Annotated in this window: 29 protein-coding genes and 1 pseudogene (1 of these 30 only partly in view); 11 read left to right on the forward strand and 19 right to left on the reverse strand. The window is 37.4% G+C overall.

The features are described 5' to 3' along the window. The 3 genes and pseudogenes from BUC21_RS12770 to BUC21_RS12780 all read left to right on the forward strand — a co-directional run. On the forward strand, positions 1–643 hold the final stretch of the coding sequence (locus BUC21_RS12770) for an AAA family ATPase (protein ID WP_073403029.1). 1,370 nt of this gene lie to the left of the window's left edge; 643 of the gene's 2,013 nt are visible here — the last part of the coding sequence; its start codon lies off the left edge, out of view; the stop codon is at positions 641–643. Between the two features lie 12 nt (positions 644–655). Next, positions 656–3,199 (forward strand): annotated as a pseudogene (locus BUC21_RS12775) (AsmA family protein); the annotation flags it as partial. Between the two features lie 182 nt (positions 3,200–3,381). Then, positions 3,382–3,996 (forward strand): L-threonylcarbamoyladenylate synthase, encoded by a 615-nt coding sequence (locus BUC21_RS12780; RefSeq protein ID WP_073403033.1) that lies wholly within the window; start codon positions 3,382–3,384, stop codon positions 3,994–3,996. 282 nt (positions 3,997–4,278) lie between these two features. Here the strand turns inward: BUC21_RS12780 and nagB are convergent, their stop codons facing one another. Genes nagB through BUC21_RS12795 form a run of 3 tightly spaced genes read right to left on the reverse strand, consistent with a single transcriptional unit; the run spans position 4,279 to position 7,290 of the window. Then, entirely contained in the window at positions 4,279–5,091 is an 813-nt protein-coding gene (nagB, locus tag BUC21_RS12785) for a glucosamine-6-phosphate deaminase (protein WP_073403035.1), read from the reverse strand. 27 nt (positions 5,092–5,118) lie between these two features. After that, positions 5,119–6,327: an FprA family A-type flavoprotein gene (locus tag BUC21_RS12790; RefSeq protein ID WP_073403086.1), complete on the reverse strand. Its 1,209-nt coding sequence runs from the start codon at positions 6,325–6,327 to the stop codon at positions 5,119–5,121. A 45-nt stretch (positions 6,328–6,372) separates the two neighbouring features. Then, positions 6,373–7,290, reverse strand: a complete 918-nt coding sequence (locus BUC21_RS12795; RefSeq protein WP_073403037.1) for a tRNA modification radical SAM protein MnmL/YtqA — start codon at positions 7,288–7,290, stop codon at positions 6,373–6,375. A gap of 729 nt (positions 7,291–8,019) precedes the next feature. On the opposite strand from BUC21_RS12795, the gene BUC21_RS12800 reads away from it, so the two are divergent. From BUC21_RS12800 to BUC21_RS12810, 3 genes are read left to right on the forward strand one after another with little or no spacing between them, the layout of a single operon-like run. Continuing rightward, complete coding sequence (locus tag BUC21_RS12800) at positions 8,020–10,227, forward strand: S9 family peptidase (RefSeq protein WP_073403039.1); 2,208 nt, start codon at positions 8,020–8,022, stop codon at positions 10,225–10,227. 23 nt (positions 10,228–10,250) lie between these two features. Then, positions 10,251–11,129 (forward strand): lipoyl synthase, encoded by an 879-nt coding sequence (gene lipA / locus BUC21_RS12805; protein ID WP_317043362.1) that lies wholly within the window; start codon positions 10,251–10,253, stop codon positions 11,127–11,129. 51 nt (positions 11,130–11,180) lie between these two features. Continuing rightward, positions 11,181–12,314 carry a hypothetical protein gene (locus BUC21_RS12810; RefSeq protein ID WP_073403043.1) on the forward strand — a complete coding sequence of 378 codons (1,134 nt, stop codon included), beginning with the start codon at positions 11,181–11,183 and terminating at the stop codon, positions 12,312–12,314. Between the two features lie 16 nt (positions 12,315–12,330). Here BUC21_RS12810 and BUC21_RS12815 read toward each other — a convergent pair whose 3' ends face one another. Genes BUC21_RS12815 through BUC21_RS12825 form a run of 3 tightly spaced genes read right to left on the reverse strand, consistent with a single transcriptional unit; the run spans position 12,331 to position 14,960 of the window. Then, complete coding sequence (locus tag BUC21_RS12815) at positions 12,331–13,035, reverse strand: SAM-dependent methyltransferase (protein ID WP_073403045.1); 705 nt, start codon at positions 13,033–13,035, stop codon at positions 12,331–12,333. 12 nt (positions 13,036–13,047) lie between these two features. After that, the gene (locus tag BUC21_RS12820; protein WP_073403047.1) at positions 13,048–14,046 is read right to left on the reverse strand and encodes a gliding motility protein GldB-related protein; all 999 of its coding nucleotides are present in this window, start codon (positions 14,044–14,046) and stop codon (positions 13,048–13,050) included. A 56-nt stretch (positions 14,047–14,102) separates the two neighbouring features. Then, on the reverse strand, positions 14,103–14,960 hold the full coding sequence (locus BUC21_RS12825; protein ID WP_073403049.1) for an enoyl-ACP reductase FabI: 858 nt from the start codon (positions 14,958–14,960) through the stop codon (positions 14,103–14,105). Positions 14,961–15,299: 339 nt separating this feature from the next. Between BUC21_RS12825 and BUC21_RS12830 the strand changes: the two genes are divergently transcribed. The 3 genes from BUC21_RS12830 to BUC21_RS12840 all read left to right on the forward strand — a co-directional run bounded on the left by BUC21_RS12830 (position 15,300) and on the right by BUC21_RS12840 (position 19,942). Then, positions 15,300–16,913: a glycoside hydrolase family 28 protein gene (locus tag BUC21_RS12830; RefSeq protein ID WP_073403051.1), complete on the forward strand. Its 1,614-nt coding sequence runs from the start codon at positions 15,300–15,302 to the stop codon at positions 16,911–16,913. A gap of 76 nt (positions 16,914–16,989) precedes the next feature. Continuing rightward, positions 16,990–18,204: a DUF4861 domain-containing protein gene (locus BUC21_RS12835; RefSeq protein ID WP_073403053.1), complete on the forward strand. Its 1,215-nt coding sequence runs from the start codon at positions 16,990–16,992 to the stop codon at positions 18,202–18,204. Positions 18,205–18,313: 109 nt separating this feature from the next. Further along, the gene (locus tag BUC21_RS12840) at positions 18,314–19,942 is read left to right on the forward strand and encodes a glycoside hydrolase family 43 protein (RefSeq protein WP_073403055.1); all 1,629 of its coding nucleotides are present in this window, start codon (positions 18,314–18,316) and stop codon (positions 19,940–19,942) included. 260 nt (positions 19,943–20,202) lie between these two features. On the opposite strand, the gene BUC21_RS12845 is transcribed toward BUC21_RS12840, so the two are convergent. Then, positions 20,203–21,120: an endonuclease/exonuclease/phosphatase family protein gene (locus BUC21_RS12845; RefSeq protein WP_073403057.1), complete on the reverse strand. Its 918-nt coding sequence runs from the start codon at positions 21,118–21,120 to the stop codon at positions 20,203–20,205. A 227-nt stretch (positions 21,121–21,347) separates the two neighbouring features. Between BUC21_RS12845 and BUC21_RS12850 the strand changes: the two genes are divergently transcribed. Then, positions 21,348–21,995 (forward strand): HAD family hydrolase, encoded by a 648-nt coding sequence (locus tag BUC21_RS12850; RefSeq protein WP_073403059.1) that lies wholly within the window; start codon positions 21,348–21,350, stop codon positions 21,993–21,995. A 287-nt stretch (positions 21,996–22,282) separates the two neighbouring features. Here BUC21_RS12850 and BUC21_RS12855 read toward each other — a convergent pair whose 3' ends face one another. The 7 genes from BUC21_RS12855 to BUC21_RS12885 form a co-directional block, all read right to left on the reverse strand. Beyond that, positions 22,283–24,019: a T9SS type A sorting domain-containing protein gene (locus BUC21_RS12855; RefSeq protein WP_083547708.1), complete on the reverse strand. Its 1,737-nt coding sequence runs from the start codon at positions 24,017–24,019 to the stop codon at positions 22,283–22,285. 485 nt (positions 24,020–24,504) lie between these two features. After that, positions 24,505–28,935: a two-component regulator propeller domain-containing protein gene (locus tag BUC21_RS12860; RefSeq protein ID WP_073403064.1), complete on the reverse strand. Its 4,431-nt coding sequence runs from the start codon at positions 28,933–28,935 to the stop codon at positions 24,505–24,507. Between the two features lie 219 nt (positions 28,936–29,154). Next, positions 29,155–30,882, reverse strand: a complete 1,728-nt coding sequence (locus BUC21_RS12865; RefSeq protein ID WP_073403066.1) for a pectinesterase family protein — start codon at positions 30,880–30,882, stop codon at positions 29,155–29,157. A gap of 172 nt (positions 30,883–31,054) precedes the next feature. Further along, entirely contained in the window at positions 31,055–33,073 is a 2,019-nt protein-coding gene (locus BUC21_RS12870) for a RagB/SusD family nutrient uptake outer membrane protein (RefSeq protein WP_073403088.1), read from the reverse strand. Between the two features lie 12 nt (positions 33,074–33,085). Next, positions 33,086–36,154 (reverse strand): SusC/RagA family TonB-linked outer membrane protein, encoded by a 3,069-nt coding sequence (locus tag BUC21_RS12875; protein WP_245797114.1) that lies wholly within the window; start codon positions 36,152–36,154, stop codon positions 33,086–33,088. A gap of 220 nt (positions 36,155–36,374) precedes the next feature. Further along, positions 36,375–37,301 carry a pectinesterase family protein gene (locus BUC21_RS12880; protein WP_139261440.1) on the reverse strand — a complete coding sequence of 309 codons (927 nt, stop codon included), beginning with the start codon at positions 37,299–37,301 and terminating at the stop codon, positions 36,375–36,377. Between the two features lie 56 nt (positions 37,302–37,357). Continuing rightward, complete coding sequence (locus BUC21_RS12885; protein ID WP_245797116.1) at positions 37,358–38,449, reverse strand: glycoside hydrolase family 88/105 protein; 1,092 nt, start codon at positions 38,447–38,449, stop codon at positions 37,358–37,360. A 349-nt stretch (positions 38,450–38,798) separates the two neighbouring features. On the opposite strand from BUC21_RS12885, the gene BUC21_RS12890 reads away from it, so the two are divergent. Further along, on the forward strand, positions 38,799–39,950 hold the full coding sequence (locus BUC21_RS12890) for an MraY family glycosyltransferase (protein WP_073403072.1): 1,152 nt from the start codon (positions 38,799–38,801) through the stop codon (positions 39,948–39,950). Positions 39,951–40,016: 66 nt separating this feature from the next. Here the strand turns inward: BUC21_RS12890 and BUC21_RS12895 are convergent, their stop codons facing one another. The 5 genes from BUC21_RS12895 to BUC21_RS12915 are packed head-to-tail and all read right to left on the reverse strand — an operon-like array spanning position 40,017 to position 48,704. Next, a complete protein-coding gene (locus tag BUC21_RS12895; protein ID WP_073403074.1) occupies positions 40,017–41,471 on the reverse strand; it encodes a glycoside hydrolase family 125 protein in 1,455 nt (484 codons plus the stop codon). Positions 41,472–41,480: 9 nt separating this feature from the next. Continuing rightward, the gene (locus BUC21_RS12900) at positions 41,481–44,141 is read right to left on the reverse strand and encodes a glycoside hydrolase family 2 protein (RefSeq protein ID WP_217653509.1); all 2,661 of its coding nucleotides are present in this window, start codon (positions 44,139–44,141) and stop codon (positions 41,481–41,483) included. Between the two features lie 50 nt (positions 44,142–44,191). Then, the gene (locus BUC21_RS12905) at positions 44,192–46,480 is read right to left on the reverse strand and encodes a GH92 family glycosyl hydrolase (RefSeq protein WP_073403076.1); all 2,289 of its coding nucleotides are present in this window, start codon (positions 46,478–46,480) and stop codon (positions 44,192–44,194) included. 11 nt (positions 46,481–46,491) lie between these two features. Next, entirely contained in the window at positions 46,492–47,586 is a 1,095-nt protein-coding gene (locus BUC21_RS12910) for a family 10 glycosylhydrolase (protein ID WP_073403078.1), read from the reverse strand. Continuing rightward, entirely contained in the window at positions 47,583–48,704 is a 1,122-nt protein-coding gene (locus BUC21_RS12915; RefSeq protein WP_073403080.1) for a carbohydrate-binding family 9-like protein, read from the reverse strand. Before BUC21_RS12915 ends, BUC21_RS12910 begins: the two co-directional genes overlap by 4 nt. Between the last annotated feature and the right edge of the window lie 699 nt (positions 48,705–49,403).

Raw genomic sequence — 49,403 nt, forward strand, 5'->3', positions numbered from 1 at the left:
TCAATATGCGGAAGCTGTTAAGCAATTTGACAACGGAAACTTTGAAGAATTCCTGGAGCAGTTCTTTTTAGCCATTCATTCCAGATATGACATAGAAAGACCTGTAGTAAAAAGATTTATACGGAAAAAGCTAGGAATTATAAACAAACTTAAGGAGGAAAACGTTGCTATTAAGAGGAAAATGGAGGAGCAACGGGCAAATCTGAAAAAGTATGCCAAGGAATATTACGTCATGGGTAATCAGTGTATTACTCATGCGCATGATCTTAGGGCAGCATTGGCCAATTACGATAAAGCGCTGGAGTTGGATCCTAAAATGGTTGATGCCTGGGTAAGAAAGGGGTTAACTCTTTTCGAGGATAATAAAATACCCGAAGCGCTGGGATGCCTGAACGAAGCCATTAAGCTAAGTCCAAGAGCATTCAAGCCCCGGTATAACAGAGGAAAAATTCATCTACAGCTTAACCATATAGAAGAAGGTATTGCCGATTTGGAAAAGGCTTGTTCTATAAAACCTGAGCATGATAAATCGCACGAATTACTGGGCGATGCTTATTCCCGGGTGGGAGATGAAGAAAAAGCAGCTATTCATTGGCGTATAGCCGAAGAATTAAGGAAGGAAAAAGATAATTCAAGTAACTAAGACATAGATATTATGAATCAAAGAACAAAGAAAAGTTTAAAAATTACAGGACTTGTAATTGTATGTATTCTGGCACTTATGGCAATATTGCCGTATGCTTTTCGCGGAAAAATTGAGAAGATAGTTATTACAGAAGGTAATAAGATGCTAAATGCCAGATTTGGCTTCGAAGATTTAAACATTAGCTTGTTCAAGAACTTCCCTAAAGCTTCTATTTCTCTGAACAACTTCTACCTGAAAGGGGTCGATGAATTTGCCAAAGATACTTTGGTAAAAGCCGGAGACGCTACAGTAGCAATAGATCTTTTCTCCCTATTCGGAAGCAGTGGCTATGATGTTTCTAAAATTGAGATATCAGATGCTTATATCCATGCCATAGTTCTGAAGAACGGAAAGGTGAACTGGGATATAATGAAAACCGACACCACCAAAGTTACTCCTGCAACAGAAGAAACTACACCATTTAAACTGAAGCTTAAAAAGTTTACTGCAGACAACGTAAACATCATCTATGATGATCGTCAGGCGGATATGTATGCTTCAATCGTGGGACTGAACACGGAATGTTCCGGCGACTTGACAGCCGATCGCTCTACTCTGAAGATTGCTGCTAAAAGTAAAGGATTTACATTCAAGATGGGTGCTATTCCTTATATAAGCAATGCGGTTGTCTCTGCAGATATGGATTTGGATGCCGACCTTGCTCATAGTAAATATACACTGAAAGAAAACAAATTCCAGTTGAATGCTATCAAGGCAGATGTTGACGGATGGGTGGCTATGCTCAATAATGGCGGTACGGATATGGATCTGAAGGTTAACACTAACGAAGTGGGCTTTAAAGATGTGCTTTCTCTGATACCGGCTATCTATGCAAAAGATTTTGAAGATGTAAAAGCTACCGGTAATGTTTCTCTTAAATTCAATGCTAAGGGTATTATGCTGGGCGACACCTTACCTGCTTTCAATGCAAGTATGGTGGTAAAGAATGGAACATTCAAGTATCCGTCGCTTCCTATGGGAGTAGATCAGATAAATATCAATGCTAGTGTGAAGAATCCGGGCGGTAGTGCAGATTTAACCGAGGTAAACATCAATCCGTTCAGCTTCCGCATGGCAGGCAATCAGTTTAGCTTAACATCAATCATCAAGACTCCTGTAAGTGATCCTGATGTAAAAGGTAGCGCAAAAGGTACTCTGAACCTGGGAATGATTAAACAGGTATATCCTCTGGAAGAAGGTATGGCTCTGAATGGTATTATCAGTGCCGATGTAAATATGGCGGGGCGTATGTCATACATTGAAAAAGAACAGTACGACAAGTTCCAGGCTTCCGGTTCTTTGAAGCTTAGCAACATGAAACTAAAGATGAAAGATATGCCTGATGTAGATATTCAAAGATCTACGTTTACTTTCACTCCGAAATACCTGAATCTGAGCGAAACTACCGTAAAGATTGGCAAGAATGACATCACAGCCGATTGTCGATTGGAGAATTACATGGGGTATGTTCTGAAAGACAAAACATTGAAAGGTACAATGAACATAAAGTCTAACTACTTTAACCTGAACGACTTTATGGGAACTACTTCAACAACTGCAGCTGGAACTTCGGGCACAGCTCAGGGCGCAGCCGCTGCTACCACAACAACAAGTGCTGCAACATCGGCTATTGAAATTCCTAAGAATATCGATTTCAATATGACTGCCAACATGAAGCAGGTTCTCTTCGACAAAATGGCTTTCAACGACATGAACGGAAAGTTATTGGTTAAAGATGGCAAGGTTGATATGCAGAATCTGTCAATGAACACCATGGGTGGATCGGTTGTAATGAATGGTTCTTACTCTACTGCACAAAGTGTAAAGAGTCCCGACCTGAATGCCGGATTTAAAATGAACAGCATTTCTTTTGCTCAGGCTTATAAGGAACTGGATATGGTTCAGAAACTGGCACCTATCTTCGAAGGTCTTAAGGGAGACTTCTCTGGTAATATGAATATTTCTACTAAACTAGATAATCAATTGTCTCCGGTATTTAACTCAATGCAAGGAGCCGGTAGTTTATCTACAAAAGATATTAGCCTCAGTGGTATAAATGTTATCGATAAGATTGCCACTGCTGTAAAGAAAGAGAGTCTGAAGAATCTGAAAGTAAAGGATATGAAGATAGATTTCACCATAAAAGACGGACGGGTGTCTACAAAACCATTCGACATCAAGTTTGGCGAAACCTTGCTTAACCTTTCAGGAACTACCGGTCTGGATCAGACTATTGATTATTCAGGAAAGATTAAACTTCCTGCTTCAACCGGTACGCTTGGACAACTCAGTACACTCGATCTTAAGATTGGTGGAACATTCACTTCGCCAAAAGTTTCTATCGACACTAAGAGCATGGCAAAACAAGTGCTTAGCAGTGCAAAAAACAAAGCAATAAGTGAAGTTGGAAAGAAACTGGGTATAGATTTAGGTGATGCTCAGAAACAGAAAGAGGCTTTAGTTACCAATGCACAGAAAGCGGGAGATAAGCTGGTTGCCGAAGCGCAAAAGCAAGCAGACGATTTAGTGGCAAAAGCCGGAGGTAATATATTGAAGAAACTTGCTGCTCAGAAAGCTGGAGAGGTTTTGGTAAAAGAGGCTAAGAAAGAATCGGATAAATTAGTAAAAGAAGCTGAAGCACAAGGTGATAAGCTGATAGAAAAAGCAAAAAGTGAGTAATCTAAACTCTATATACAATGCTATTAAAATTATACGAAAAGAACAATAACCCGAAGGATATAGAACAAATCGTTCAAGTCCTCCGCGACGGAGGAGTGGTTATTTACCCAACGGATACAGTGTATGCCATTGGTTGTCATGCATTACAAGTCCGTGCAGTAGAGAACATCTGCCGTATAAAAGACATTGATCCGAAAAAGAAGAGTCTTTCCATCATTTGTTATGACCTGAGCAATATCAGTGAATATGCAAAAGTGGAAAACTCTACATTCAAACTAATGAAAAAGAATCTGCCGGGAGCGTTTACTTTTATCCTGGCTGCCGGCGGCAAACTTCCTAAGATATTCAAGAACAGGAAAGAAGTTGGTATTCGTGTGCCCGATAATAATATTATCCGCGAGATTTGCAGGCAACTGGATGCACCAATCTTAACCACAACTATTCCCTGGAATGAAAAAGAAGACATTGAATATCTCACCACTCCGGAACTGATTGACGAGAAATTTGGTTATGAAGTAGATTTGGTCGTTGATGGAGGAATTGGAGGCATAGAGCCATCAACCATCGTTGACTGTACTTCTGGTGAAGCCGAAATTGTTCGTCAGGGGAAAGGTATTCTGGAAGAAGTTTAGTTTGTTAGGTAGAGTTCGCTTAAAAAACATTGAAGTCGAAGCGTGCTTTGGAACAGCTAAGAAAAAGTCCAAGCCACACCAATACTATATTGAGTGTGGCTTGGACTTTTCTTTCAGAGTTGCTCAAGACGAATTAAGCCTGAAATCTACCGATTGTGCTTAAAAGAGTGATATCACTCTTTAATTTACCATATAAAAAAAACAGACTTAAGGCTTTGGATGAAGTCTCAAGTCTGTTAGAAATAACCAGACATTTATATGTCCATTTATATCTGATAAATCTTATTTCAGTAACGTTTCAGGATCAATATGATCTGCTTCAATGTCTTTGAAGTAACGGTAAGTTCCTACCTTCAATTCATCGGCTGCTGCATCATCACAAACAACAATTCCTTTTTCGTGAAGTTGAAGAGCACTGATAGTCCACATCTGAGTAATTGAACCTTCAACAGCGTGATACAAAGCACGAGCTTTGTTGTGTCCATTAACAATGATAAGAACTTCTTTAGCAGAAAGAACTGTACCTACACCTACAGTTAAAGCTGTTTTAGGAACCTTATTCACATCATTATCAAAGAAACGAGAGTTTGCAATGATTGTGTCTGTTGTTAAAGTCTTAACTCTAGTGCGAGAAGTTAGAGAAGATCCCGGTTCATTGAAAGCAATGTGTCCATCAGGACCAATACCACCAAGGAAAAGGTCAATACCACCATATTCTTTGATCTTAGCTTCATAACGTTCGCATTCAGCTTCCAGATCAGCAGCATTACCATTCAGGATATTTACGTTTGCCTTAACAATATCAATATGATTAAAGAAATTGTTCCACATGAATGAATAGTAGCTTTCCGGATGTGTTTGTGGAAGACCAACGTATTCGTCCATATTGAATGTTACCACATTCTTAAACGATACAATGCCTTTTTTGTGTAAATCAATTAGTGCTTTGTACATTCCAAGAGGAGAAGATCCTGTTGGCAAACCAAGAACAAAAGGTTTCTCTGCAGTAGGATTAGCCTTATTAATCTTTGCTGCAACATAATTGGCAGCCCACTGAGAAATCTTCTGATAATCAGGTTGGATGATTAGTCTCATAATAAAGTTTGTTTTAAGTTAGATTATTTATAGTGTTTTAGATCTGTCAACTTTTAAACGATCGGCCATAGCTTTTGCCAGGTTTTCACATTGAGTATAAGTTATATCCTTCATACTTTGTTTCATTTCCACAGGATCACCAATTAATTCAAACTTACTCTTTTCTGCAAACTCAGCCATTCTTTTCACAGCAGCGCCAGCCCAGCAAAAAGATCCAAAGTATCCCAAATAGCGTCCTTTCATATCTCTCACAAGTATTTTTGAAAGGATTGCTTCTACTTCAGGGAATATCTGGTTGCTGTAAGTAGGACTTCCGATAATAAGTCCTTTGTATTTAAATATATCCATAAGGATATAAGAAGGATTTGATTTTGAGACATTGTGCATCACAATATTCTTAATGCCACAGGCAGAAAGTTCTGATGCAATGGTTTCGGCCATCTGTTCGGTATTACCATACATGCTTCCGTAAACAATTACCACTCCTTCATCGGCATCGTAGCGACTTAATTTATCGTATATACCAACGACTCTTTCTATATTTTCCATCCATACCGGACCATGTGTAGAACAAATTGCGCTGATATGCAATCCTGCTAGTTTTTCGAGTGCTTTTTGTACCGGAGAACCATACTTTCCTACAATATTGGAATAGTAACGTACCATCTCATCCCAGTATTTATCAATATTCATACGGGAATCGATAAAGCCTCCGTCTAATGTTCCAAAACAACCAAATCCATCACCCGAGAAGAGAACTCCGTCTGTTTCATCGTAAGTCATCATGGTTTCGGGCCAGTGAACCATTGGTGTAAGGTAGAATTTAAGTTTATGATGTCCTAAAGCAAGATAATCTCCATCTTTTACCAGATATTGTTCACCGGTAACTCCATAGAAACCTTCAATCATTCCGAAAGTCTGCTTATTACCTACAATAACAATATCCGGATAGTGCTGTTTTATCAAACGAATAGAACCCGAGTGATCTGGTTCCATGTGATTAATAATCAAATAATTGATAGGACGATCACCTATTATATTTTTAATTTTGCGAAGAAAAATCTCAAAATAGCATACATCAACCGTATCAACAAGTGCCACTAATTCATCGTCAATAAGATAAGAATTATAAGATACACCGTAAGGTAACGGCCACATTCCTTCAAACAACTGTTTGTTTCTGTCATTCACTCCTACATAGTGAACTTTCCCTTTTATTGTAGTCTTCTGTTGCATATTTGTATCCATCTGATAATTTAAAGCAAAAATAATCTTTTTATCTTAAAGTACGTATAATTTTCCTTGATAAGCATCCCTTTCACGCATTCTTTTTTTTACACGTTCGGTAAACTCGTAATTCTTTAGCCCCCAATCGGGTGCAATAAGTAACTCCTTCGGAGACTGAGAAACAAAGCGCTCCAGCACCATATCCGGACGAAGTTGTTCCACATAATCTATAACAAGATCTATATATTCATCCACTTCATACAAATGAAATTCTTCCGGATGTTGTTCAAATTCATGCGCCATCTTTGTTCCGCGAATAAGCTGTAACTGATGAAGCTTTAAAGTTGTAAGTGGCAATTCTGATAATCGGGCAGCCTGACTTACGATATCATCATGCGTTTCTCCTGGTAGTCCAAGTATCACATGTCCACCGGTAAGAATACCTCTGGCAGCAGTTCTTTTCACAGCATCAACTGTGTCTGCATAAGTATGTCCGCGGTTAATTCTTCGCAGCGTATCATCATTAGTACTTTCAATGCCATATTCTACAAGAAGAAAAGTTCGTTTATTCAATTCTTCAAGGTAATCAAGTAAAGCATCCGGCATACAATCAGGACGGGTTCCAATTACCAATCCCACTACCCCATCAACGCTTAACGCATCTTCATATTTCCTTTTCAGTTCTTCGAGCTCTGAGTAAGTATTTGTATATGCCTGAAAATAGGCCAGATATTTCATTTCCGGATATTTTCGAGAAAAAAAGAGGCGTCCTTCTTCCAACTGCTCTTTTACTGATTTTTCTGTTTTGCAATATTCCGGATTAAAAGTCTGATTATTACAATAAGTACAGCCCCCTTTGCCTTTTACTCCGTCTCTGTTTGGACAAGTAAATCCGGCATTAAGCGAAATCTTCTGAACTTTGCAATCAAAATACTTTCTTAGAAAAGTAGAAAAGTCGTTATAAGCAGGCATATAATTCGTTCTGTTTTATATTTAACCGCAAAGTTAAGTATTTTATTTAAATAAGATTCGCTATTTCTTCATTTACAATAATAATTACCCACTAAGGTCTATTTTGTATTTTCTCCTTTCGTCTTAATCTATCTTCGGCACTCTTTTTAAATTATAAACCAGCAATTCATATTCTCTTGTACAAAAGAATGCATTCTTCTGTACAAAACAATTAATTCTTTTGTACAGGACAATTATTTGTTTTGTACAAGAAATATATAATATATCAGGATATTTCTTGTTTCTCATTTAGTAAGATTATAAAAACATAACGAGACATATAATAGCTACAAAACAGCTGTTTTTTAAACGAAAGAGTGAGAGATGGCCCCAAATAGTGAGGGATGAAGGCTTTTTGTCTTGATCCACCACTTTATTAACTATTTAATAACTAATGATTTATATTTCGCCCAGTGAGGGATGAGTGAGGGATGAATCTATCAAATCCATAGCATACAACCTAGCAATCAGCTCTTTAGGATTGCAGGAGTGAGGGATGAGAATATTTTTTTTAGAAACATATATAGAAAGCAAAAAAAATAGTCCTGAAAAAGAAAAGTATGCTTACTATCCGTGGGAAGTTCTTCATCTTGATTATATATAAAATAACTTTTAAGAAATGCTTATGTACAGAATCGATTAAATTGTTTACTTTTGTGGGGTATAACAGATAATCAGATGTATTGCAACATGAAAAAAATTAATTTACTATTGATATTTTGTGCTCTCTCTTTGGCAATCTACGCCCAGGATAGCAAAGTATTAACATTAAAAGATGCTGTAACAGGCAAATACAATGGCGAAAGATTAGGCGAACTTGTGCCAATGGCCGACGGAGAACATTACACAATGATGAGTAATGACAGAAAGCGCATTGTAAAATATTCATTCAAGACAGGCAAAGAAGTAGAAACGCTATTCGATGTTTCAACAGCACGTGAGTGTACATTCAAAACCTTTGATGGTTATCAGCTGTCTCCTGATGAAACTAAAATTCTTATTCAGACAGAAACAAAACCTATCTACCGCCGTTCGTTTACAGCTGTTCACTATGTGTACACTATTAAACGTAATTTGGTAGAGAAGCTTTCGGACGGAGGTCCTCAACAGGTTCCTACTTTTTCTCCTGATGGAAACATGGTGGCTTTCGTAAGAAACAACAATATCTTCCTGGTGAAGTTCCTTTATGGCAACAGCGAATCACAAGTTACCACCGATGGAGCATTTGGAAAAATAATCAATGGTGCTCCCGACTGGGTATATGAAGAGGAGTTTGAGTATAACCGTGCACTGGAATTCTCGCCAGATAACTTAATGATTACTTTTGTTCGCTTTGACGAAACAGCTGTACCTTCTTATTCTTTTCCTTTGTATGCCGGACAATTTCCTACTAAAAAAGAGAATGAATATTATCCCGGAAGTTATTCTTATAAATATCCAAAATCGGGACAAACTAACTCTACTGTAACCGTACACTCTTTTGATATAAAATCAAAGGTGATCAGAAAATTAAATATTCCTATCAAGAAGGATGATTATATTCCACGTATCCGTTTTACTAAAGATGCAAGTAAACTGGCCGTTATGACACTGAACCGTACTCAAAACCAGTTTGACATGTACTTCGTAAATCCTCGTTCAGGAGTTGCCAAGTTAGTTTTAAGAGACGAAAGTAAATACTACATTAATGAAAACAACTTTGATAATATTGTTTTCTATGATAATAACTTCAGTTTTCTGAGTGAGAAAGATGGATATAGTCACCTTTACTGGTATTCTATTGGAGGAAATCTGGTAAAACAAGTAACAAAAGGTAATTTTGAAGTCAGCAAGTACCACGGTTGGGATCCTGCAACCAATACTTTCTATTATGAAAGTAACGAAGGCAATCCTCTACGCAAAGCTGTGTATGCAATAGATGCAAAGGGAAGAAAAGATAAACTAACTGAAAAGGAAGGAACAAATAATGCCATCTTTGGAAGAACAATGAAATACTTTATCAATACTTTCTCAAACCTTACTACTCCACCAACGGTAACTCTGAATGATAATAAAGGAAAAGAACTAGGTGTACTTATCAGCAACAGCAAGCTGAAAGAAGAGATCAGCAAAATGGTTTTACCTAAAAAGGAATTCTTCTCTTTCACAACTTCTGCTGGGGTTCAGTTAAACGGATGGATGATTAAGCCAGCCGACTTCTCTGAGTCTAAAAAATATCCTGTAATTCTTTATCAATACAGTGGACCTGGTACACAAGAAGTGGCTGATCGCTGGAACCTGGGTGGAATAAGAAGCGGATTAGGATGGGAAGCTTACATGGCTACTCAAGGATACATAGTTGCATGTGTTGACGGACGAGGAACCGGAGGACGTGGTGAAGAATTTACTAAATGTACTTATATGAATCTGGGTGTTAAAGAGGCTCAGGATCAGGCTGAAACTGCCAAGTACTTCAATAAACAATCTTATGTTGATAACGGAAGAATTGGAATCTGGGGATGGAGCTTTGGTGGATACATGACTATTATGAGCATGAGCGAAGGCAGCAATGTATTCAAGGCAGGAGTTGCCGTAGCACCGGTAACCGACTGGAAATTCTATGATTCTGTTTACACTGAACGTTTCATGAGAACTCCACAGGAAAATGCAGACGGATATGCAGCTTCTTCAGCATTTACACGTGCTGAAAATCTTAGCGGAAAACTTTTGATTGTACACGGTATGGCTGATGACAATGTTCATTTCCAGAATACTGCCGAATATAGTGAACAGTTAGTACAATCTAACAAACAATTTGATATGCAGGTTTACACGAACCGCAATCATAGCATATACGGAGGAAATACCCGTTATCACTTGTTTACTCGCATTACAGAATTCTTCAAGAATAATCTGTAAGCAATATACCGTAAACAAATACTATTAAGAACACAACACAAATGGAAAGAGTAAGAAAGCCGGATTGGCTTAAGATAAATATTGGGAGCAACGAGCGCTATACAGATACAAAACGTATTGTAGAGTCTCATAAACTACATACTATTTGTAGTAGCGGACGTTGCCCGAATATGGGTGAATGCTGGGGTAAAGGAACTGCAACCTTTATGATTTGCGGAGAAATCTGCACCCGTTCCTGTAAGTTTTGTAATACTCTTACAGGAAAACCTCACCCTTTAAACAGCGATGAGCCGTTACATGTAGCAGAATCTATCAGGTTAATGAAACTCTCTCATGCCGTAATCACTTCAGTAGATAGGGATGACCTTCCCGACTTAGGTGCTTCGCACTGGGCAAATACTCTATACCAGATAAAACTTCTCAATCCAGAAACTACAACAGAAGTTCTGATTCCCGATTTTCAAGGAAGAACTGATCTTATAGAAATGATTATCGCCGCAAAGCCGGATATTATTTCTCACAATATGGAGACTGTTCGACGCATTAGTCCTACCGTTCGCAGTGCAGCCAATTATGAAACTAGTCTGAAAGTTATTAATCAGATATCTAAAAGTGGCCTTGTTGCAAAATCAGGAATTATGGTTGGTTTGGGAGAATCGCCCTCAGAAGTAGAAGAACTTATGGACGATTTATTAGAGAACGGATGCCAGATACTAACCATTGGACAATACCTGCAACCATCACATAAACACTTTCCTGTTGCAGCATATATAACTCCCGAACAATTTGATATTTATAAAGAAACCGGACTAAAAAAAGGATTCAAACAAGTAGAAAGTGCCCCATTGGTTCGCTCTTCTTATCATGCGGAAAAACATTTAATTAACAAACACAAAAAATAAGAACCTATTATACTGAATATTTGTTCTTGTGTATATAATGGAAGAAAACATATGATAAGAAACTATATTAAAAACACGTCCAAATTACTTATAATTAATGGGACTATTGGAGTGTTGCCTATCATATTATGCATGATTCTTAGTGAATTTATTTCAGCTTCAACGGCTATATATATTAGCTCCGCTGTTGGTTTGTTTTTCTCACTACTCATCTACCACTTAATTGGACGTGGAGGTAGTCTGTTACTTCTATTAGCATCTACACTTTTACTTATAATATTAGGTATATCTACTTTAATACCCTCTATCAACATACCTCAGGGAATGTTACCTTTTTATATTGAGATTGGAATAATAATTATTGCTTCTGTTATACTTTACGAAAAAAGAAAAATAAAGAAATTGTTTCTTAAAAGAAACAGTTCACATTATGATAAAGACTTAATGTATAGCATTGATTCAGGGGCAATATATTCAAGACTGATACAAGTTTTGTGTATACCTCATTTCATTATTACATCCTTGATTATAATCTTTACATCTCCGTTAGGAAAGGTTACAGATTTAATTCTGCTCCATATACTACCTCCTGCAATTCTTTTTATTGCAATTATTATTAGTCAAATTGGTCTTACACTCCTTCTTTCTTTATCATCAAAGATTGAAAAGATTCCTATATTAAACGAAAAAGGTGAAGTTGTAGACAAGAAATATAGCTTCGAAAAACATTATTATAAGAATATGTATATCAATCCGGTTATCCGAATTGCAGTTATATCTAACGGACTATTGTTTCTTAGCAGAAGATCTGAAAATGCCAATTTTAATCCTGATAAGATTGATCTTCCCATGGAAAGCTACTTACGATACGAAGAAAACCTGGAAGAAGGGGTGAATCGTACTATGAGAAGATTTTTTCCTAATGAAGATAAACTGGAACCAAGATTCAGTATTAAATATAGGTTTAAAACAGAAGAGACCAATCGCCTTATTTATCTATACATTCTCTACATTGAGGATGATAAATTGCTTTGTACTCCCAAATTCAGAGATGGAAAATTATGGACTTTCCAGCAAATTGAAACAAACCTTGATAAAAACTTCTTCGGAGAATGTTTTGAAAAAGAGTACGACCAGTTAAAAGAAGCCGCACTTATAAGCGAAGAATACAAGAAAATCAATTAATAACCAGACTTCTTTCTTACTTATACAACAAGAATATACAAGGAATCTTTGTCAGATCAGGCAATTTACCCTGCCACTCTTTTACAGTTTTCGTTTTTATGAATTCTCCTTCGCATGTAATGTCTGCAGCAATACATAATTTAGTCTGAGGACGACAATTGTGTAATATATCTTCTGCCATCTTGTTATTTCTATATGGAGTTTCAATAAACAGCTGCGTTTGATTCTCTGAATAGATACGCGACTCCAAATGTTTTATAGTCTTCACTCTTTCAGAAGGATCAATTGGTAAATAGCCATGGAAAGCAAAACTTTGTCCGTTGAAACCAGAAGCCATTACAGAAAGAATAATAGATGATGGACCAACTAATGGAACAACTTTAAGATTCTTTCGCTGAGCCATAGCAACGACATCAGCTCCGGGATCGGCAACAGCAGGACATCCAGCTTCGGATATAACTCCCATTGGGGAACCGGCAATTAATGGTTTCAGATAACCAGAAATTTCTTCTGCAGATGTATGCTTGTTCAAAGGATAGAAAGTTAGAGTATCTATATCAATCTCTTTATCTACTTTCTTGAGAAAACGACGAGCAGAACGTACATCTTCGACAATAAAATGCTTTATCTGAACAATTATCTCTTTATTATAAGGTGGTAATACTGAATCAATAGATGTTTCACCCAAAGTAACGGGCAAAAGATATAATGCAACTTCCATTATTATTTTATATTACGGGTTAAATCTTGCTTCAGCAAGCATTTTGGAATAGTCGGTCATTTCCAATAAATCCTTTATGGTGGTTTCCTTATGATTTTTCATATAAGAATCTACAATCTGCATTCCCATCCAAACACCAACCATCATTGGAGACTGATCACCGAAAAAAGCAGTGTTAGGTGCCGGCTTCAAGTATTTACGCTGAACCATAGGATCTGTACTATAAAGGTGTCCGTTCTGCATCATGTACTCCCATATCTTAAACCGGTTATATTCACACCATTCTTCTTCTTCTTTGGTATAACCTAGCTCTTCTCCAAAAGTTTTATAATTAAGAATTTCAGAAACAATATATTCCAATTTCCCTCTGTGAAGCATTCTGTCAATAAGGCGTCCTCTATCTTCAGGATAAGGATATTCACTTAACAGATAAAAATTGAAACAATCCGGCAAAATTCTCTCCGGCTTCATGCTCTTTCTTTGATAATCGTAAAAGAAACGTTTATATAAAGGATAATCTTCTCCCATATATTTATCAATGCTAAAGCCCAAAATGCTATCTCCCACAACAACCGATTCGTTGAGAGCAGATATCTGAGAATAAATATGGGGAATCTTGAGCGAAGGAACTTCTTTTTTTAATCTTTGGAATCCTTTGGTGAATTTCTTTTCTAAACGACTCATATTGCTATACTTTGCAAGTGCATCGGCCGTTAGTTTGCGTAAAGTTGAATCAGAATAAAAGACCTTTAACTTCTCGTTAATTTTATCATCATTAACTTGTCCAAGCCTCAAAACATCTTCTATAAGATACTTTGTAGCCAGAAGATATTCTGTATTCATTTTCTGAAGAGCAGAAAAACTATTAAATTCTACATACTCATTCAGTAGTTTATCATAACGAGCTATTTCTATTCTTTCATCAACAGCATCGCTATCTTTTTTATCTGCAACAAATTTGCAGGAAAAAAAGACCAGGCAAGTAAGAAAGAAGAATAGAAATTTTCTCATTACTAAGTTATTTAGCAATGAGCAGTGAAAAATTACTTTTCACTGCTCATTTTCATTTATCCGTAGATTATATTTCCGTTTTCATCACAGTACTCCTCGAAACTCTTCTCGTACTGAACCATTGCACGAAGACTCATTCCCATGCTAGAGAATCCTCCATCGTGGAACAAAGTCTGCATTGTAACCTTACGAGTTAAATCAGAGAACATTGTGATACAATAGTTAGCACATTCATCAGCATCTGCATTACCAAGTGGAGACATACGGTTTGAGAAGTCCATTAACTTATCCATACCTTTTACTCCCGAGCCTGCTGTTGTCATAGTTGGAGATTGAGAAATGGTGTTAATACGAACATTATGTTCTCTACCATATATATATCCAAAACTACGGCAAATTGACTCAAGCAATGATTTTGCATCGGCCATGTCATTGTATCCAAAGAATGTACGTTGTGCAGCAATATATGATAATGCAACAACAGAACCATAATCAGCTATAGCATTCATTTTCTTAGCAACCTGTAACATCTTATGAAATGATATCGCTGAAATATCCAATGTTTTACCTAACATATTATAATCCAAATTATCGTATGTATTCTTTTTACGAACATTTGGAGACATTCCTATAGAATGTAGTACAAAGTCGATTTTTCCACCTAAAATTTCCATTGAACGTTGGAAAACCACTTCTAAATCTTCAACGCTGGTTGCATCTGCAGGAATAACTTCACAGTTAAGTTTATCAGATAATGCTGAAATTTCACCCATGCGCACAGCTACCGGTGTGTTTGATAATGTAATGGTTGCACCTTCTTCAACAGCCAATTCTGCTACTTTCCAAGCAATTGATTGTTCGTTAAGCGCACCAAAAATTATACCTCTTTTACCTTTTAATAAGTTGTAACTCATACCTAGTTCTTATTAGTTTAAATATGCCGCAAAGATATAAACATTTATTCGAACTGAACAAAAGAGTTGCCAAGTTTTGCATTTCTATAGTGTAATTCAACAAAAAATACACCTAATCTAACAAAATGTACACATTGAATTTCAGTATCAAAACTATATTTGCAACATAGACAATAAGTTTTTTCAAAATAATTATTTAAGGTTAGATTAGATTATTAGAATTGTTTTTATTATTTCTTTCACAAGCCGTCCGTGAGAATAGTTTGTGGAAGAAATAATATTTAGTGTTTAACAAGTTTTTAAGTAAGATAGATTATAATATTAAAGTAAAATAACAGAATGAACAGTTTTATAAAAAAGTACCTTGTGCTACCTGTAGCATGTGCACTATCTCTATTATACAGTACCAATTCATTAGCAGCTTCAAAAGGAAGTAATATTGATCCTGCTATATATAATGGGGTACCATTTAAAATGCAAAAGGTTGTGCAACCCTCTTTTCCTGTTTACACAGCAAACATTCTTGATTTCGGTGCAAAAGGAGACGGAATATTCCTCAATACAAAAGCAATTAACGATGCCATAAAAAAGGTAAATGCCAAAGGAGGGGGAACAGTTGTTATACCTTCGGGATTGTGGTTGACCGGCCCTATTGAATTATTGAGTAACGTAAACTTGTGCGCAGAACAAAACGCTTTAGTTGTTTTTACTGATGATTATAATGCTTATCCTATAATAAAGACTTCATTCGAAGGACTTGAGACTCGCCGTTGTCAGTCTCCTATTTCAGCCCGCAATGCTACTAATATTGCAATTACCGGAAAGGGAATCTTTGATGGTTCGGGTGATGCATGGCGTCCGGTAAAGAAAGATAAAATGACCGAAGCGCAGTGGAAAAACCTCATCAAATCGGGAGGAGTATTAAGTGCAGATAAGAAAATCTGGTACCCAACCGAGAAATCTTTTAAAGGTGCTTCGTCTACTGAGAACTTTAATAACCCTACAGGTATTAATACTGATGCTGAATGGGAAAGCATCAGAGAATGGCTTCGTCCGGTAATGGTTAGCATTGTTAAATGCAAGAATGTACTTTTGGAAGGTGTTACATTTAAGAATTCTCCAAGCTGGTGTCTTCACCCGCTTTCTTGCGAAAACATCACAATCAATAAGGTTAATGTATCTAACCCATGGTATTCCCAGAATGGAGATGCCCTGGATATGGAATCATGCAAAAACGCTCTTATTATAAACAGTACCTTTGATGCCGGCGATGATGCCATCTGTCTTAAATCGGGTAAAGATGAAGACGGACGCAGAAGAGGCGAACCTTGTCAGAATGTGATAGTAAAAAACAATCTGGTACTTCACGGTCACGGCGGATTTGTTGTGGGTAGTGAAATGTCAGGCGGCGTAAAAAACATATTTGTATCTAATTGTTCTTTCGTTGGAACCGATGTTGGTTTACGTTTTAAGAGTACCCGCGGACGAGGTGGAGTTGTTGAAGGTATCTATATTGACCATATCAACATGATTAACATACCTAACGAACCTCTTTTATTCGATTTATTCTATGGAGGAAAAGCTCCAGATGAAGTAACAGAAGAGGATACCAAAGAAAGTCTTTCAACTACAATTCCTCCTGTAACAGTAGAAACTCCTGTATTTAAAGATATTCATATTTCGAATGTTTTCTGCAAAAAATCCGGAAGAGCAATGTTCTTCAACGGTCTGCCTGAAATGAAGATTCAGAATGTTACGGTTAAAAACGTAATCATATCCGATGCAAAGGAAGGCGCAGTTGTCAGTCAGGCGGAGGGAGTAGTTATGGAAAACATTAAAATTACTTCTCCTACCGGAAACAGCCTGTCAATAAAGAATGCAAATAATATTAAGGTGGACGGTATTCTTTTTAAAGAGGTGGACGAAAAGGGCAAAACAGTAATATTTAAATGATTTCAATCAAAAAAGGTAGGAATAGTCATTGCATTTATTATACATTTGCATTGATATTAACTGAATTTTATTAATCATGAAAAAGAGTATAAAAATTGCTTTGGCAATAGTTTGTTGCCTTCCTTTAAATGCACTTGCACAAAAAGCAGAGAAAAGTATCTCCATCGAAGTAGAAAACGCCTGGAGCAAAGCTAAAGAAAATGAGCCTGTTGTATTAAAAATTAAAGATCTAAATGCCGGATTCACAGTTAAGTCTGCTACTGTTTGGGTTGGAAACAGAGAAATACCTTCTCAGCTGGATGACTTAAACGGAGACCGTAAGGCCGATGAACTTGCTTTTGTAATAGATGTGCCTGCTAAAGGAAAAAGAACTTTTAAAATTACTCTTTCTTCGGAGAAATCTACCAAGACATATCCTTCTAAAGTATATGCCGAAATGTTGGTAAGCGATAAGAAAGGACAGCATGTTCCTATCTCTTCTGTTTCTGTTCCCGGAGGAATACTTTATAATCAGCTACACCACCATGGTCCGGCTTTCGAGTCAGAGTTAGTTGCTTATCGTATTTACTTTGATAAGAAGCAAACTGTGGATTTATACGGAAAGTTCAATAAAGGTTTCGAAATTAAAGAATCTCAGTTCTACCCTACCGATGCTCAGCTGGCTAAAGGTTTTGGTGATGATGTTCTTCGCGTGAACGCAAGCTGCGGACTAGGAACTTTTAAAGGATGGGATGGCAAAAAGGCTACTCATATTGATCCGGTAAGTAACCGTACAGAGAGTATTCTGGCTTACGGACCAGTAAGAACCGTTGTTGATGTTATTGCAAACGACTGGCAATACCAGGGTTCTGAATTGAATATGACTACTCGTTATATTCTCTACGCCGGACACCGTGATGCCGAAGTGAAGATTCTGTTCGATGAACCTCTTAAAAAAGAAATATTCTGTACCGGAGTTCAGAATATTAAAGGATCGGAATCTTTCTCAGATCATAAAGGACTGGTTGCATGCTGGGGAACAGACTGGCCTGTAAACGATACAATTAAATATGCAAAGGAGACTGTAGGACTTGCAACTTGTATTCCTCAGAAATATGTAAAGGCTGAAGTGAAGGATAACGATAATTATCTTTATACCGTAGGAGCCGATGGCAAGAAGTCTATAGATTACAACATTGTATTTACATCCATGAAAGAAACTTTTGGTTATAAAACAAAAGAGGCATGGTTTGCCTATATTCAGGAATGGAAAAAGGAACTTGAGCATCCTTGTACTATAAGGATTAAATAAGTATCAATTATTATACTAAAAATCCGAGAGATTGCACAATTAATACACTTGCTTTCTCTCGGATTTTTTTATTTTTGCCAGCAAAGAAAATAATTTAAATTAATACTAAATGAAAAAGCTTACAACGATTTTAGGCTTATGCCTGATGACGGCTTTACCTGCCATAGCGCAGAACTATGTTTCAAAAGTGTGGGTAGCAGACAAAGGAGATGGAACTTATCGCAACCCTATTATTCATGCAGACTATTCGGATCCCGACGCTTGCCGTGTAGGAGATGATTATTACATGACGGCTTCCAGTTTTAACTGCATTCCGGCTTTGCAGATTCTTCATTCAAAGGATTTGGTGAACTGGACAATTGTAAATGCTGCCGTTCCTTATGCTCTTGAACCTATTGAAGCTGTTGAAAAACCAGAGCACGGAAACCGTGTTTGGGCACCAAGTATCCGTTTTCATAACAATGAATTTTATATTTTCTGGGGAGACCCTGATCAGGGAGTATTTATGACCAAGACCAAAGATCCGAGAGGAACCTGGAGTAAACCTGTTTTGGTAAAAGCTGCGAAAGGTATTATTGATACAACTCCTTTGTGGGACGAAGATGGCAGGGTTTATCTTGTTCATGCATTTGCCGGAAGCCGCGCCGGATTAAAGAGTGTGCTGGCTGTATGCGAACTAAATGCTGAAGCAAATCAGGCTATTACTGAATCAAGAATTGTATTCGACGGACACGAACATCACGAAACATGCGAAGGTCCTAAGTTCTATAAAAGAAACGGTTATTACTATATCTTTACTCCCGCCGGCGGTGTAGTTGCCGGATGGCAGTTGGTGCTTCGTTCAAAGAATCCTTATGGTCCTTACGAAGAAAAGGTAGTAATGGCGCAAGGGAAGAGTACAATTAATGGTCCTCACCAAGGAGCCTGGGTAGATACAACCACAGGCGAAGACTGGTTCCTTAATTTTCAGGATGTGGGCGCTTATGGCCGACTTACTCACCTGCAACCAATGAAATGGGTAAAAGACTGGCCGGTTATCGGTGTTGATAAAGATGGTGACGGATGCGGTGAACCTGTTCTTACTTACAAGAAACCTAATGTAGGTAAAACTTATCCTATCTGCACTCCTCAGGAAAGCGATGAATTTAATACCCTTACACTGTCTCCACAATGGCAATGGCATGCAAATTACAACCCAAAATGGATATTCCTTGCTGCCGACAAAGGGTATGCTCGTCTATACTCCTACCCTGTTGTGAAAGATTACAAGAATCTGTGGAACGTTGCTAATCTGCTTTTACAGAAAACGCCTTCTAATGAATTCAGTGCTGTGATGAAACTTCGCTTCGCTCCAAGTCCAAAATATTTCGGAGAACGTACCGGATTACTGGTTATGGGACTTGATTATGCACTTCTTTCACTCGAGAATACAAAAGAGGGATTGATTCTTTCACAGAATGAGTGCAAAAAAGCTGATAAAGGAACTCCGGAAACAGTTAATGAATCGGTTACTTTAAAAGATAATACTGTTTACCTTAAAGTAACATTCAATAAAGAAGCTAAGTGTGATTTCAGTTATAGCCTTGATGGAAAGAAATTCCAGAAATTGGGTAAACAATTCCAGGCGCGTGAAGGTCAATGGATCGGCGCTAAAGTTGGAACATTCTGCACTCGTCCGGCTATTGTAATCAACGATGGCGGATGGGCTGAAGTAGACTGGTTCCGTATTGAGAAGTAATATTCATTCTTATATGCTTAAAGGCTGCCTAGTCTTACTAAAGAAGTAGACAAGGCAGCCTTTACTATTAAGATAAACTCCGGTGGGACATTCGTTTTTAAACGTAGACTTTATTTACAGAAGGTGTACACCTTAATTATTTAAAGTGTAGTCTTTTTAATAATAAGGTGTAGCTCTTTATAAAAACATCCGGTTAATAAATTGCTTAGGTGTGGCAAGACATCGTATTAACTTCCTAAGAATAAGAAACAATATCCGGATTATTTAGTCTGAACAACAATCATTACCGGAAAGTGATCTGACGGACATCTGGCTGAATTCTCCTGCAGTTTTATTTCTTTTGGAGCAGCATTAGAATTAAACTCACCTTTATTTTCTGATCTATAAGTATCTGTCAGGATTCCGTATTTCAACACCTTAAAATTATTAGTAAGGAAGATGTGATCTATACGGCTATCCGTTTTGCTATTCGGATTAAAATCATTGAATGTTCCGTTAGGCGCATATACTAATTTAGACATTCCATAAGAATCCTGAAGGATGCCGGAAGTATTCAACAGTTTATAAGAAGGAGAATCCTGGTCTACATTGAAATCGCCCGACAAGATAACCGGCACACCTTTAGGCATTGCCTGAATCTTCTTTAAGATCAGTTTGGCACTTTCCGAACGGGCAACCGTACCAATATGGTCCATGTGTAAATTGAAATAAACAAAAACAAAACCACTTTTAATCTCTTTGAATTTTCCCCATGTGCAAATCCTCACACAAACAGCGTCCCATCCCATATTAGGTTTAGATTCATCTTTTGATAACCAGAAGTCGCCCTGATCAAGTAATTGGAATTTATCGGTTCGATAAAAGATGGCAGAATGTTCGCCCTTGGTTTTTCCATCGTCACGCCCTTTACCTATATAATTATAGTCAGGCAACAACTGTTTCATCTCCTGAAGCTGATTATACAATCCTTCCTGAGTTCCGAAGATATCAAAACCATGAAAGCGAATTAATTGAGCAATATAAGGAGAACGCTGGCCCCATCCGTTGCCATTTATAGAATCGCCGTGATTGGCATTACGCACATTGTAGGTTGCCACAGTAAATGTAGTTGGAGTTAAAGCGCATATCATTCCTACGAATAGGAATGAAAATAAAATAAGACAGAAAATTTTCTTCATAATCAAATATTAATTAAACAAAGTGTTTGCAAATAAACAAAGATGTTATTAAAAATAACTGATCCAAAATTAAATAATCATCTTGTATTATTAACAGGTTTATTTTAAAATTTAATATTTAATTGCATTGGTAAAGTACAATAACCAAATATCTTTAAATTATGTGCAAACTACTAGGGACTTCAGCTTTTATTTTCTGTAATTTTGCACTGCAAATATATTAAGGTATGAAAAGATTAGTAATATTCGATTTAGACGGAACTCTGCTTAACACAATTGCCGACTTGGCACAAAGTACAAATTATGCGCTAAGGAAAACAGGATTTCCCGAGCACGAAGTAGATGAATACAGGTTTTTTGTAGGTAACGGAATAAATAAGCTTTTTGAGCGTGCACTGCCGGAAGGTGAAAAGAGTGAAGAAAACATTTCAAAGGTTCGCAAGCATTTCCTTGTTCATTATAGTGAGCATAAAATGGATAAAAGCTCTCCTTATCCGGGCATTCCCGAGCTACTGTCTGCCCTTCACGAAAAAGGGGTGATAATGGCTGTAGCATCCAATAAATATCAGTCGGCTACGGAACTGCTTGTTGAGCATTACTTCAGCGGCGTGCCTTTTGCTGCTGTTTTCGGACAACGGGAAGGTATCAAAACAAAGCCCGATCCGCAGATTGTAGAAGATATTCTTACTGTAACAAAGGTGGATAAAGAAGATGTTCTTTATGTGGGAGACTCGGGCATTGATATGCTGACTGCTAAAAATGCAGGGATAACTGCTGCAGGAGTAACCTGGGGATTTCGTCCATTGGAGGAACTTAAGCAATTTGAGCCGGCAAATATTGTAAATGAGGCACATGAAATTCTTTCTCTGATTTAAATATCAAAAAGAATTCTATTTCAAATAAAAGAAATAACACTCTGGAAACAGAGATAATCTGGTCTGCAAAATCTCTTTGCAGTTTATGCAGACCGGAATAACCTTATTTTTAAAAGATAATATTACAATGAAAACAAAAGTTTTATTCTTACTCGTCTAGGGAATTGCTTCCTCAGTATTTGCACAAGAGTTTATGCCTATCTGGAAAGGCGTTAAAATGCCAAACAGCAAAGGTATAGAAGTAAAAGACAGCTATAATTACACATAAGCCCACAATAACAATCCTTCTATTTCAATATCTTAAAACTTTGGTTATTTCCTTTTTTATCTAAGACCATTAATACATATACACCTTTGTTTAAAGACGACAAATCTAAATTTTCATGTATTCCTTGCAAAGAAAAAATCTTAATAACACTACCGGTCATAGAAAGAAGCTCTGCTTTATTCAGCTCTGAATTACTCGAAATAGTAAGTTGATCTTGCACCGGATTTGGATAAGCTGAAATCCGGAAGCCATTACCTTGAATGGTTTCGGATTGAATGGAAGAGATCAACGTTCCCCCGTTATTCTGATTATTAGTTATATTCTCAACCAGACTATTTATGTATACTTCCAAATTTGTATACTCGCCTTTAGGATCTACATTTTTATCATTCCTATCTGCAGCAAGTGCCGGATTAAGGCCGTGAGCCGTTTCCCATGCATCCGGCATTCCGTCGCCATCGGTATCTGTCGGAACAGTTTTCTGAATAAGATTTGGCCAGGGCGACCAGTCGGCAGCAGCTCCAACAGGTTTAGTATCGTCCTGCGTATCAATAATTCCCGGGTATAAAGCTCCAGATTTTGATCCTGTAAAGGTGAATGTCTGATTCTGAGTCTCAGAAATAATTCGTTTATCAATATCGTCGCGGAAAAGCGAGCATCCGGCATAAAGAAGAACCTGATCATAAGCTTTCTGTGCAGTATGAGTAGTCACAACTCCGGTAGGAAGTGGATCTGATAATCTAATAGTATCTTTAGTCGTCTGACTAATGCCATAGCTGCTTGATATTTGAGCATATACACCATCTGTCCAGTTATCATTGGTAACATTCGCATTTCCTTCCATAACATTACCATCAATGAAGAACTTTCCCCAAACGTTTAACATTGGCGCAAACGCTGGATATTTAGCAACATACTCTTCTGTACGGATATCTATCGCCAGAATTCTTTGTTTTACCAGCGAACTTGCATTAGCTGTGGCCGGTCCTGGCTTATAATAGTTATTCACAATGTTAGCTTTCATGCCTTCGGCACCATAGCATCCGTTTCCTTTCCAGTTATAATATACATTATTTCGTATATCCATAAGTTCTTTAGTCTGAGTACTTTCTGCTGGCCCAAGACGAGGAACTCTGCTATCGTGGTGCGCCATCAGGTTATGATGAAAAGATGCATGGTTTCCTCCCCAGATTCCTCCATATCCATGCGCACCCTTTGTATGCCCGGAAAGTCTCATACTCTCAGAAATTATAGACCATTGCAGAGTGAGATTCTCAGTTCCGTAAAGGGAACAGCATTCATCGGACGACCAACACATGGAACAATGGTCAACAATTATATTTTTATAATCGCGTGTTCCTAATGCATCGGCACCATCCGCATTAATATTATCCCTATCTCCCATTCTGAAACGAACAAAACGGAGAATTACATTATTACAGTTAATGGTAACCGGCCAACCAGCCAGACAAATTCCGTCGCCCGGTGCAGTTTGTCCGGCAATGGTAATATTGTCATTCTTAATCTTCAACTGTTGCTTTAACTGAATGGTTCCCGAGACATCAAATACAATAGTCCGTGCCGAAGTCATCTTTTCAATTCCGTATCGAAGAGTTCCGGAAACCGGAGTAGTACCATACGCATTATCTTCGAGTGAGGTGACATGATAAACAGCTCCTCTCCGACCACCAGTTACATATCTGCCATGTCCTTCGGCACCGGGAAAGGCAGGTATACTTTGTCCGTGCAAATACATTCCTCCAAAAACGAAAGAGAACAATGCAATATAAAAAGATTTAGATACAAGATTCATTTTAGTATTAACTAGGTTCAACAATTTTTACGATGCAAGATTACGGATTCTATAATAAACAGTTGTATAATAATTGATTTAAAATTTAGACTTTTTAGCTTCTATAAATGTTAATAGCATGAATAACAAGAACTTTACCGGTAAATCTATAATACAAGATCCCATATAAAACGGAATTACTTACTAACTCATAAAAATTTATTCATCAAGCAATAAATAAAAAGGCTATATTTTTGCTGATGTTTCATCTTTCTTTAATCTGAGACATCAGCAAAAATATAGCCTTTCGTTTTGTATAAACTGAATCTATATTATATTCATAGAAAAGCTCCAAGAAGAAGGACAAAAAGCAAAGTTGCCAACCCTGCCAAAAGAAGGACAACTACAATCCAGAATATTAGATTATGCTTTTCCATACATCAAATAAATTATTTATAATTCTTACCTAAACTATCCTTATATTCGGTTGGAGTCATTCCAAACTTCTGCTTAAAGCACTTGCTGAAATAGCGTGGATCATTGATTCCAACCTGATAAGAAATTTGAGTCATGTTATATTCTCCGGTTTCAATAAGCTTTGCGGCTCTTTTTACCCGCATCTCTTTAATGAATTCAATTGGAGCAAGTCCTGTAAGCATCTTTAGTTTCTTAAAGAACACAGAGCGGCTTACAGCCATTTCCTGTACAAAATCGTCGACAACTAAATTGCCATTATCCATGTTTCTTTCCATCAGCTCCATAAGCTTATCCATAAACCTGCGATCGTGCGGAGACAGCTCAGGCTGAGTTGCGCTCTCTTCCTGAGGTTTTTCCATTAGATTGGCACGATAAAGCTCCTGCAATTTATTTCGCTGAACCAACAGATTATCCACTCTAGCTTTGAGATAAGTAGCACTAAAAGGTTTAGTAATATAATCATCAGCACCATATTCAAGCCCTTGCAATTTGCTTTCTATTGCAGATTTAGCAGAAAGCAGAACAACAGGAATATGGCTGGTAGTCATTTCCTCTTTCAGTTCCTTAGTTAGTTCTATGCCATCCATCTCGGGCATCATTACATCACTGATAATCATATCAGGTACATATTTCTGTGCCTTTTCCAGTCCTTCCTTACCATTAGCAGCTTCAATTATCTGGAATGTAGAGCCAAAAATACTGCGAAGGAAGAAACGCAATTCCGCATTATCTTCTACCAACAACATTGTTTCTTTTGAAGGATCTATCTCTTCAGAAGTATCAACAGTCTCGCTAGAGAGAACTTCATTCTGAATATCGGCGGTATACTGAACTGATTCTTTCAATTCCGGATTCTTTGAATCAGAAAGAATAAACTCTACTCCTTCATCGTAATGTTCCTTGCCTTTAAGGAAATGTGTAGTAAAGCAGCTTCCTTCGCCCAATTTACTATCTACTAGAATTGTAGCTTTGTGCATTTCTACCAATTCTCTCACTAAAGATAGACCAATACCTGTACTTGGCTGATTAAAAAGATTCTTATCGACCAGGTTTTCAAAGCGTGTAAAAAGAGAATTCTTCTTATTATCAGCAATTCCAATACCCTGATCTCTTACTCCAATAGCCAAAGATGCGCCTTCGTCTTTAATAAAGACCTTGATCATTTTACCTTGAGGAGTATATTTAAAAGCATTGGATAGTAGATTAAATATAATTTTCTCCAGTTTGTCTACATCTGCCCAAAGATTCATCTGTGGTTTATCATGCTCGAATACAAAATCTATATGATGTTCTTCTGCCATGGATTCAAAATTATCCATAATACGACGAACAAAAGAGACCAGTTCAATCTCTTCAACCTGCATTTTCATCTTCTTATTCTGAATCTTCCTGAAGTCGAGAATCTGATTTACCAGCCTCAACATTCTATCTGTATTGCGCTTCACTAAGTTTAGTTGTTCGCGCGTTTCATCGGGTAACTCAGAGTTTTTAAGAACATGTTCTACCGGACCGGCAATCAACGTTAACGGTGTACGCAACTCATGCGAGATGTTTGTAAAGAAGCGAAGTTTAACATCCGAAACTTGCTGCTCAACAGATACCTCATTCTTTAATCTGTAAATAGTAAACAGAATAAATACCGCAATGAGAATAATAGCCAGAATTAAAATAAAATAAATAATGTAAGCCCACGGCGTTTCCCAGAAAGATGGAAGAATAGTTATTTTCAGGCTTCGCTCATTATTTACCCACACTCCGTCACTATTGGTAGATTTCACCCGGAATACATATTCGCCTTTGGGTAAATTGGTATATGTTGCAGTTCTTTGTTTATCAACATAAGTCCATTCCTTATCGAATCCTTCGAGAATATACGCATACTGAATGTTTTCAGAGTTTCTCATATCGAGAGCTGCATACTGAATAGTAACTATATTTTCTTTATGCGAAAGTTCAAGTTCCTTAGTATCATCTAATGAGACTTTCAAAACAGATTTTTCTCCCGGAGCAACTTCCTTATTGGCTACCATCAACTGCGACAAATAAATATAAGGCACATAGGTACTTTTACGAATAGCCGCCGGATTGAAATACAGGAATCCGCTAGTAGTACCAAAGTATATGTGATTATTAGCAGTTATTTCCGATGTAGCCTCGCTAAACTTCACTTTGGTTGCAAAACTTCTGTCGTCATAATTTTCGAATCTTTGCTGAGAAGGAATAAATTTACTTAATCCATTTTCAGTGCTAATCCACAAATTACCTTTTGTATCTTCCTGAATAGAGAGCAATACATCGGATGGTGCACCATCTTTTACTGTATAACATTTAAAAACGGCTTTATCTTTTCCGGAAACAGAGATTAGCTTATTTAGTCCTCCGCCAAAAGTTGCCAGATATAGTTCACCTTTCTTAGTTGGATGAATCCAGTGCACATCGTTATTACTTAAACTTGTTAAGTCGCCCGGCACACGCGAATAACGATTAAACTGAATTTCCTCCGGATTCGCAAAATTATCTTTGAAAGAAATCACTCCGGATGTTGTACCTGCCCAGATATTGCCTTTAGCATCTTCGGTGATATAACGAACCCGATAGCAACGATCGATAGGATATCCTTTCAAGTTATTGCGATGATTGATAAAGATGGTCTTTCCACTCTTATCGTGATCAATATAATTGATTCCACCTCCATAAGTTGCTACCCAAATTCTGCCTTTATGATCCTCAAAAATACAATAAATATTATCGTCGCTCAGACTGTATATATCATCCTCGCTATAATTAAAACGAGACAAAACAAACCGGTTACCTACTTTCTCGGCACGCACCAGCCCGCCTCCTTTCATTCCAATCCAGATAATTCCTTTTTTATCCTGAGTCATAAAGTAAGTTACACCTTTTACCTTAGGTCCGCTTTGAGATATTGTTCCGGCCTCAGTAAGATATCCTATATATTTACGAAGCGGATCATATATACGCAATGTACCATCTTTAAAAGCTACCCAAAGGTTTCGGTTATTGTCTTCGAATATGGCACGAGTTTCATTGCTCAGAGATTCGTAATCGTGAGGATACGGAATACTTAAATGAAACTGATTATCGAGGAAAGTAATTTTTTCGAGTCCTTTTGAATGGGTGCACATCCACAAATTACCTTGTCTGTCGGACATGGCAGAATGGAGTTTATTCGAAAAACGCCAGTTTGGAGAACCAGGTTCGTCATAAAAAGGAATAATCTTATTCAGTTTTCTGTCGAAATAAGACAAGCCTCCACCATAAGGATGCACCCAAAGATATCCATTCACATCTTCATGAATATGGAAAGGCGGTTGTGAACGCGCAGCACTTCCAGGCTCAGTAGTTACAATTTCTTGTTTTACTTTATTGGTATGCGGATTAAAATGGGTAACTCCCTCAGCACCGGTAAGTTCAAACCACACCTCTTTGAAACGGTCTACATAAACAGATGCTATTACATTTGAAGGAAAATCTGCACAAGTAATTGTTGAGTAATGCATGACTTCCTTATTACTCAACTGATAAGTGAAGAATCCATCATCGGCTGTGGAAAATATCATTTCATCCGGCGAGACAGCGTTCACCGAGATTACGTTCGATTTTGTAGGAAGCTGAAGTAATTGAAAACGTCCTCCCCTCTTCTGACTTCTCCATACCCTACCTTTATCCGAGCCAAAGAATATCTCGGTTGAGGTTTCCTGTAAGGAATAAAAAGATTGATTAAGACGATGACGACCATCTTTGGTTTCTACAAAATAAGATGTCGGTGTTGTTTGTCCCGGACGAATCATGGCCAACCCATTATCTGTAAGCATCCACTCATTATGGGCAGCATCTTCGTAAACCCTATTGACCTTTTGAGCAGGAAATTGCCCTGTCTTCAGTGAATATATGTAAGTTGTGAGTTTGTGAGTCTTTTTATCGGTCAATACACGGATAGCCCCATCGTTTTCTGTGAGCAGCCATACTGTACCATTCTTCATAACTTCAATGGAAGTAATATTGGTAGTACTGGCCTCACCCGAAGAAGGGACCTGAATAAATGTTTCTGTATCGGGATCAAACCTATGCGCACGGTTATCATACGTAAGTACCCAAATATAACCGTTGGTATCTTCAACCATCCTATCCACACGGTTATTTGTTAAACTGATCAAGTCTCCCTGCCGTGCCTTATAAGTTTTAAAGGTATATCCATTGAATTTATTAATTCCATCCCAAGTGGCAAACCACATAATTCCTTTATGGTCCTGAAGCATACTCATCACTGTATTTTGCGACAAACCATCTTCAGAAGAATAATGTGTAAAAGAGCATCTTAATTGTGCATAACCACACAATCCAGCTACCCAGAACAGAAATATAAAAAGAAAATTTTTCATAGTTGTGTATCTATTAGCTTATAAAAACATGATTCAAAAATACACAAATAAAGAGTGTGATTTTCATCTAACAGTAATATAATAACAAAAGAACCTCAATGCTTTTTATTTCCCTGTACAAAAGATTGAATTCTTCTGTACAAAACATTACATTCTTTTGTACAGAAGAATTAATTGTTTTGTACAAGGATTAAAAAATATATAACGACAGGTTTAGAATCAGCGTACAACAGTTACAATTTTGTCCGCTCCGTTTTTCACAGGATTCCAGTTATCTTGCCCTTCCAGTACTTTTTCAATATCATAGTCTTTCAGACTAGTGAGCTGATGAGAATAAGAAACCCTTGTCTCATTACTAGCACCCTCGCCTTTGCTTTGGTATTCGGCAAAGAAACTATTTCTCTCAGCTTCTTTCTTGTCCCAATTGTTCCATCCCTCGGGCGAAATATGTTTTCCCATTTCACAGCGAATATAAACAGCCTGTGCATAAGGTCTCCAAGGACGAGCCAGATACACTTTATTCACTCCCTTATCGGCAGTAAGTTTGCAATCATAAAAAAGATATCCATAAGGTTTGCCCATATCAGTAGAAGGAGCAGCTATATAACCATCGCCTTTGCTATTAATGGTGCAACGATTAAAGACAGCGGTTGACCACCCGAAAATAAAATCGACTGTTCCTTCAATATAGCAATCTTCATAATACTGACGGCTATCTTTTCCATAGGTATAAAGTGTATCCTGAAAGCCCAGGAATCTGCAATTGCGAAACATAACTCTGTCACCATCAACAAAAGCAGCAACGGCCTGTCCTACCGGACCGGAAGTATTCTCGAACGTAATGTTTTCGGCATAGAAATCGGAAGCATAGATATAACAACTTGCAGAACCAGAGGTCGATTTTTCTTCTCCAAACACATTTTTCTTCGAAGCATAATCGTCATAAGATATCACAGCACCTTCTTGACCAATTAACGAAACATTTATTTTTGAGGCAGGAATAACCAATTTTTCCTTATACACACCTTTGCGTACCAAAATAGTGGTACGAGCAGCTTTACGGAAATCCGGAACAGCATTAATAACCTCTTGAATAGTGAAAAAGTCTCCACTTCCGTCTTTAGCAACCACATAGTCGTAATGACGCACATATTTAGCTAATCCGGGAACCTCTTTAGCAATAGCATCAACAGTAAGTCCGGCAATTTTACGGGCACCGTATATATTCAAGTGAGTATTATCTTCACGACCTTTTGGTGCAATAGGACAAGTGTTAGGCGCTACCCACATATATAGTTTTTTAGACTCCACAGGTCCCATGCTTTCAACTAAATCATGTGTAATCTTATTCATATCCACAAACGCTACACCAAGTTCTTTTGCTACTCTACGAGGAGAATCAAGATAAGCTCCGTGAGTGTCGAAAAGTGTATTTCCTTCTACTGCAGCAGGTTCTTTACCCGGTTCTTTACGAGCATCGTTATTCATATCCTTATCTTGCGGACGAATAAAGTTTCTACGAACAATTGAATTGAAAAGAACAGGTATTCCTCCTTTAGCACGTGTTTCGTTTACAAATCTGCGTAGGTTTGCATCGAAAGTTGTACCTGGATCGGTATGACGTGCAGAATCGGGTTTTTCGTCATTATGGCCAAACTGTATAAAAACATAATCTCCTTTTTTCACCTGACTAATAACCTTTTCCCAACGGCCTTCGTCAATAAAGCTTTTTGAGCTGCGTCCGTTTTGTGCATGATTATCCACCCGGATATCTTCGCTGAAGAATCCAGCAAGCACATGCCCCCAACCTCTCTCAAGATTACCACCTTCAATCGTTTTATTAGCCATCGTTGAGTCACCAATCATAAAAACAGTTATCACACGATCTGTCTTAAAGGCAGAAAGAGAAAAGAAAGCAAGCAATAAAAGAACGAGTTTATTTTTCATGATATCGATACAATTTTAAATTCAGACTGCAAGTTTACAAAAAAAGAAGAGACAAATAGTCTACTTTTTATTGTATTATGTGGAAATATTAACCAATAGAAAAAAGAAAGCTGCGAATATCACATCCACAGCTTTCTCAATTTTCAAAAGAAATTTAGATTTATATACTTTATTAATAACCTGCGTTCTGCCAGAATCCCTGACCGGATGTTGAAGAGAAATTAGTAACAGCATCAATCTGAGACTGAGGAATTGGACGTAAATAATGATTCTCTTTAATCTGTCCGGCTCCCTGTGCATTATATTTCTTCACATGATCTACCAATGTATGGGTACGTTTTAAATCGAACCAGCGTTGTTGCTCACCGCAAAGTTCAATAGCACGTTCCTGAAGTACAGTTTCAAGAGTAGCAGTGCCACTCAATGAATTATTTTTTCCACTAATTGCACGAACCTGGCGAAGTGCATTGATAGTTTCCATTGCAGCAGTTCCATTAGCAGTATATAGCTGACATTCGGCCTTTATTAAATACATTTCGGCCAAACGAAGAACAACTGCATCACGACTGGAGATATCCCATGTTGGATAATTAGGATCATATACATTATCCAGGAATTTCTTGATTCCAGGGTATGAGCACCATCCGGCAATCTTATATGAATTGTATCTGCCGTCACCGTATACATCAGAAGTTACCTTTGCTGCTTCTGTTGGCTTCGCTGTAGCAGGATCTGAAGATGTATAGACCGGAATATCACCACCGTTCATAAACTGGATACGGTAACGATTCTTTGCCCATGCTTGTTTAGCTTTTCCTTCTGCAGAGTTTCCATCCAGATGGCAATAATAAATTGCAGTATCTTTCATTGATTTATATTTTGTAGAACTTCCTTCCAGTCCCGGAGCAATTGTATAGGCATCAAGCAATGTTGCAGCAGTACGCTGATCGGTTGCGCGATGTTCTTCCAGAAGGTTCCACAAATAAAGTGATGGCAAATAACGTGTAAATCCACGTCCGTAAGGAGAATAAGTAGAAGAAACATCAACAGAAGTACCGGTAACTGTATTCTTTACGAAATGTGATGTAGTTGTAGTTCCTACACGAACAAATACTTCTTTTCCATCACCACCCAAATCTGTTGCACCATTATTCCACATTGAAACAAACATTAATAACATGGCACTACCACCACGAGTATATCCGGTACGGGTAATCAATGAGTTATATGACAATTTATTGCCGCTTGTATCTTTTTTGTATCTGTAAGGAATACAGTTTACTGTAGTAGCAATATCAGAAGAATAAGAAACTCCCCAAATTGACTCTTTATTCTTTGTAATATCTTCGTTAGTCATAGACCAGGTATCAGCATAGTTTGTATAGAAAGAAGCTACACCGCTACCAATAACAGCCTCTGACTCTGCCTGAGCTAACGCATAAAGGTCTTTTCCTGAATAATTCTTATTAGTTGTTATACTATTCTTACCTAGCCATGATGCAGCATAAAGTAATGTACGTGCTTTCAAAGCTCTTGCAGCCCAATAATTAGCACGACCATCTGTTTTAACTTTATAGTTTGCAGCTTCGAACGCAGCAATTGAATTATCCAAATCTGAAAGTATATTACTGTAAATAACTTCTTCGGAAACACGGGTTGGATCAGTTACTATAGCAGTGATAGGTTCGCTGTTATAAGGTATCGGTCCCCAGATACTAACCATGTGCAGATAGTAAAATGCACGCAGGAAATAAGCTTCACCCATATACTGACTATGCAAAGTTTCTGAAATTACCGTATTTTTAGGTATATAATAGAGAGCATTATTACATACATCGACTGCACTATAGAAAAGTTCCCAATAATGATCGAGACAAGCATTATCACTTGAGTTATCATCCAGACTCTGAGCTGCAATGTTATATGAGTTCAATGATTTTTGCTTGTTATCATAGCCATAATAGAACAAGTCGGTACCCATTTCAGAAAGTCCTAATCCAGCCTCTTTTCCATACCAGCCACGGGCAAAACTGTAGCATGAAGATACCAGTCCCTGTATACCAGAAGAAGTAGCATAGGAAAGATCGGCAGTTTGACCTACCTTATTGTCTTCTTCCAGAAAATCAGCACAAGAGGTTGTGCTCAACATTAAAGACGAAGCTGCTAAAAGAATATATACTATTTTTTTCATAATCATTTTTATTTAGAATTGAACATTAACACCAAGAACAACCTGTTTTGCTAATGGGAAAGAAATTGATCCGCCACGTTCTGGGTCATAATTATCTATACCACTAAAAGTAAAGAAGTTCTTTAATGAACCGAATACTTTAAATCTTTGAATACCCACTTTATTAACAACCTTAGCAGGTATGTTATAAGTTAAAGTAACATCTTTAATCTTAAGATAATCGGCCTTTTCATATTTCAAAGAAGTACCATAAGTAGAGTATATAGTACTAGCAGCACCCGGACTTGGGAATTTTGCATCGGTATTATTCAAAGTCCAATAGTCCAAATTACCCCAGTTTGCAGTCTCATAATTTAACTGAGAGTTCATATCATAAGAGATATAACCACCTAAGCGAGCATAAAGCAACACTGATAAAGAGAAATCTTTATAAGTAAAGGTGTTATTCATTCCAAACAAATGTTTAGGAGAGCGTTGGTATATACGTTTGTCGCTATCATCTAACTTGCCATCATCGTTTCTATCAATGAGCTTTATAGTTCCGGGAACGCCATAAGCTGATAAATAACCAATTGTTTCACTTGGATGACGTTGAGCCCATGCAGTCTTATACGCATCATATTCACCAACATTCCAGCAACCATTTGCTTCATAATCATAATAAATAAGAACCGGTTCTCCAACAATTTGTCCTGTCACGCCATTGATATTTCTTTCAATGCCTTCAGCAAGCTTAGTTACTTCGTCTTTTGATGTTGAATAAGACCAACTTACATCCCATGAAAAATCTTTAGATTTAACAATTAATGTATTCAAAGCCACTTCAAGTCCTTGCCCTTTTGTTTCTCCAATATTAGCCAAAACACTTGGATATACGGAAGATGCCGGAACACTCTTGTAATAAAGCAAGTCTTTAGTGTGACTAATATAATAGTCTACAGTTCCTGAAATTCGGTTATTGAAAAAGCCAAAATCAAGACCGATATCATATGATGAAGTTTTTTCCCATGTTAAATCTTTATTGCCCATTGTACTAGGAACTTTACCAGCAACATTTGATGCTCCTAAGTAATAATAAACATCATAATCACTTAATGAAGTAAGCGTACTATAAGGATCAACTGCAGCATTACCAGAAAGTCCCCATGAAGCACGTAACTTCAGGTTAGATAACCAATTCTTTGTACTTTCCATGAATGATTCGTCATAAACTCTCCATCCTGCAGCAACTGAAGGGAAGTATCCCCATTTATGTCCATCTGCCAGACAAGAAGAACCATCAGCACGAACAGAAGCTGTTAACAGATACTTTTCATCAAACTTATAATTAAATCTACCAAAGAATGACAACATAGCCTGTTTGGTATAAGTACTAGTAGTTTTTGAAGTCGTGATCTTTGATAAATCATAGAATGCACTTTTGTAATAATGCTCTTTGCCACAGTCACCATAAGTTGAGTTTACTTCATATACGCTTTGATTCATACTATGCCCTAACAGAGTTGTAAGATCATGTTTTGAACCTCCAAAGTTAGTATTATAGTTCAATGTATTTTCCCATGTAAAACCTGTCTTATTAGAAAAATCAGAAGATATATATCCTGTTCCCGGAGATTGATAACGAGCAACACTTTGATAATCCTGATATTGACCATCGCGAGTATTAGTACGATCTACTGCAAACATAGACTTCAATAACAAGCCTTTCATTGGAGTTGCCTCAATATATGCATTTCCAAAGAATCGGGAAGTTTCAATATCATGTTGATATACTCCTTCTGTCTCATCAAGTAAAGGATTGCAATGAGCCGAATAACGAGGGTTTGGCTGAGGAATAATTACTCCTTCCTTTGTATAAGCATGAGTTATAGTAGTCATTTTTAATGCTTGTGAGAATACACTTGACTGACGGGCATTGTGATCCTTATATGTATAAAGTAAACTAGTTCCTACTTTAAACAAGTTGCTAAGTCTATGATCAATATTTACCTTTACATTGTAACGATCAAGGTTATCTCTTTTCATCAATCCTTCTTCGTACATAGCTCCTAAAGACATATTGAAATTGGTTTTTTCATTACCCCCTGATACTGATGTTTCGTAGTTCTGAGTCAAGCCATTCTGAAGAATCAAATCTCCCCAATCAGTATAGGAACCATTCTGATAGATTTCATATTCTGTAAAATCTGCCAGACTTTCAGTCAAAACATCTTTTGCTGTCAGATTGCTTCCTCCCCAAGTACCGCCAACAGCCGAATCTTTCTGATAATTAGCTTTATCAATAAGGCGTTGTACTTCCTTTGTTCCATACATAACTTGCGGAACATTTGTTGGACTGTTGGAAGATACATAAGCATTGAAGTTTATCTGGGTTTTACCAGCCTTACCACGTTTAGTTGTTATAATTACAACACCATTAGCACCTTTTGTTCCATAAATAGCAGTAGAAGATGCATCTTTCAAGATCTCCATAGATTCAATATCCGACTGACTAATATCAAGTGTAGAACCATATTCTACTCCATCTACCAAGATTAGAGGACTATTTGTAGCTGAAATAGAACGGTTGCCACGAAGAGTCATTTTTACTCCGGAACCAGACTGTCCATCTGATTGTTGAATATCCAAACCTGGAACTTTTGCCTGCATAGCTTGAATAGCATTACTTGTAGACACCTTTGCTATTTCATCGGCCTTTACAGAAGAAACAGATCCGGTTAAGTCGCGTTTCTTTACTGTACCATAACCAATAACCACAACTTCATCAAGACTCTTGGCCTCATCAACCATTTGAACGTTTATTTTGGTCTGATTACCTACTACAATTGTTTGCGTTACAAGACCAATAAAAGAGAACTTCAGTTTTCCGTTTGCTGGAACAGAAAGTGAATATTTTCCGTCAATATCTGTAATTGTACCAGTTGACGTACCAACGATAGAAACATTTACTCCAATTAAGGGACTGTTACTTGAATCCGTAACAACACCTGAGACCAAATGGTTCTGTGCAAAAGAAGATAGGCAAAAGATACTCAATAAAAGAGATACAATTGCCATTCTGGCTAACGTTTTTCGACTCATAAGATTGTGCATTTTTATAGTTTTAAATTAAGGATAATATAAAGGTATTCAAAACACTTATTTTAAACAAAAATTTAAAACAGTTATTTTGAACAAATGTATCTTTTTACAAAGTAATATTATGTCGATATTTTGATATATTATGTAGATTTTTTGATATAAAAAAATCGGAGTAGACGCTATTTCGCATCCACTCCGATTTTCTAAATATTTAATTTTGCTATTTACTTACTGTAACTAGCCAATCATCATTTCTTTTAAATATATTTTCTGTAGTATATTCTGCAGCTTCTTTTTTCTTTAACTGTTTACTCCATGTTGCCCGACTTTGAGTAGAAGCACCTTCACCAGTATTCATATATTCAGCATAACGCACTGTTTTTTCATTTTCAGTATTGTTCCAGTTATGCCATCCTACAGAAAGAATATGTTTTCCTAATTCGCAATTCATAAAAATAGTAGCAGCATATGGTCTCCACGGACGACCCAAATACACTTTTGTAACTTCGGGAGCAGCGGTAAGTTTGCATTCTTTAAATACATAACCAAACTTTATATCTTTAGGTGTAGATGCAGCAGTAACATATGAGTTTCGTTTACTGTAAATAGTACATCGTTCAAATAATGCAGTCGATGGACCAAATATAAAATCGGTAGTTCCTTCTATATAACAATCGGCAAACAAAAGACGAGTTCCTTCTGCCCCGGTATATATAGTATCTTGATTTCCAAGGAATCGGCAATTAATAAACGCAAGTTTATCTCCTTCGGTATGAAGAGCAACAGCTTGTCCTAATTGTTCTGCATTATTTTCAATGGTCAGATTCTTGAAAGTAATATTATTACCTTCCACCTTTACTGTATAGGTACGAAATGTTCCCATCTTATTAATATTCGCATGATCGTCATAAGTAATAATTGTATTATTGGCATCTTCGCCGACAAAAACTACATTTTTAACCCAGGATGGAATAACTACTTTTTCTTTGTATACTCCTTTTTTTATATAAATTGTAACCGTATAATCCATAAAAGCGCGTACGCTTTCTATTGCTTCTTGAATATTCCTGTATTTACCACTCCCATCACGGGCTACAACTATTGTATCCTGCACCTGAGCGTGTGCTGCGGTACAAAAAACAGTCATTAAAATAAAAGTCTTAATTAGTTTCACAAACATGATTTTTCTTGTATTTTATTAAATTACTTATGAAGTCTTTCCCATTCAAGACTAGCCAGAATAAACGGACCTACAGCTTTAGGATCGTTAGAACGGATTTTTTCATTGATATAATATTCATAGTCTCCCGCACGATAAGGATTACCTCCCAATCCAGCAACAGCACAAGCTTTTGTTATTGAAATAACACCTTGCTTATCAACTTCAATAAAATCGCGGAGAATTCCTTTATATCCTTTTTCGGCAACTTGCAGATAAGATTTATCAATATATCCCATTCTTATAGCTTTGAACAATGTATATACAAACATAGTAGAACAAGAAGATTCCAGATAGTTTCCTTTATCTCCACTTCTATCTATTACCTGATACCAAAGTCCGGTTTTCTTATCCTGATATTTTTTTATCTGAGCTGCAACATTATTAAGTATGTTTAGCATTGAATCTCGACCAGCTTCGTGCTTTGGAATATAATCAAGAGCATCGACAAGAGCCATAGCATACCATCCCATAGCTCGTCCCCAACAATGAGCACTTTGACCGGTTTTCTTGTCTGCCCATTTCTGTTCACGGCTTTCATCCCATGCATGACGATAAAGACCTGTTGCAGGATCGTAAGTATGACGGGCAATTACAACAAACTGATTAATTATGTCAGCATAATCTTGTGGACGGTTATTGCGGAAAGCATATTCTGCATAAAAAGGAGATCCCATATAAATACCATCCAACCACATCTGATGAGGATAAACCTTCTTGTGCCAAAAACCACCTTCCGATGTACGAGGCTGGCTATCGAACTGTTTTCTTAAAAGATCAAGTGCTTTCTTGTACTTTTCATTTTTCGTTTGTTCATAGATACGAAAATAGAATTTACCGGTATTTATACGATCCAAACTAAGTTCATTTGGATTATATGTTTCAATGCTACCATCTTCATAAGTCATTGTATCAGCATAAGACAATGCATAGTTAAATAGTTTTTTATCACCATACATATCATACACATCTAGTATTGCTCCAAGTTCTAATCCATGACAATAGTCCCATTTTAGTTTTGGCTGAAAATCTAATTGCCAGGATTTCGGACAACGAATCATTTCAGATTCTGTCATACGTACAGACCAAGGTAATGTATTAGATACCTTTTCTTGAGCAAATAACTGTGAAGCACATAATAAAGCGCCTAAGAAAGCAGTCTTCAAATTTGTTTTAATCATCATTATAGATTTCTATAGTATTACATTGATAACAGACACAAAAATAGAAACTATGTACTATATATCTGTGTACTTTTTGGGTTAAATAGTGTATTTTTTAATTGCCCAATTATTAAAACGAGAACTTTTAAGCTATTCTGCGTGTTTTATATTTGAAAGTTAGTCATAGTCCTATTCTTTCTGCAGCTTAAACAAAATATTTTTTTTATTAAAAAGCTTTACTAACAACCATATAAATAAGATTATGGAAGAGTATAAAGTTCGTATCGTATTTATAGCTATGGGATTCATCCTATCGCTAATAATTGAAAGTATAATTCTACCAAAGATCATACTAATTTCAAGAAAAAAAAGCTTGTTCGACATTCCGGACGAAAGAAAACTACATGAAAATCCTGTTCCACGTTTAGGAGGTGTTTCTTTTTTACCCGTTCTTCTTCTAGTCATATTAATCGTACTTTATATTAAAGTAAATGTCTGGAACTTTCAATTAGAAACATTGGGCATTATTATGATGTTAGTTTGTGGCATGTTGATTTTATATATAACAGGTATAAAAGACGATTTATCAGGAGTTAGTTACCAAAAGAAATTCATCATGCAATTTATTGCTTCTGTCTTTTTGGTATCCAGTGGCACATATATAAATAATTTCTATGGCTTATTTGGAATATATGAGATTCCAATAGCTATTGGGATTCCTTTTACCATGCTATTATGTGTTTTTATAACTAATTCCATAAACCTGATTGATGGGATAGATGGCTTAGCTAGCGGAATAAGCGCATTAGCCTTAATTATTTATGGATATATGTTTTATATTAGCAAACAATGGAGTTTTTCTATTATCTGTTTTTCAATGCTTGGTATCTTGGTTGCATTCTTCTATTATAATGTATTTAGTAAGAACAAAATATTTATGGGAGATACAGGATCACTTTTACTTGGTTATTTATTATCTTTTCTTGGAATCAGATTAGCAATGAATATTCCTGAATTGTCTGACAGTTATCCTTCAAATTCAATTCTTGCAGCAGGTTCAGTTCTTTTTATTCCAATGTTTGATGCTATAAAAGTAATGTATACCAGACTATGCATTCATCGAAGTATGTTTTGTCCGGATAGAAGACATATACATCATAGATTAGTTGATATAGGTATTTCTCAACGAAGCGCAATGCTTATACTGGTTTCTGCAGCTATAATTATAGCTCTAACTAACTACTGGGGAGCAAAATATATAGACATAAATATTATATTTATGACAGATGTGATCACTATATATATTTGCAATAAAGCTATTTCTTATCAAAGATACAAAAAGAAATTACTAATAACTTCTCTTGTAAAATTCCCAAAAGAAGAATTTCAGGATCGTAAAAATGAAATCGAGTAAACACCTTTTTAAAGATTGTTTACTCGATAACAAATTTACTAATTATAAAAAATAATAACTTAATATTTAGGAAAGTAAATACAATTTATTTTCTTTATCCAATTTCATAATCAATTCACCAAAGGTTGAATTTAACCATGCGAACCAGCTTCTAGTATAGTTCTTAGGATCATTCTTATCGAAAGATTCATGCATAAAGCCAGTGTCAGCATCTGTATCACGCAACATTTTTATGCATGCTTTAATCTCATTATCATCCGAAGTAGTCATTGCTTTTATGATTATGCTTAATGGCCAAATCATGCTAAGACCTACATGTGAAACATGAGGGCCACCAATGCCTTCTCCTGCAGTACCTTTAAAGAAGTAAGGATTATCTTCACTCCATACAAATTTACGAGTATTCTGATAAATCTCATCATTTACTGATACGCAATCAAGATAGGGCAATGAAAGTAATCCTGGAACATTAGCATCATCCATTAACAAAACGCCACCAAAACCATCTATTTCATAAGCATATATCTTTCCATACTTTGGATGTTCAATTATAGCATATTTATTAATTGCAGCCATTACTTCATCAGCCAAAGCTTCACATTCATTCGCAAAAGCTGTATCATTTTTCACACTGCGCAATATTTCAGCTAATTGTTTTAATGACTTTACAGCAAAAAGATTAGAAGGTATCAGGAAGCCAAAGGTAGAAGCATCATCTGAAGGACGGAAAGTTGAAACTATAAGTCCGACAGGTTTCACCGGTGAACCATATCCATCATTGGATTGTGTATCTAATTGTTTCTCAGTTTTACGCTGAAACTTATATGGACCTAATCCATCTTTACGCTGCTGTTCTTTAAAAGTACGAACTACAGCATGCATTGCTTTTTCCCAAGTAGAATCAAAAACAGATGTATCACCAGTTTTCTTCCAGTAATTATAAGCCAGACGAATAGGGAAGCACAAAGAATCTATTTCCCATTTACGTTCATGAAGTTCTGGTTTCATATTTGTCAGATCGCTATCCCATTCGCTTCCAGTTGGTCCTTCATTGAATGCATTTGCATACGGATCAATCAAAATACATTGGTTTTGACGATTTATAAGTCCTTGAAACATTAGCTTCAATTGTGGATCTTTTTCTACTAACTGCAAATAAGGAAGTGTTTGTCCCACTGAATCACGCAACCACATAGCATGAATGTCGCCCGTATAAACAACTGTATCAGGTCTGTTGCCTATCATTTTAAAATGAACTGTAGTATCTAGTGTATTAGGATAACAATTCTCAAACATCCAGGCAAGTTTTGGATCTTTGATTTTCTTTTTTACCCGAACGATGGCTTCTTCAACAGCCTTAGAAGTAAATTGACGCTTTGCCAGTTCCGGACGTTGAGAAATATAATTCTTTTCAGCAAATATTCCGGATACAGCTTTTCCATAAGAATCAAGCGTTCCTCCAAGAGCCAGAGAAGCTAATCCCAGTCCTCCTTTTTTTAAAAAATCTCTACGTGAAGTCATAATATCTTTCTATTTAATTTTAGGTATAATTATCTCTTGTAATTCGACATTCCACCCAGCGACAGTAATTACCTGACGTGATTTGGAAGAAGTATTACATTCTATTTCAATCTTCTTCTCTCCACCAGGAACAATCGTGCAATAGTTATCGCTGTAAAATACTGGAAGAACTCTTTCACCGGTTTTCTTATCTATAACTGATACACGGTTAAAGAATGCAACCGGATTACTTGCCGGATTAGAAAGGGTTACTTCCACTTTGCCTGCCTTCAATGGTTTTACTGAAACCTTTAGTTTAGCTTTATTCATTCTAGACAGACCGCTGTATTTGCCTGTTCCATCGGCAAGCCAATAGATGTTTTCACTTAAAACCTGTTTACTTTCGTCCATCAATTGAAGACGGAGAAAACCACCTTTCTCCTTTGCAAGAGCATCAAGCTCTTTCTTTATGGAGAACAGTTTCTTGCTGCTGGAAGCATCAATAGAGGTTGATTGCTGAGTTATCTCACTGCTCTTTCCGTCCATATCAAACCACGTTGCTGTCAGCGTCAGGTTATCACATGCCTTGAAGCCGTTATTGACAAGCATCAATGTTCCGTCAACCGGACTGCACATGGCATGAAGCTTTTCACTTCCGTTTCTCAGACCGAACAGGCAGGCATTAGGATCTAGATAGTAATCGTACATCTGACCACGCATGGCTGTCCATGGATTCTGTGTCTTCCAGATTATTACACCGGTGTACCAGTTCCACATGTGTGAACTGAAACCTTCCATCAGGCCGCGGTACTGATCATAGTTTACCAGCTGGGCCTTCATGCAGAAATCTTTGATATCCGATGGGGTTCCGTAAGGTTCCAGGAAGCCTTCATAGCCTACTCCGGTATAGGTATGGTAAGTCCATACGGAATCGGCGGTTTCATTTGGCTTTTCATTCGGGTGATAAACAGGAAGCACCATGTTCTTTTCCGGAATGAAGCGTTTCAGTGATTCATAATCACCTACTCCCACTGAGCCGACTTCCGAGTTGAAAGGCCAGGTCCTGTGATTCCAAAACACACTCAGGGGTTGGATAGAGTATGGACCATCACCGTTTCCTCCAATGGTATTTAATGACATCCTCTCGGTATTGGAGAAATCAAAGAACATACGGGTACCATCAAGTTTGGTAATAATTGAATCGCGCAAAACAGTCAGGATATCATCAGGGGGAGCAATTTCATTTCCGCCACACCAGATTGCAAGTGACGGGTGGTTACGTACCATCTTAACCATATCGGCTGCACATTCCAGGAACAGGCTGTGGTTATCCGGATAGTTTCTGCGTATCCACTGATCTTCCTTTTTTAAAGGGTCAAGCCATCTTCCGTTGCAGTCGCCGGACATCCAGAAATCCTGGAACACAAGCATACCATAGCGGTCGCAGGCTTCATAGAACTCAGGACGTTCTACCAGCGCACCACCCCAGATACGGATCAGATTCAGATTCATATCACGGTGATAGCGGATTTCAGCATCGTAGCGTTCGGGGGTAAAACGAAGCATCGCATCCGAGATAATCCAGTTACCGCCTTTGATAAAGATCTTCTGACCATTGACATGTATTTCACGGCTGCTGGTAATCGGGTTCCACTGAGTCTGGATTTCTCTTACACCAAACTGAACACTTTCACTGTCTGAAATCCCTTTGTTATTTTCTTCAAAAGAGATTTCTGATTTATATAGATTCTGTTCGCCGTAACCGGAAGGCCACCAAAGGCGGGGATTCTGCATCTTGTAAACAGGTAAGGAAACTGTCTGCTTTGAATTAGGATCAAGGGTTACTTCTTTGGAGATTACGTTTCCTTCAACTGAAAACTTAACCACGCCCGACACGACATTATCCGAAGCATTTTCTACTTCCGTCGAAACTTTGATCAGGGCTTCGCTCTGTTTGCCTTCGGGGGTGCGTTTGCCGGGAACCTGAGTAATGATATGCGGATCACTTAAATTTACGCAACCTGTCTTTTCAATATATACTTTATCCCAGATTCCGGTATTACGGTCACGGATGGGGCGGATCCAGTCCCAGCCGGCTACATACTGGTGAGAGACTCCGCGTGCTATTGTTCCGTCGCCTCCCTGGCCTCCGTTGGGATTACCAACAGGATCGGGAGGAAAGACTATCACAGCAAGGCGGTTATCTCCTGTCTTTGATAACAGTTTAGTGATATTGAATGATTTGCGCAGATACATGCCTTCATACGGTTCCTTATTAACAAGTTTACCGTTGAGGTATATCCTGCAGCTATAGTTGATACCCCGGAATTTAAGCCATACCTGGTTTCCGTTTTCAGGTTGTTCTCCTTTAAAGTTCTTCACAAACCAGTAAGTATAGTAATCCCGGCCGGTTTTATAGATATCTGGTATCTGTTCGTTGTTCATACCATAGAAAGGATCCGGTATCTCTTTGTTGGCAAGCATCGTGGTGAGAACAGTGCCGGGAACAACGGCGTTGTTCCATCCCGACAAAGTATAGGATGGGCTTGAGATATCCTCTCCCGAGGCTTTTTCTTCTTTTATTGATCTGCACTTCCAATCGCTATTGAGTTCATAGCGGTTCTGGGCAAAAAGGCCCGTTGCACAGAGAAGAGAGAGAAAAGCGACTATCAGACTGTTTTTTTTCATCATATTTATGGTTCGGTTTTGTTCTGTTGCTGTTTTTTATAGTTGTCCGGCTCTTACATTTCGGAACGTGGACGGGCATCCTGAGATGTACCCCAGGAAGATGGTTTGCTGCCCATCTCAATAACCAAGGTGCCGCCCTTCATTATATCCTTGTACTGGATATAGGATTTCGGATAGTTCTTTCCGTTCAGGGTGATTTTCTGGATGTATTTATTCGCAGCACTGTTATTGAGTACATTCATGGTGAATGTTTTATTATTGCCAACATTGATGGTGGCATTGTTCACTACCGGGCTGCCGAATACAAAGCATCCGTTGGATGGATTTGCAGGATAGAATCCTAAGGCTGAGAAGACATACCAGGCTGACATCTGACCTACGTCTTCATTTCCGCAAAGGCCATCATATTTATCGGTGTAGAGTGTGTTCATTATTTCACGTACCTTATCGGCAGTTTTCCACGGTTGTCCCACATAGGCATACATATAGGTTATGTGGTGGCTGGGTTCGTTTCCATGTGCATATTGTCCAATCAGGCCACTGATATCTGGTGAAGCTTCAGAGCCTAGGTCGCCTTTAGCTACAAACAAAGAGTCCAGTTTCTTTGTAAAGGCTTTTTCGCTGCCATAGAGTTTTATCAGGCCTTCCACATCCTGAGGTACCAGCCAGGTATACTGCCAGGCATTACCTTCGGTATAGTCGTTCTGGCGGTGAATGGAGGTAAATGGATTGAACGGGGTTCTCCAGGTATTATCGTTTACACGACCTCTGGCAAAACCTGTCTGGGCATCGAAATAGTTTTTATAATATTTTCCGCGTTTATCGAAATAGTTATAATCTTCTGTAAAGCCTTCTTTACGGGCTACCTGCCCAAGGCTCCAGTCGGCAATGGCATATTCCATACCCATGGCTACTGATTCAACGGTACTGTCCGCTGGGATATAGCCGTATTTCTTTACGTATTTAAGTCCTCTGCCATCCTGCATCATGGTATTCTTCATGGCTTCATAAGCCAGTTTCTTATCGATGTTCAAGCCTTTGAGGTAAGCGTCTGCTACAACGGTTACTGCCGGACAGCCAACCATACAGTAGGTTTCATTACCCATCAGGTGCCATACGGGAAGTTCACCCTGTTGCTGGTAGATGGCAAGCATGGTATTGACAAAGTCACCGGCTCTCTCGGGTTGAAGGAGGGTGAACAGCGGATGTGCCGCACGGTAGGTATCCCACAATGAGAAAGTGGTATAATTAGTGAAAGAGGCATTGGTATGGATCTTCTTATCTGCACCGCGGTAGTCCTTATTGACATCACAGAAGGTAGAAGGAGCAATCATGGTATGATAAAGGGCGGTGTAGAAAGTACGCATACGGGCTGCATTATCTGCTTTTATCACTACCTTGCTCAGCTCTTTATTCCAGGCGGCATCGGCTTTGGCTACCGTTTGCTTAAAGTTCCAACCGGGTAGCTCGGATTGCATATTTAATTTCGCATTAGCTATACTTACCGGAGAGATGGCAACCTTGACAAGGATTGCTTCGTTAGCTTTGGTGCTGAAATTAGCTCTTGCGAAAATTCTACGACCTTTCAGTGAACGACCAGACTGCACAGCGGTAGTATCGGATACTATAAAACTTTTAAATGGTTTTGAAAAGCGAGCATAAAAATAAATACGCTGATCATTTGCCCATCCTTTAGAGAACCGATATCCGGAAATAGTACTATCATTCTCGGCCGTAATATATGTTTCCATCGGATTATCCCATCCAATACCACTTTCCAGGTTGATGATAATACCAGCTTCTTCAGTTTTTGGATAAACATATTTATGAAAACCTACACGATTTGTAGTAGTTAATTCTACACCAATATTATATCTGTTCAACAAAACAGAATAGTATCCTGGACGAGCGACTTCTTGTTTGTGAGAGAAAAGAGATAAATAACCACTTTCAGGCACTCCCGGTTTTCCTTTTGCCATTTTAACCTTTCCGGTTACAGGCATAAATAATATATCACCGAGATCTCCAATACCAGTTCCACTCAAATGAGTATGGGAGAATCCAATAATAGTTGAATCTGAATAATGATATCCGGAACACCAATCCCATCCTTGAGTCAGATTAGAAGGGCCCAACTGTACAGCTCCAAACGGCACATTAGCTCCCATAAACACATGACCATGATATCCTGTTCCAATATAAGGATCGACATACTGTGTAAGATTCTGCAAACGAGTACTTTTTTTCACTTGTTTTCCTATACAAGGCTGTATAAACGATGTAGCGAAAAAACAAACAAGCAGTCCTTTCATTGAACCTCTTAATAAACTTCTATTTCTCATATTATTTATATTTATTCTTTCTTATGTTTCGAAAAATCTTTCAATATATCCAACACATTATCTGATATATTACCAAAGAGTGAGACACCTTCAGCTCCGTTATCCAATGCATGTCTGATACCTTCTTTTAATTCTTCATCACTTTTAAAATCAGGAAGATACAAACCTGCATACAAAGGAAATCTACAGCATAATCCGGTAACTCCTTCTTTAACAGCATCGCCAATCCATGAAACATTTTCTTTATAAAAGGCATGATACACCATAGGGAAAACACCTGTCAGGTTCCAGTTAACCCAATCCTGTCTCACATTTCTTCTCGCTACTTCCGGAGTTGGAAAAACTGCAGCAGTTACTTTTTTACCATGTTTCTTAGCAATTTTAGCAACACTATTAACAATGTTTGTAATTGAATTATATCTGAACTTCCTCCAGGAGAGACTAGCTTCAGGATAATCTATGGAATCAAGTTCCTGGCCAGATTGCTCTTTAAACTTACTTTTACATGTTTCGCAATAACAATAATCATAGTCAGGCAACTCTTTGGTTTGCTCAATTTTATAGTTATTCCATAAGTTTACAGGGAGAATTATATCACAAAACCTGATATAATCCATATGTATTCCATCAACATAGTCTTTTTCAAGAATACTATTTACCTGATCAAGAATATGTTGTTGTACTTCTTCTTTTGAAGGACAAAGCCAACGATAATAACCAACGTACGGAGGTTTATCTGCACACGACTCTCCTTTTCTGTTTATAGCATACCACTCCGGATGCTGTTCAAGAAGAGCCTTATCTCCCTGGTTCATAGTCCACAACCAGCGATGTGTCTCCAGTTTCTGCGATTTAGCAGCACGGAAATGAATTTCGCTATCCTTTTCAAAAAGGATACCTCGGATTCCTGCTTCGTAATATTTTTTATATCTTTTTATAAGCTCTGCCTCATCCTCTCCATCTTTTGGATTTACCCACACCCAGTGTTTCCACTTATGTTTTTTCTTTTTTTCAGTTAGTTCTGCACCTTTCAAAACATCAGGAAATACACACATCGATAATCCGGCGAAGATGCTGGTTTTAATAAAATTTCGTCGACTTGTCATTTTCTGATTTGAATTAATCCTTCATCATTAATACTCCATGTATTGCTACCTGATGAACGGATAGTTGCATTAAACTGGTGAGCTGTTGCTTCCATTTCCAAAGAATTCTCAATATTATCCAGTTTAAAACTAACAGGAGTAATATTTAGTTCATCCAATGTAGATGCATATCTTTTATTTTTTTCCAGATATTCTTTCTGACGATAGTAAACTAACCAAAGATATTGTTTTTGTTTTTCAGCATAAGGCAACATAAAAGCCGGAAATTCATTTTCAGTCTGTTTCTTTGTAAATAACAAGTACCCCCATCGTTCTGGACAGTGCATATTAATCACACCTTGCGGTGACCACACCCAGTTATTTTCAGGCAAAACCTTTCCTTCAGCATTTGTTTTCTTCACATATTTACCTTTCTCAATCATGGTATCCCATTCTACTCTTGAAAAGTTAATGCGCCACAAAGTACCTTCCTTAGGAATATTCTTTCCGGAGCCAAGAGACAATGCACTGAAAGGGATGGCAAATTCAACACTCCACCCTTTATCTTTATCTTTTGAATTGTTTAATGTTCCATGAACTTTCACTGCCGAACGCATACCTGAAGCATCCCAGCCGATGAGTTCACGTGAATCATTGCGGTAAGGTTTTGAAAGGAATAAATCAAAGATTGTATTCAGGGCATTTACTTCAATTTCAAAATATTGGTGTGTATTATTATCTGGATCAATAAAAATCTCGAAATCATGATCATAATAAACAATTTCATCGTGATTGTGAAGATTAGCCCAAACATGTTCATCTTGCAGATATGCTGCAATATATAAATAGTTATCATCCCAAAGCATTTTAACCCTTGTCTGATAATAAGGACTAGACTTTGCATCACCTTCAATATCTCTAAAAAATTTACTCCATGGAACATTTTGCCATGCAGCATCTGTAATATTTCCATCAATTACAGGTTTTACAGGGGTATAGCCTATTACATAACTTTCTGGAGAATTAAACAAATTTTCAAGTCCCTGAAATGATGGTTGTGCTGAACATATTACTGATCCTAAAAACAGAAACAAGCAAAGTAATCCTTTAGCAAAAGAATAAAAAGTTGGTATCTTCATTATATATTATAAAAATTAAGTTTTAACACTCAATCACTAACTAAGTGAGGACAAATATAATAAATCCAGCTAAATTTTCGGTTTAAACAAAAAAACTTTTTTTAAATACAATGGGATTCATTAGTAAATGCTTTTAATTACTAAAAAGTATTTTTTATAGTTATTAGACTTCCTCATATAAAAATAGAGAATTTGCTATATATGCATTCCATTTTATATAATAAAAGAATAGTGAAGCAATTTTATCCAGACCTCAATAAATAAAAATTATAGGCCAGTTATTGTTCAATTATTCACCAATAATTTTCAAAAAGATAATTATATATCAATCACACCTCTAAGTTATGCTCTAAATTGAGCTAAGTCCATAAATCTGTAGGGGAATGTTTCAATAAAGAATGCTGGATTTGAAATAATGGAAGCGCATTAGATAACGGGACATTGATCAATGAATGAAAATTATTCCAGAATGGCTGAAAATCTCACGCCAGAGGTTGGATAAACTCCGACCGGACATTGCACAAACTCCGGTCGGACTTCAACTGAACTCCGACCGGAGTTTACCGATCTTTGATTTTTGCAGTTCTACAGAATAATATAAAGTTGTCGAGTAGGCCTGAGCATTCCAGCTCAAGCCTCTCACAGAACCGTGCGTGACAGTCTCCCGTCACACGGCTCTTCTTATTCAAACTATATGAG

The sequence above is a fragment of the Bacteroides luti genome, from assembly GCF_900128905.1.
GTDB lineage: Bacteria > Bacteroidota > Bacteroidia > Bacteroidales > Bacteroidaceae > Bacteroides > Bacteroides luti.

Coding starts and splice junctions, on each gene's coding strand:
- BUC21_RS12780 (WP_073403033.1), top strand. CDS start 3,382: ATGCTATTAAAATTATACGAAAAGAACAATAACCCGAAGGATATAGAA.
- nagB (WP_073403035.1), bottom strand. CDS start 5,091: ATGAGACTAATCATCCAACCTGATTATCAGAAGATTTCTCAGTGGGCT.
- BUC21_RS12790 (WP_073403086.1), bottom strand. CDS start 6,327: ATGCAACAGAAGACTACAATAAAAGGGAAAGTTCACTATGTAGGAGTG.
- BUC21_RS12795 (WP_073403037.1), bottom strand. CDS start 7,290: ATGCCTGCTTATAACGACTTTTCTACTTTTCTAAGAAAGTATTTTGAT.
- BUC21_RS12800 (WP_073403039.1), top strand. CDS start 8,020: ATGAAAAAAATTAATTTACTATTGATATTTTGTGCTCTCTCTTTGGCA.
- BUC21_RS12810 (WP_073403043.1), top strand. CDS start 11,181: ATGATAAGAAACTATATTAAAAACACGTCCAAATTACTTATAATTAAT.
- BUC21_RS12815 (WP_073403045.1), bottom strand. CDS start 13,035: ATGGAAGTTGCATTATATCTTTTGCCCGTTACTTTGGGTGAAACATCT.
- BUC21_RS12820 (WP_073403047.1), bottom strand. CDS start 14,046: ATGAGAAAATTTCTATTCTTCTTTCTTACTTGCCTGGTCTTTTTTTCC.
- BUC21_RS12825 (WP_073403049.1), bottom strand. CDS start 14,960: ATGAGTTACAACTTATTAAAAGGTAAAAGAGGTATAATTTTTGGTGCG.
- BUC21_RS12830 (WP_073403051.1), top strand. CDS start 15,300: ATGAACAGTTTTATAAAAAAGTACCTTGTGCTACCTGTAGCATGTGCA.
- BUC21_RS12835 (WP_073403053.1), top strand. CDS start 16,990: ATGAAAAAGAGTATAAAAATTGCTTTGGCAATAGTTTGTTGCCTTCCT.
- BUC21_RS12840 (WP_073403055.1), top strand. CDS start 18,314: ATGAAAAAGCTTACAACGATTTTAGGCTTATGCCTGATGACGGCTTTA.
- BUC21_RS12845 (WP_073403057.1), bottom strand. CDS start 21,120: ATGAAGAAAATTTTCTGTCTTATTTTATTTTCATTCCTATTCGTAGGA.
- BUC21_RS12850 (WP_073403059.1), top strand. CDS start 21,348: ATGAAAAGATTAGTAATATTCGATTTAGACGGAACTCTGCTTAACACA.
- BUC21_RS12855 (WP_083547708.1), bottom strand. CDS start 24,019: ATGTATTTGCACGGACAAAGTATACCTGCCTTTCCCGGTGCCGAAGGA.
- BUC21_RS12860 (WP_073403064.1), bottom strand. CDS start 28,935: ATGAAAAATTTTCTTTTTATATTTCTGTTCTGGGTAGCTGGATTGTGT.
- BUC21_RS12865 (WP_073403066.1), bottom strand. CDS start 30,882: ATGAAAAATAAACTCGTTCTTTTATTGCTTGCTTTCTTTTCTCTTTCT.
- BUC21_RS12870 (WP_073403088.1), bottom strand. CDS start 33,073: ATGAAAAAAATAGTATATATTCTTTTAGCAGCTTCGTCTTTAATGTTG.
- BUC21_RS12875 (WP_245797114.1), bottom strand. CDS start 36,154: ATGAGTCGAAAAACGTTAGCCAGAATGGCAATTGTATCTCTTTTATTG.
- BUC21_RS12880 (WP_139261440.1), bottom strand. CDS start 37,301: ATGACTGTTTTTTGTACCGCAGCACACGCTCAGGTGCAGGATACAATA.
- BUC21_RS12885 (WP_245797116.1), bottom strand. CDS start 38,449: ATGACAGAATCTGAAATGATTCGTTGTCCGAAATCCTGGCAATTAGAT.
- BUC21_RS12890 (WP_073403072.1), top strand. CDS start 38,799: ATGGAAGAGTATAAAGTTCGTATCGTATTTATAGCTATGGGATTCATC.
- BUC21_RS12895 (WP_073403074.1), bottom strand. CDS start 41,471: ATGACTTCACGTAGAGATTTTTTAAAAAAAGGAGGACTGGGATTAGCT.
- BUC21_RS12900 (WP_217653509.1), bottom strand. CDS start 44,141: ATGATGAAAAAAAACAGTCTGATAGTCGCTTTTCTCTCTCTTCTCTGT.
- BUC21_RS12905 (WP_073403076.1), bottom strand. CDS start 46,480: ATGAGAAATAGAAGTTTATTAAGAGGTTCAATGAAAGGACTGCTTGTT.
- BUC21_RS12910 (WP_073403078.1), bottom strand. CDS start 47,586: ATGACAAGTCGACGAAATTTTATTAAAACCAGCATCTTCGCCGGATTA.
- BUC21_RS12915 (WP_073403080.1), bottom strand. CDS start 48,704: ATGAAGATACCAACTTTTTATTCTTTTGCTAAAGGATTACTTTGCTTG.